56 protein-coding genes, 5 tRNA genes, 1 other RNA gene and 1 pseudogene (2 of these 63 cut by a window edge) are annotated in these 55,792 nt (G+C 69.7%); 27 read left to right on the forward strand and 36 right to left on the reverse strand.

The window, feature by feature from the left end; all coding sequences use genetic code 11:
* On the forward strand, positions 1-643 hold the final stretch of the coding sequence (locus AB0G47_RS32415; protein ID WP_360777290.1) for an MFS transporter. The gene continues 863 nt to the left of window position 1, outside the view; only the last 643 of its 1,506 coding nucleotides appear in the window; the start codon falls outside the window, past its left edge; the stop codon is at positions 641-643.
* 114 nt (positions 644-757) lie between these two features.
* The gene (locus AB0G47_RS32420) at positions 758-1,528 is read left to right on the forward strand and encodes a TetR/AcrR family transcriptional regulator (RefSeq protein WP_360777292.1); all 771 of its coding nucleotides are present in this window, start codon (positions 758-760) and stop codon (positions 1,526-1,528) included.
* Positions 1,529-1,627: 99 nt separating this feature from the next.
* Here the strand turns inward: AB0G47_RS32420 and AB0G47_RS32425 are convergent, their stop codons facing one another.
* From AB0G47_RS32425 to AB0G47_RS32435, 3 genes are all read right to left on the reverse strand, one after another.
* Positions 1,628-2,452 (reverse strand): YceI family protein, encoded by an 825-nt coding sequence (locus AB0G47_RS32425; protein ID WP_360777294.1) that lies wholly within the window; start codon positions 2,450-2,452, stop codon positions 1,628-1,630.
* Between the two features lie 190 nt (positions 2,453-2,642).
* Positions 2,643-5,165: a DHA2 family efflux MFS transporter permease subunit gene (locus tag AB0G47_RS32430; RefSeq protein WP_360777296.1), complete on the reverse strand. Its 2,523-nt coding sequence runs from the start codon at positions 5,163-5,165 to the stop codon at positions 2,643-2,645.
* A 14-nt stretch (positions 5,166-5,179) separates the two neighbouring features.
* Positions 5,180-5,677, reverse strand: coding sequence for a MarR family transcriptional regulator (locus AB0G47_RS32435; protein ID WP_360777298.1), 498 nt, complete (start codon positions 5,675-5,677; stop codon positions 5,180-5,182).
* A gap of 172 nt (positions 5,678-5,849) precedes the next feature.
* Here AB0G47_RS32435 and AB0G47_RS32440 point away from each other — a divergent pair, with 172 nt between their 5' ends.
* Positions 5,850-6,053, forward strand: coding sequence for a hypothetical protein (locus tag AB0G47_RS32440; protein ID WP_360777300.1), 204 nt, complete (start codon positions 5,850-5,852; stop codon positions 6,051-6,053).
* A 95-nt stretch (positions 6,054-6,148) separates the two neighbouring features.
* Here AB0G47_RS32440 and AB0G47_RS32445 read toward each other — a convergent pair whose 3' ends face one another.
* The 9 genes from AB0G47_RS32445 to AB0G47_RS32485 all read right to left on the reverse strand — a co-directional run bounded on the left by AB0G47_RS32445 (position 6,149) and on the right by AB0G47_RS32485 (position 11,673).
* Positions 6,149-6,391 carry a hypothetical protein gene (locus tag AB0G47_RS32445; protein ID WP_360777302.1) on the reverse strand — a complete coding sequence of 81 codons (243 nt, stop codon included), beginning with the start codon at positions 6,389-6,391 and terminating at the stop codon, positions 6,149-6,151.
* A 602-nt stretch (positions 6,392-6,993) separates the two neighbouring features.
* Positions 6,994-7,854, reverse strand: a complete 861-nt coding sequence (locus AB0G47_RS32450; RefSeq protein WP_360777304.1) for an RNA polymerase sigma factor SigF — start codon at positions 7,852-7,854, stop codon at positions 6,994-6,996.
* A 244-nt stretch (positions 7,855-8,098) separates the two neighbouring features.
* The gene (locus tag AB0G47_RS32455) at positions 8,099-8,935 is read right to left on the reverse strand and encodes an RNA polymerase sigma factor SigF (protein WP_360777306.1); all 837 of its coding nucleotides are present in this window, start codon (positions 8,933-8,935) and stop codon (positions 8,099-8,101) included.
* Positions 8,936-9,134: 199 nt separating this feature from the next.
* Positions 9,135-9,428, reverse strand: coding sequence for a Dabb family protein (locus AB0G47_RS32460; protein ID WP_266864697.1), 294 nt, complete (start codon positions 9,426-9,428; stop codon positions 9,135-9,137).
* Positions 9,429-9,460: 32 nt separating this feature from the next.
* Positions 9,461-9,640, reverse strand: coding sequence for a hypothetical protein (locus AB0G47_RS32465; RefSeq protein WP_135331551.1), 180 nt, complete (start codon positions 9,638-9,640; stop codon positions 9,461-9,463).
* A 398-nt stretch (positions 9,641-10,038) separates the two neighbouring features.
* Positions 10,039-10,123 (reverse strand) — tRNA-Ser (locus tag AB0G47_RS32470).
* A 48-nt stretch (positions 10,124-10,171) separates the two neighbouring features.
* The gene (gene tadA, locus AB0G47_RS32475; protein ID WP_360777459.1) at positions 10,172-10,603 is read right to left on the reverse strand and encodes a tRNA adenosine(34) deaminase TadA; all 432 of its coding nucleotides are present in this window, start codon (positions 10,601-10,603) and stop codon (positions 10,172-10,174) included.
* A 75-nt stretch (positions 10,604-10,678) separates the two neighbouring features.
* Positions 10,679-11,251 (reverse strand): hypothetical protein, encoded by a 573-nt coding sequence (locus AB0G47_RS32480; RefSeq protein ID WP_360777308.1) that lies wholly within the window; start codon positions 11,249-11,251, stop codon positions 10,679-10,681.
* Positions 11,252-11,454: 203 nt separating this feature from the next.
* Entirely contained in the window at positions 11,455-11,673 is a 219-nt protein-coding gene (locus AB0G47_RS32485; protein ID WP_360777310.1) for a hypothetical protein, read from the reverse strand.
* Between the two features lie 120 nt (positions 11,674-11,793).
* Between AB0G47_RS32485 and upp the strand changes: the two genes are divergently transcribed.
* Positions 11,794-12,429, forward strand: coding sequence for a uracil phosphoribosyltransferase (upp, locus tag AB0G47_RS32490; protein WP_160505979.1), 636 nt, complete (start codon positions 11,794-11,796; stop codon positions 12,427-12,429).
* A 23-nt stretch (positions 12,430-12,452) separates the two neighbouring features.
* Here upp and AB0G47_RS32495 read toward each other — a convergent pair whose 3' ends face one another.
* The 6 genes from AB0G47_RS32495 to AB0G47_RS32520 form a co-directional block, all read right to left on the reverse strand.
* The gene (locus tag AB0G47_RS32495) at positions 12,453-13,100 is read right to left on the reverse strand and encodes a LytR C-terminal domain-containing protein (RefSeq protein WP_360777312.1); all 648 of its coding nucleotides are present in this window, start codon (positions 13,098-13,100) and stop codon (positions 12,453-12,455) included.
* A 112-nt stretch (positions 13,101-13,212) separates the two neighbouring features.
* Positions 13,213-13,509 carry a type II toxin-antitoxin system VapB family antitoxin gene (locus tag AB0G47_RS32500; protein ID WP_003955420.1) on the reverse strand — a complete coding sequence of 99 codons (297 nt, stop codon included), beginning with the start codon at positions 13,507-13,509 and terminating at the stop codon, positions 13,213-13,215.
* 391 nt (positions 13,510-13,900) lie between these two features.
* Positions 13,901-14,485: an HhH-GPD-type base excision DNA repair protein gene (locus AB0G47_RS32505; protein WP_360777315.1), complete on the reverse strand. Its 585-nt coding sequence runs from the start codon at positions 14,483-14,485 to the stop codon at positions 13,901-13,903.
* Positions 14,486-14,563: 78 nt separating this feature from the next.
* Positions 14,564-15,751 carry an SPFH domain-containing protein gene (locus AB0G47_RS32510; RefSeq protein WP_360777317.1) on the reverse strand — a complete coding sequence of 396 codons (1,188 nt, stop codon included), beginning with the start codon at positions 15,749-15,751 and terminating at the stop codon, positions 14,564-14,566.
* Positions 15,752-15,764: 13 nt separating this feature from the next.
* A complete protein-coding gene (locus AB0G47_RS32515) occupies positions 15,765-16,019 on the reverse strand; it encodes a hypothetical protein (RefSeq protein ID WP_360777461.1) in 255 nt (84 codons plus the stop codon).
* Between the two features lie 316 nt (positions 16,020-16,335).
* Positions 16,336-17,259 carry a LysR family transcriptional regulator gene (locus tag AB0G47_RS32520; RefSeq protein ID WP_360777319.1) on the reverse strand — a complete coding sequence of 308 codons (924 nt, stop codon included), beginning with the start codon at positions 17,257-17,259 and terminating at the stop codon, positions 16,336-16,338.
* 124 nt (positions 17,260-17,383) lie between these two features.
* Here AB0G47_RS32520 and AB0G47_RS32525 point away from each other — a divergent pair, with 124 nt between their 5' ends.
* A complete protein-coding gene (locus tag AB0G47_RS32525) occupies positions 17,384-17,863 on the forward strand; it encodes a cupin domain-containing protein (protein WP_360777321.1) in 480 nt (159 codons plus the stop codon).
* A 197-nt stretch (positions 17,864-18,060) separates the two neighbouring features.
* Entirely contained in the window at positions 18,061-19,440 is a 1,380-nt protein-coding gene (locus AB0G47_RS32530; protein WP_360777322.1) for an FAD-binding oxidoreductase, read from the forward strand.
* An 84-nt stretch (positions 19,441-19,524) separates the two neighbouring features.
* Here AB0G47_RS32530 and AB0G47_RS32535 read toward each other — a convergent pair whose 3' ends face one another.
* Positions 19,525-20,958, reverse strand: a complete 1,434-nt coding sequence (locus tag AB0G47_RS32535; RefSeq protein WP_360777325.1) for a condensation domain-containing protein — start codon at positions 20,956-20,958, stop codon at positions 19,525-19,527.
* 497 nt (positions 20,959-21,455) lie between these two features.
* On the opposite strand from AB0G47_RS32535, the gene AB0G47_RS32540 reads away from it, so the two are divergent.
* From AB0G47_RS32540 to AB0G47_RS32555, 4 genes are all read left to right on the forward strand, one after another.
* The gene (locus AB0G47_RS32540; protein WP_360777327.1) at positions 21,456-21,731 is read left to right on the forward strand and encodes a hypothetical protein; all 276 of its coding nucleotides are present in this window, start codon (positions 21,456-21,458) and stop codon (positions 21,729-21,731) included.
* Positions 21,732-22,026: 295 nt separating this feature from the next.
* Positions 22,027-22,392: a hypothetical protein gene (locus tag AB0G47_RS32545; protein ID WP_360777329.1), complete on the forward strand. Its 366-nt coding sequence runs from the start codon at positions 22,027-22,029 to the stop codon at positions 22,390-22,392.
* A 712-nt stretch (positions 22,393-23,104) separates the two neighbouring features.
* Entirely contained in the window at positions 23,105-23,458 is a 354-nt protein-coding gene (locus AB0G47_RS32550) for a hypothetical protein (RefSeq protein ID WP_360777331.1), read from the forward strand.
* 12 nt (positions 23,459-23,470) lie between these two features.
* Positions 23,471-23,821, forward strand: coding sequence for a hypothetical protein (locus tag AB0G47_RS32555; protein WP_360777333.1), 351 nt, complete (start codon positions 23,471-23,473; stop codon positions 23,819-23,821).
* A 175-nt stretch (positions 23,822-23,996) separates the two neighbouring features.
* Here the strand turns inward: AB0G47_RS32555 and AB0G47_RS32560 are convergent, their stop codons facing one another.
* From AB0G47_RS32560 to AB0G47_RS32570, 3 genes are all read right to left on the reverse strand, one after another.
* Complete coding sequence (locus tag AB0G47_RS32560) at positions 23,997-24,293, reverse strand: hypothetical protein (protein ID WP_360777335.1); 297 nt, start codon at positions 24,291-24,293, stop codon at positions 23,997-23,999.
* A gap of 293 nt (positions 24,294-24,586) precedes the next feature.
* Complete coding sequence (locus AB0G47_RS32565; RefSeq protein WP_360777337.1) at positions 24,587-24,874, reverse strand: hypothetical protein; 288 nt, start codon at positions 24,872-24,874, stop codon at positions 24,587-24,589.
* A 221-nt stretch (positions 24,875-25,095) separates the two neighbouring features.
* Entirely contained in the window at positions 25,096-25,602 is a 507-nt protein-coding gene (locus tag AB0G47_RS32570) for a hypothetical protein (protein WP_360777339.1), read from the reverse strand.
* An 865-nt stretch (positions 25,603-26,467) separates the two neighbouring features.
* On the opposite strand from AB0G47_RS32570, the gene AB0G47_RS32575 reads away from it, so the two are divergent.
* The 3 genes and pseudogenes from AB0G47_RS32575 to AB0G47_RS32585 form a co-directional block, all read left to right on the forward strand.
* Positions 26,468-26,827 (forward strand): hypothetical protein, encoded by a 360-nt coding sequence (locus AB0G47_RS32575; RefSeq protein ID WP_360777341.1) that lies wholly within the window; start codon positions 26,468-26,470, stop codon positions 26,825-26,827.
* 74 nt (positions 26,828-26,901) lie between these two features.
* Positions 26,902-27,186: a hypothetical protein gene (locus tag AB0G47_RS32580; RefSeq protein ID WP_360777343.1), complete on the forward strand. Its 285-nt coding sequence runs from the start codon at positions 26,902-26,904 to the stop codon at positions 27,184-27,186.
* 979 nt (positions 27,187-28,165) lie between these two features.
* Positions 28,166-28,270, forward strand: a pseudogene (locus tag AB0G47_RS32585) (IS5/IS1182 family transposase); the annotation flags it as partial.
* Positions 28,271-28,361: 91 nt separating this feature from the next.
* Here the strand turns inward: AB0G47_RS32585 and AB0G47_RS32590 are convergent.
* Positions 28,362-28,449 (reverse strand) — tRNA-Ser (locus AB0G47_RS32590).
* A gap of 131 nt (positions 28,450-28,580) precedes the next feature.
* Here AB0G47_RS32590 and ffs point away from each other — a divergent pair.
* From ffs to AB0G47_RS32620, 6 genes are all read left to right on the forward strand, one after another.
* An RNA gene (ffs, locus tag AB0G47_RS32595) (signal recognition particle sRNA small type) lies at positions 28,581-28,679 on the forward strand.
* A 44-nt stretch (positions 28,680-28,723) separates the two neighbouring features.
* Entirely contained in the window at positions 28,724-30,946 is a 2,223-nt protein-coding gene (locus tag AB0G47_RS32600; protein WP_360777345.1) for a DNA polymerase III subunit gamma and tau, read from the forward strand.
* 556 nt (positions 30,947-31,502) lie between these two features.
* On the forward strand, positions 31,503-32,756 hold the full coding sequence (purD, locus tag AB0G47_RS32605; protein WP_360777347.1) for a phosphoribosylamine--glycine ligase: 1,254 nt from the start codon (positions 31,503-31,505) through the stop codon (positions 32,754-32,756).
* A 379-nt stretch (positions 32,757-33,135) separates the two neighbouring features.
* The gene (locus AB0G47_RS32610) at positions 33,136-34,956 is read left to right on the forward strand and encodes a hypothetical protein (RefSeq protein ID WP_360777349.1); all 1,821 of its coding nucleotides are present in this window, start codon (positions 33,136-33,138) and stop codon (positions 34,954-34,956) included.
* Between the two features lie 309 nt (positions 34,957-35,265).
* Positions 35,266-36,753, forward strand: coding sequence for a N,N-dimethylformamidase beta subunit family domain-containing protein (locus AB0G47_RS32615; protein WP_360777351.1), 1,488 nt, complete (start codon positions 35,266-35,268; stop codon positions 36,751-36,753).
* 83 nt (positions 36,754-36,836) lie between these two features.
* The gene (locus AB0G47_RS32620; RefSeq protein ID WP_360777353.1) at positions 36,837-37,733 is read left to right on the forward strand and encodes a phosphoribosylaminoimidazolesuccinocarboxamide synthase; all 897 of its coding nucleotides are present in this window, start codon (positions 36,837-36,839) and stop codon (positions 37,731-37,733) included.
* Positions 37,734-37,779: 46 nt separating this feature from the next.
* Here the strand turns inward: AB0G47_RS32620 and AB0G47_RS32625 are convergent.
* The 8 genes from AB0G47_RS32625 to AB0G47_RS32660 form a co-directional block, all read right to left on the reverse strand.
* Positions 37,780-37,855, reverse strand: a tRNA-Gly gene (locus tag AB0G47_RS32625).
* A gap of 23 nt (positions 37,856-37,878) precedes the next feature.
* Positions 37,879-38,487 (reverse strand): response regulator transcription factor, encoded by a 609-nt coding sequence (locus AB0G47_RS32630; RefSeq protein ID WP_360777355.1) that lies wholly within the window; start codon positions 38,485-38,487, stop codon positions 37,879-37,881.
* Complete coding sequence (locus AB0G47_RS32635) at positions 38,484-39,842, reverse strand: histidine kinase (protein WP_360777357.1); 1,359 nt, start codon at positions 39,840-39,842, stop codon at positions 38,484-38,486. The genes AB0G47_RS32630 and AB0G47_RS32635 overlap by 4 nt, the downstream gene beginning before the upstream one ends.
* Positions 39,843-39,857: 15 nt before the next feature.
* On the reverse strand, positions 39,858-40,655 hold the full coding sequence (locus AB0G47_RS32640) for an ABC transporter permease (RefSeq protein ID WP_360777358.1): 798 nt from the start codon (positions 40,653-40,655) through the stop codon (positions 39,858-39,860).
* The gene (locus AB0G47_RS32645) at positions 40,652-41,635 is read right to left on the reverse strand and encodes an ABC transporter ATP-binding protein (RefSeq protein ID WP_360777360.1); all 984 of its coding nucleotides are present in this window, start codon (positions 41,633-41,635) and stop codon (positions 40,652-40,654) included. The genes AB0G47_RS32640 and AB0G47_RS32645 overlap by 4 nt, the downstream gene beginning before the upstream one ends.
* Before the next feature lie 132 nt (positions 41,636-41,767).
* Positions 41,768-41,843: transfer RNA gene (locus AB0G47_RS32650), tRNA-Gly, on the reverse strand.
* Between the two features lie 79 nt (positions 41,844-41,922).
* Positions 41,923-41,994: transfer RNA gene (locus tag AB0G47_RS32655), tRNA-Gly, on the reverse strand.
* Positions 41,995-42,140: 146 nt separating this feature from the next.
* Positions 42,141-42,458, reverse strand: coding sequence for an Lsr2 family protein (locus AB0G47_RS32660; RefSeq protein WP_360777362.1), 318 nt, complete (start codon positions 42,456-42,458; stop codon positions 42,141-42,143).
* Positions 42,459-42,802: 344 nt separating this feature from the next.
* Between AB0G47_RS32660 and purS the strand changes: the two genes are divergently transcribed.
* The 6 genes from purS to AB0G47_RS32690 all read left to right on the forward strand — a co-directional run bounded on the left by purS (position 42,803) and on the right by AB0G47_RS32690 (position 48,585).
* The gene (purS, locus tag AB0G47_RS32665; protein WP_135332092.1) at positions 42,803-43,054 is read left to right on the forward strand and encodes a phosphoribosylformylglycinamidine synthase subunit PurS; all 252 of its coding nucleotides are present in this window, start codon (positions 42,803-42,805) and stop codon (positions 43,052-43,054) included.
* Positions 43,051-43,731, forward strand: a complete 681-nt coding sequence (gene purQ / locus AB0G47_RS32670; RefSeq protein WP_266864772.1) for a phosphoribosylformylglycinamidine synthase subunit PurQ — start codon at positions 43,051-43,053, stop codon at positions 43,729-43,731. Before purS ends, purQ begins: the two co-directional genes overlap by 4 nt.
* On the forward strand, positions 43,731-45,980 hold the full coding sequence (gene purL / locus AB0G47_RS32675; RefSeq protein WP_360777364.1) for a phosphoribosylformylglycinamidine synthase subunit PurL: 2,250 nt from the start codon (positions 43,731-43,733) through the stop codon (positions 45,978-45,980). Before purQ ends, purL begins: the two co-directional genes overlap by 1 nt.
* A 292-nt stretch (positions 45,981-46,272) precedes the next feature.
* A complete protein-coding gene (locus AB0G47_RS32680) occupies positions 46,273-46,911 on the forward strand; it encodes a TetR/AcrR family transcriptional regulator (RefSeq protein ID WP_360777366.1) in 639 nt (212 codons plus the stop codon).
* A 10-nt stretch (positions 46,912-46,921) separates the two neighbouring features.
* A complete protein-coding gene (locus tag AB0G47_RS32685) occupies positions 46,922-47,713 on the forward strand; it encodes a sterol carrier family protein (RefSeq protein ID WP_360777368.1) in 792 nt (263 codons plus the stop codon).
* A 56-nt stretch (positions 47,714-47,769) separates the two neighbouring features.
* Entirely contained in the window at positions 47,770-48,585 is an 816-nt protein-coding gene (locus tag AB0G47_RS32690) for an META domain-containing protein (RefSeq protein ID WP_360777369.1), read from the forward strand.
* Positions 48,586-48,645: 60 nt separating this feature from the next.
* Here the strand turns inward: AB0G47_RS32690 and AB0G47_RS32695 are convergent, their stop codons facing one another.
* From AB0G47_RS32695 to AB0G47_RS32705, 3 genes are all read right to left on the reverse strand, one after another.
* Positions 48,646-49,866 (reverse strand): LPXTG cell wall anchor domain-containing protein, encoded by a 1,221-nt coding sequence (locus AB0G47_RS32695; protein WP_360777370.1) that lies wholly within the window; start codon positions 49,864-49,866, stop codon positions 48,646-48,648.
* Between the two features lie 180 nt (positions 49,867-50,046).
* Positions 50,047-51,447 (reverse strand): sulfatase-like hydrolase/transferase, encoded by a 1,401-nt coding sequence (locus AB0G47_RS32700; RefSeq protein ID WP_360777372.1) that lies wholly within the window; start codon positions 51,445-51,447, stop codon positions 50,047-50,049.
* 61 nt (positions 51,448-51,508) lie between these two features.
* Positions 51,509-51,610 carry a putative leader peptide gene (locus AB0G47_RS32705; RefSeq protein WP_323178604.1) on the reverse strand — a complete coding sequence of 34 codons (102 nt, stop codon included), beginning with the start codon at positions 51,608-51,610 and terminating at the stop codon, positions 51,509-51,511.
* Between the two features lie 161 nt (positions 51,611-51,771).
* Between AB0G47_RS32705 and purF the strand changes: the two genes are divergently transcribed.
* A complete protein-coding gene (gene purF, locus AB0G47_RS32710; protein WP_135332083.1) occupies positions 51,772-53,298 on the forward strand; it encodes an amidophosphoribosyltransferase in 1,527 nt (508 codons plus the stop codon).
* Positions 53,299-53,335: 37 nt separating this feature from the next.
* Complete coding sequence (gene purM / locus AB0G47_RS32715) at positions 53,336-54,409, forward strand: phosphoribosylformylglycinamidine cyclo-ligase (RefSeq protein WP_360777374.1); 1,074 nt, start codon at positions 53,336-53,338, stop codon at positions 54,407-54,409.
* 134 nt (positions 54,410-54,543) lie between these two features.
* On the opposite strand, the gene AB0G47_RS32720 is transcribed toward purM, so the two are convergent.
* On the reverse strand, positions 54,544-54,801 hold the full coding sequence (locus tag AB0G47_RS32720; protein WP_135332081.1) for a DUF3073 domain-containing protein: 258 nt from the start codon (positions 54,799-54,801) through the stop codon (positions 54,544-54,546).
* Between the two features lie 290 nt (positions 54,802-55,091).
* Positions 55,092-55,792: the 3' portion of a Glu/Leu/Phe/Val dehydrogenase dimerization domain-containing protein gene (locus AB0G47_RS32725; protein WP_360777376.1), read on the reverse strand. 382 nt of this gene lie beyond the right edge of the window; the window shows 701 of its 1,083 coding nt (coding positions 383-1,083); its start codon lies beyond the right edge, outside the window; the stop codon is at positions 55,092-55,094.

Below are 55,792 nucleotides of genomic sequence, written 5' to 3' on the forward strand. Positions count from 1 at the left end.
CATGGGCGGCTCGCTCTTCCTGCTCACCCAGCACCTCCAGTTCGTCCTGGGGTACGAGCCGTTGGAGGCCGGCCTGCGGACGGCGCCGCTCGCGGTCACCGTGGTCGCGCTCAACTTCACCGGCCTCGGCGCACGGCTTCTCAAAAAGACGAGCACTCCGGTCACCATCGCCATCGGCATGACCCTGCTCTCCGCGGGGCTCGCCGCGATCGCCGTGCTCGGCGGCGACAACTACGGCGGGATGCTGACCGGGCTCATCGTGATGGGCGCGGGCATCGCGCTCGCCATGCCCGCGATGGCCAACGCCATCATGAGCGCGATACCACCGGAGAAGGCGGGCGTCGGCGCGGGCGTCAACGGCACGCTCGCGGAGTTCGGCAACGGGCTCGGCGTGGCCGTCCTCGGTGCGGTCCTCAACTCGAAGTTCGCCTCGCTGGTGGCCGTGTCCGCGGCATCGCTGCCTGCCGCGCTCGCCGCGGCCGACACGGAGGGCGAGCGGGCAAAGATCGCCGACGCGTTCTCTTCAGGCCTTGAGACCAGTCAGCTGGTGGGGGCGGTGGCCGTGTTCCTCGGAGGCGTTGTCGCCGCCGCGTTGCTGAAGCGGGCGGAAAGGGCAGACTCTGCCAAGACGGCGTCCGCTTAGCATCGAGTGCGGGCGGCGGAGTGGCTCATTCCGGCCGGTCCGCCGCCCGCTCCGGACCATCGGATATCGGTCATCGGTCATCGGTACAAGAGCTCAGGACCAGGAAGGTGCGCCATGGTGAAGGCAGCCGACCGCGCGAAGCGCCCCGCGCGGACCAGCGTCTGGCTGGAGGGCAAGGCCCCCCGGAACGGCGCGGGCCGCAGGAGTGATCAGCCGACAGGCCTGGACCGTGACCGCATCACCGAGGCCACGGTCCGCCTCCTCGACGAGGAGGGCCTCGCCAAGTTCTCCATGCGGCGCCTGGCCGCCGAGCTGAACGTCACGGCGATGTCCGTGTACTGGTACGTCGACACCAAGGACGACCTGCTCGAACTGGCCCTGGACGCGGCCGCGGGCGAGATGAACCTGCCGGACCCGGAGTCGGTCACGCCCGAGCGGTGGCGCGAGACGCTGCGCGAACTGGCGTCGGAGTACCGGAGGTTGCTGGTCCGGCACGCCTGGGTGTCACCGCTCGTCGGCAACTTCCTCAACATCGGCCCGAACTGGCTCAAGTTCGCGCTGACCGTGCAGGACGTGGTGCGCAAGACGGGTCTTCCGACGGAGAAGCAGACCGGCGCGATCGCCGCGGTCTTCCAGTTCGTGTACGGATTCGGCACCGTGCAGGGCCACTACCTCGCGCGGTGCGCCGCCGCCGGGATGACGCCCGCGGAGTACTTCAAGGAAGCCATGGGCGCGGTCAAGTCCGATCCGGGCCTTGAGGAGACCCTGCACAGCGCCTCCGAGATGATGGAGGCGCGGGGCGGGAACACGGTCGAGGAGATGTGGGAACTGGACTTCACGGTCGCCCTCGACCTCCTGGTGGCGGGCATCGAGGCACAGCTGTAGCGGGGCCCTGCGGCGGCCACCGCGCCTCGCCGCTGCCGGGCAATCGGGCGGGTGGGCGGGAAAGGTCTGTTCGGCACTCGCGGCTGCGGGGCGCGGGGCTCAGCCCTGCGGCAGTGAATCCCCCTGCACCGCCTGGACGTCCAGCTCCACCCGGAGGGTCGTGCCGATCGCCGAGATGCCCGCCTGCACCACCTGGTTGTAGTTCATCGCGAAGTCCTCGCGGCGCAGCTCCGCCGTGGCCCGGAAGGCCGCCCGCGTCCCGCCCCAGGGATCCGCCCCCGTACCGAGATAGCTGAGCTCCAGGTCGACCGGGCGTACGACGCCGTGCATGGTCAGTTCGCCGTGCACCGTCCAGCGGTCGGAGCCTGCGGGCGTGAGACCGGTCGAGCGGTAGGTGAGCTCGGGGTACTGGTCGACGTCCAGGAAGTCGGGGGACTTCAGGTGGCCGTCCCGCATGCCGTTGCCCGTGTCGATGGAGGAGGACTTGATGACCGCATCGACCCGGGACTTCTCGACGTCCTCGGAGATGTCGATCCGCCCGCCGAACTCCGTGAACCGGCCGTGCACGCTGGTGATCCCCAGGTGCTGCGCGGTCGCCCCCACGGTGGAGTGCGCGGGGTCGACGGTCCACGGCCCCGGCGGCGGCAGCTCCGTGCCGCCCTGCCGGGCGAGGACGACGTTGCCGACCTCGGCACGGCCGCTCGCGGTGACGAGCGCGGTCGAGGCCACGGGCGCGTAACCGACCGCGGTGACGATCACCGTGTACGGTCCTGCCGGCAGCGCCGTGGTGTCGCGCACCGCGCCCTCCTCGTCCGCCGCGGCCCGCAGCACCTGCGTACCCGTCATGTCGGTGAGGGTGACGACGGCGTGGGATACCGCCCAGCCGTCACGCGTCCGGATCCGCGCTGTAAGTCCCGGTCCCATCCCGTTTATCTCCTTGCGAGCTATGCGTGCTGTGCGTGCTGCGCGTGCTGTGCGAGCTTCAAAAAGTGCGGCCCCCGGCGGTGGTGACCCGGCCGTCCCCTGCCGTGTACGTCACCACCACCCGGGGCCCTTTCCACACCGGCCCGCACGCGCGCATCCGCTCGAGTACGCGCGCACGGGCCGGGGTCAATTACTCGCCGGGGTGGGCGAGTTCGATGTCGTGGCCGTCGACACCTTCCCCGGCGACGGTCAGACCCGTCGCCACCGGCGGGTAACCGGTCGCGATGACCGTGTACTCGCCGTTGTCCAGGTCGGTGAAGGCGTACGCCCCGTCCGACCCCGTGGTGGCGGTGGCGACGACGTTGCCCGCCGCGTCCACCAGCGTGACCCGCGCGTCGTTCAGCGGTCCGCCCTTGGCCCGCACGGTGCCGAGCACCTGTGAACCGGACTTCAGCTCGACCTCGACCCGGGTGACGCCGACCGCGCCGACCTCGACCGGCAGCGCCATCGGCCGGTGCCCCGCGGCGTTCACCGCGATGGTCACCTGGCCCGGCACCAGCTCGGCGAAGGTGAACTCACCCTGGTCGGTGGTGAGTCCGGTGGCCAGCACATCGCCGCGCACGTCCGTCACGATGACCATCGCGCCGCCGACCGGCAGCTTGCCGTCGGAGGCCCGCACCAGACCGGTGAGGCCGCTCGTGCCGCTCAGCAGGATGTCGTACGCGAGGGCATCGTCGGCCACGACGATCGTCGAAGCCTGCGGCTGGAAGCCGTCGGCCGACGCGATCAGTACATACGAGCCCGCGCCCGGGGCATCCACGGCATAGGACCCGTCGCCCTGCGCCACCGCACGCCCCAGCTGCCGTCCCCCGAGGGAGATCAGCGTGACGGCGGCCCGCGGCACCGGAGCGCTCTCCGCGCCCCGCACGAAGCCGCGCACCGGAGTGCCGCCGCCCGTGGTCTGCACCGGGGCGTCCCCGGCGGCGGACGAGGCGACCGCGGCGAGCCTCTGCGTGCCCTCGGGCCCCGTCTCGGTGTGCGCCGCGACGGAGGCGAGGACCGGCTGCTCGTCGGCGACCCCGGTGGCCGAAGCCTCGGACGGCTCGGACGACTCCGACGACTCGGCGGCCTGGGCGAGGGCACCCGACGTACGCAGCGGGACCTCCTTGATGAAGAGCGTGATCAGGAAGGCGATCAGGGCCATCGGCGCGGCGATGAGGAAGACATCGGCGATGCCGTGCCCGTAGGCGCTCTCCATGACCGTACGGAACGGCGCGGGCAGGGCGTCCAGGTCAGGGATGCCACCGCCACCGGTGCCGCCGTGACCCATGGCCGCAGCCTTCGGGCCGAGGTCTTCAAGCCCATCCTTCACGTAGTCGGTGATGCGCGTGGACATCACGGCGCCGAGCACCGAGACGCCCATGGCGCCACCGAGGGAACGGAAGAAGGTGACGACGGAGCTCGCGGAGCCGAGGTCCTCGGGAGCGACCTGGTTCTGCGTGGCGAGGACGAGGTTCTGCATCATCATGCCGATGCCGAGGCCCATGATCGCCATGAAGATCGCGATGTGCCAGTACTCGGTGTCGTACCGCATCGTGCCGAGAAGCCCGAGCCCCGCGGTCAGAAGCACACCGCCCGCGACCAGCCAGGCCTTCCATTTGCCGGTCTTGGTGATGATCTGTCCTGAGACCGTCGAGGAGACGAACAGACCACCGATCATCGGGATCGTCATGACGCCGGACATCGTCGGCGACTTGTCGCGCGCCAGCTGGAAGTACTGGCTGAAGAACACCGTGCCCGCGAACATCGCGACACCCACGAAGAGCGAGGCGAGCGAGGCCAGGGTGATGGTGCGGTTGCGGAAGAGCCGCAGCGGGATGATCGGCTCGCTCGCCTTGGACTCGACGAAGAGGAAGATCGCGCCGAGCACCACCGAACCGCCGACCATCGCGTACGTCTGCCAGGACAGCCAGTCGTACTTGTCACCGGCGAAGGTGACCCAGACCAGGAGCAGCGAGACTGCCGCGGAGATGAAGAAGGCGCCCGCCCAGTCGACCTTGACGTCCCGCTTCACGACGGGCAGCTTCAGGGTCTTCTGCAGCACGATCAGGGCGATGATCGCGAAGGGCACGCCGACGTAGAAGCACCAGCGCCAGCCCAGCCAGTCGGTGTCGGTGATGACACCGCCGAGCAGCGGACCGCCGACGGTCGCGACGGCGAAGGTCGCGCCGAGGTAGCCGGAGTAACGCCCGCGCTCGCGCGGGGAGATCATCGCGGCCATCACGATCTGCGCGAGGGCGGAGAGACCGCCCACGCCGATGCCCTGCACGACACGGCAGGCGATGAGCATGCCCGCGTTCTGCGAGAGCCCGGCGACCACCGATCCCAGGACATAAATGATCAGGGCTATCTGTACGAGCGCCTTCTTGCTGAAGAGGTCGGACAGCTTGCCCCACAGCGGGGTGGTCGCCGTCATCGCAAGCAGCGACGCGGTGACGACCCAGGTGTAGGCGGACTGGCCGCCGCCCAGGTCGCCGATGATTTCGGGCAGGGCGTTGGAGACGATCGTCGACGACAGGATCGCGACGAACATGCCGAGCAGCAGGCCGGACAGGGCCTCCATGATCTGGCGGTGCGTCATGGGGGCGCCGTCATCATGCGCCCCGTGCTTGGCGTGGCTGCCCCGCACACCGGATGGTGTGGTTGTTGCCATGGGCTTCCTCTTCGTTACGCGGGTGTACGGGTGGTCTCTCGGGTGGTCTCTTCAGAGGGGTGGGGGAGCCGGGCCGAAGCCGCACGGCAGTCCCCGAAGCTGTCGCGCAGTCGCGCGAGCAGCGTGCTGAGCTGGACGACCTCGTCGTCGGACCAGTCATGCAAGTAGTGGGTGAGCGTCTTGATCGACAGGTCATTCAGCTCGTCGAGCTTGGCCTTGCCCGCCGGGGTCAGGCGCAGGATCCGGGAGCGCTTGTCGGCGGGATCGGGATCCCGGTGGATCCACTCCTTCTCCGCCACATGGGCCACGTGCCTGCTGGTCACCGACATGTCCACGGCGAGCAGCTCGGCGAGCCTGCTCATCCGCATCTCGCCGTGCCGCTCGAGCAGGACGAGTACGGCTGCGGATCCGCCCGGGCAGTCGGCCGGCAGGCCACGTCCCAGGCCGCGCTTCACGGCACCGATCGCGCTGAGCTGTCGGGCCAGCTCCTCGTACTGACGCTGCGCGGCCACGGCACCTCCCATGTTGTTGCTTAGGGCAACGATAGAGACAGTTGGTTGCCGCAGGCAAACTAAAAGCGGACCAACGCCCTAAAGAGTCGGCAAAGGTCTGGGACCACCGTCGTAAAGTCCATGGTCAGAGGGGGTTGGGCCGGGAGCGGAGGATTCGCTAGGGTCCTTCTCCATGGCACACAACCCCCAGGGTCCCCAGGGCAACCCCGACCCCGCCGGCAGCACACAGATGTTCCGCGCCTTCGTGGACGAGGAGCCGCAGTCCAGCCGCCAGCAGCAGGCGGCGGCGTCGTCGGGCCCGCGGATCGGCTTGATCATCGGTGTAGTACTGGCGATCGCTGTCGTGGCAGGCGTGGCGTGGCTGGCGCTTAAGTAGGCCCCCAGGGACTAGCGCCCCTGCCGGGGCGCCCCTTTAGGGGCGCGGGGAACTGCGCGACCAGCCACAAACCACCCGCAGGTCCAGACGACCTGCTACTTCCACTTCACCCTGACGTCTTGCGTCTCGACGTGCATGCCCAAAGGCACCCGCCAGGCATCGACGCAAACAGGCCAGGTCTTCTCCACCGTCTTCCCCGCAGGGATCGGCGCAGGCAGCTTCTCGGTGGACTCAAGCGTCGCCCAGTCGACGCCAAGCGCCCCGATGACGTGCGTCTCAAAGGTGACGGTCCCCGAACGCACCGCGGATTCCCCGGTGTTGCGAAAGGCGACGGTCACCTTCTCGCACCACCGCTCATCCGCAGGCTCCAACTCGGGCTCGCCGACACTCAGCTTCGCGGGCCCCGCAGGCGGCGCACTGCTGCCGGGCGCGGACGGAGGAGCCGAAGGACTTTCCGTACGACCGGAGTTGTCACCGCCACTGTCAGGGGCCGAACCGCCGGGCGAGGCCGGAGCATCCGAACTCGCGCCGCCGTCAGACGACTTGCCGCCAGGCGAGTCGCTACCGGGCGACTCACCGACAGGACCGCCACCTGAGGAGTCACTCCCCTCCGGCGCCCGGGAGGAGTCACCATTGCCGCGGGGCGGCGCCTCACTGCCGTCCAGCGGGACCAGCTCCACGTCTCCGGTAGGTGCCACGCCAGGACCGGCCTTCGCAGGGTTCTCCGCCGCCGCACCGGTGGCGACATAGCCGTCGCCGCCCCCGCTGCCGCAGGCAACAAGCCCACCGCTCAGGCTGCCGCCCAGGCACAGTGCAGCCGCTACGTTCCGTACGCCACGTCGCATCGCGCCAGTGTGGCTGACGGTCCGTCACTTAGGAACCCCGTCAGCAACACCGGCCACCCCGCGGCGAATTGACCACCGGCGACACAGCCGGCGACTCAGTCGGCGATCAGCCCTTCCCGAAGCTGCGAGAGAGTCCGGGTGAGCAGCCGGGACACATGCATCTGCGAGATGCCGACCTCCTCGCCGATCTGCGACTGCGTCATGTTCGCGAAGAAGCGCAGCATGATGATGCGGCGCTCGCGCGGCGGCAGCTTGGCGAGCAGCGGCTTGAGGGACTCGCGGTACTCGACGCCTTCCAGGGCGCTGTCCTCGTAGCCGAGACGGTCCGCGAGGGAACCCTCGCCGCCGTCGTCCTCAGGCGCGGGCGAGTCCAGCGAGGACGCCGTGTACGCGTTCCCCACCGCCAGACCGTCGACCACGTCCTCCTCGGACACCCCGAGCGCCTTGGCGAGCTCCGGCACCGTGGGCGACCGGTCGAGCCGCTGGGCCAGCTCGTCGCTGGTCTTGGTCAGCGCGAGCCGCAGCTCCTGGAGGCGGCGCGGGACGCGCACCGACCAACTCGTGTCGCGGAAGAAGCGCTTGATCTCACCGACGACGGTCGGCATCGCGAACGTCGGGAATTCCACGCCGCGTTCGCAGTCGAAGCGGTCGATCGCCTTGATCAGACCGATCGTGCCGACCTGGACGATGTCCTCCATCGGTTCGTTGCGGCTGCGGAAGCGGGCCGCCGCGTACCGGACGAGAGGGAGGTTGAGCTCGATCAGCGTGTCGCGTACGTAGGCACGCTCCGGGCTGTCTTTGTCGAGTGCGGCGAGCCGCAGGAAAAGGGAGCGGGACAGGGTGCGGGTGTCGATGGCTCCAGAAGCCGCGGTCACGGCTTCGGCTGGAAGCGCGTCGGGCGCGGTTTCGCTCTTCGTGAGCGTGAGCACCTTCGAGCTGCCCTGGTCTGCGGACATGCCACCCCCTTGAGGTCGCGGACGGTCACGGCGGACGCTCCCGTCGGAGGAACGCAGCCTCCACCTGAATACCGGACGTGGGGCTGCGGCAAACGCGGTTCCAGCAGAATGTCACATGTCGGCAACACGCTGTAGTTACATGTCGACAAAGAAGGGTGACATCACCGCAGGAGAGAGGGGGTGCGGGGGATGTGGACGCGAAGGAGTGTCGAGAACCGCGCGAGGCGCGATCCACTCGATACGGTTACGCCTCGATCCGGTTTGCGGATCGCAGTCGCGCGAAGCTTCTGGCCAGCAGTCTTGACACATGCATCTGGGAAACGCCCAACTCTGCGCTGATCTGTGACTGTGTCAGATTGCTGTAGTAGCGAAGGAGCAGGATCCGCTGTTCGCGCTCGGGCAGTTGGACGAGGAGATGGCGGACGAGGTCGCGGTGTTCGACACCGTCGAGTGCCGGGTCCTCGTAGCCGAGCCGGTCGAGCAGACCGGGCGGGCCGTCGCCCTCCTGGGCCGCCTCCAACGACGTTGCGTGGTACGAGCGTCCGGCCTCGATGCAGGCCAGGACCTCATCCTCGGTGATCCGAAGGCGTGCGGCGATCTCCCCGGTCGTGGGCGAGCGCCCGAAGGCCGTGGTGAGATCCTCGGTCGCCCCGGTCACCTGCACCCACAGCTCGTGAAGGCGGCGCGGGACGTGGATCGTTCGTACGTTGTCGCGGAAGTACCGCTTGATCTCGCCGACCACGGTGGGCATCGCGAAGGTCGGGAACTGCACGCCGCGCTCGGGGTCGAAGCGGTCGATGGCGTTGATCAGGCCGATCGTGCCGACCTGGACGACGTCCTCCATCGGCTCGTTGCGGCTGCGGAAGCGGGCCGCCGCGTACCGCACCAGGGGCAGATTCGCCTCGATGAGGGCGCCGCGCACCCGGCCGTGCTCGGGGCTGCCCGGTACGAGCCCCTTGAGCTCGGCGAAGAGCACCTGCGTCAGGGCCCGGGTGTCGGCGCCTCGGGTGCTCGGGGTGCTCGCTTGGGGCGTCACGGGTGGTGCTTCAGGCGCAGTACTGGCCGGCACGGTCAACGCCACCCCTTCTCGGTCAAGCCCAGTCGAGCTCAGTCACGATCAGCCGACCTCGGTCAACCTATCCGTCAAAGGCGGTCATAGCATCACAAGACATGTGCACTGTGCGCAAGCACCCGATAACTACGTGTTGAGGGGCAAGTTGGGGCTTAAGACGCAGAAAAGCCCCTCACCGTTCCGGTGAGGGGCTCTTTTGGCTGACGGCTCAGAATTCGTAGTCCGCGATCACCCACGTGGCGAACTCCCGCCACAGGGCGACGCCCGCCTGATGGGCCGGGTGCTCGATGTACCGCTTCAGCGCGTCGGTGTCCTCGACCGCCGAGTTGATGGCGAAGTCGTACGCGATGGGCCGGTCGGTGATGTTCCAGTCGCACTCCCAGAAGGTCAGCTCCGGGATCTGCTCGCCGAGCGCACGGAAGGCCTTGACGCCCTCGACGACGCGCGGCTCGTCACGCTGTACACCGTCGTTGAGCTTGAAGAGGACCAGATGGCGGATCATGCGGGACTCCTGGGAAGGCGGGGACGCGCCGCTCAGTCCTTGCCGCCGTTGGCGACCCACGTCATGAAGTCGCCGATGCTCTGAGCGGCACTCGAGACCGCCTCGAAGCCTATCTGCACGTAGTCGGCGGCCTTGGCCGGGTCAGTGATGATCACGTACAGGATGAAGACGACGACCGCGAAGAGCCCGACCTTTTTCCACTGCACCGCCACGCTCTTCGGCCTCCCCTTACGCGCGCCCCGTGTGACCTCTGTGACGGGCGAGAGTCTAACCCGGCGTGTCCTCACAGGGCTTTTAAGGACCAACGGCCCCATGGCACAGGCCCTTTGCCGGACTTCGCCCGGTATCGGGGAGAGCAGGATGGGTGATGTGCCCAGCGGATCTGGCAGGAATCCGCGGGCACGGGACTGGCCCCACTGCGGGGTCACGCGCCGTCGGCTTCCCCCCGGATGACGGCGCTGACTTGAGGGTTCCAGTCCTCATCGGGGGGAGCGGCTTGTCCCCCCGATGCCGCTTCCCCCGGCCTGACTTTCACGACACGTTCATCACGAACATTCATCACGAACGACGAAGGGCCCCGTCCAGTGGACGGGGCCCTTCGTGTTGAGAGCGGTAGCGGAGGGATTTGAACCCTCGGTGAGTTTCCCCACACTCGCTTTCGAGGCGAGCTCCTTCGGCCGCTCGGACACGCTACCGAGAGGAACTCTAGCCCAAAGGTGCCCGTGGTCTGAAATCCGTTTGGCTCAGCGTGTGCGGAAGAAGCGGGTGAGCAGCCCCGCGGCCTCCTCCGCGAGGACCCCGTGGATCACCTCGGGCCGGTGGTTGAGCCTTCGATCGCGTACGACGTCCCAGAGCGAGCCCGCGGCGCCCGCCTTCTCGTCACGCGCTCCGTAGACGACCCGGTCGACGCGCGACTGCACGAGCGCGCCCGCGCACATGGTGCAGGGCTCCAGGGTCACGACGAGCGTGCAGCCGGTCAGCCGCCACTCGCCCAGCGTCTCGGCCGCCCGGCGGATGGCGAGCACCTCCGCGTGCGCCGTGGGGTCGCCGGTCGCCTCGCGTTCGTTGTGGCCCGCCGCGAGCACCGTCGTGCCGTCCGGGGACAGCACGACGGCGCCGACGGGCACGTCGCCGCCCCGGACGGCCAGTTCGGCCTCGGCCAGGGCGAGCCGCATGGGCGCCCGCCAGCGGTCGCGTACGGGGTCGGGTGTCTGGTCGGTCTGGTCGGTCTGGTCGGTCACACCGGGAACCTAGCGGACGGTCTCCAGCACCTCCGCCGCCCCGAGGATCTCGGCGATCTCGTTGAGCGCGTCACCGGCCTCCAGAGCGAGCAGCTCCTTCTCCGGTACGCCGAGGTCGATCAGGAGCTCCGTGTCGCCGAGCGGCCCCGTGGGCACGGCGTCGCCGCCGGAGCCCTCGGCGTCGTCATCGTCGCCGTCGGATCCCGCGCCGGCCTCGGACGCGGCGGGTTCGCCGTCCTCCGTGCCGTCGAGGTCGAGGGCGTCCAGGTCGACCCCCGGATCGTCGGCGCCCGGCTCACGGCCGAGCATCTCGTCGGTGAGCAGGATCTCGCCGTACGAACTGCGGGCGGCCGCGGCCGCGTCCGAGACGTAGATACGAGGGTCCTCCTCACCGTCCACGCGGACGACGCCGAACCACGCGTCTTCCTGTTCGATGAAAACGAGCACCGTGTCGTCGTCGTATTCGGCCGTGGCTTCACGGGCCAGGTCGGCCAGATCCGCCAGGGTCTCCACATCGTCGAGCTCCGTGTCGCTCGCTTCCCACCCGTCTTCGGTGCGCGCGAGCAGTGCGGCGAAGTACACCGTGACTCTCCCACTGGTCATAGACAGTGCCGGTTGACGGTTTGGGTGTCCCCCCGGCGAGTTCGGGGAGCGGGGGAGTGCTGTTCAAGCCCCGCCCACTCGGAATCGTGGCAGAAACCACGGCTTAAGGAGAGGTCTTCCGCCCGCTGTGTCCGCGTCGCGTTTCGCGGACGGCTCCCCGTTGCCTGCCTGAGAGGTGGTCGCTACCAGCGGAACGTGCGCATACGCATCTGCTGACGCATCCGTGCCGCCCGGGCGCGGCGCGGCTTCACACGGTCACGCAGTTCGCGCGCCTCGGCCAGTTCGCTGAGGAACTGGGCGCGGCGGCGCCGGCGCTCGGCCTCGGTGTCGGCGTCGAGGTCGCTCTCGTGGGCGCCGCGCGGCGCCGCGTCGGCCGCGCGCTCCGGCTCTTGCTCCGCCATAGGCCACACCACCCCAGGTCGTACGTCCACTTTCCCTCGGATGGCGGGTTTGATGCCACCGCGAGGCAGTCGGAGCGCGAGGGAGTCCGGGTGGCCCGGGGCGCGGTTACTGTTGAGGGCATGCGGATCCACGTCGTCGACCACCCGCTGGTGGCGCACAAACTCACCACGCTGCGCGACAAGCGCACCGACTCCCCGACCTTCCGGCGCCTCGCCGACGAGCTGGTCACCCTGCTCGCGTACGAGGCCACCAGGGACGTGCGCACCGAACAGGTCGACATCGAGACCCCGGTCACACCGACGACGGGCGTCAAGCTGTCCCACCCGCGCCCCTTGGTCGTGCCGATCCTGCGCGCGGGGCTCGGCATGCTGGACGGCATGGTGCGGCTGCTTCCGACCGCCGAGGTGGGCTTCCTCGGGATGATCCGCGACGAGGAGACGCTGCAGGCGTCGACGTACGCGACGCGGATGCCGGAGGACCTCTCGGGCCGCCAGGTCTATGTCCTGGACCCGATGCTGGCCACCGGCGGCACGCTCGTCGCGGCCATCCAGGAGCTGATCAAGCGCGGCGCGGACGATGTGACCGCCGTGGTGCTCCTCGCCGCGCCGGAGGGCGTCGAGGTCATGGAGCGCGAGCTCGCGGGCACGCCGGTGACGGTCGTGACGGCGTCGGTCGACGAGCGGCTCAACGAGAACGGGTACATCGTGCCGGGGCTCGGCGACGCGGGCGACCGGATGTACGGGACAGCGGAGTAGCGCTCAGCGCATCACAGCAGCGCTCAGCAGTTCTTCTTCCCGCTGGACGTCGAGGGCGTCGGCTTGGGCTTGGCGAGTACCGCCAGGGCCTTGTCGGCGTCCTCTTTCTTTGCCAGATCCTTGAACTGCGTGCCCAGGATGAGGTCGACCTCGCCGCTCTTGCGGGCGTCGGTGCGCTGCTCGGTGCCGGCGAGCTGGGTACCGAGTACGGGGATCGCGGTGTCCGTGGCGGATTTGGCGCCGAGCAGTATCCCGGTGCCCTTGACCTTCTTGTCGTACTCCTTCGTCGCGTTGCCCACCTTGCCGATGGTGAAGCCGCGCTTCTTCAGCTCGGCCGCGGTGTTCTTGGCGAGGCCGCCGCGGGGCGTGGCGTTGAAGACGTTGACCTTGATCTGGCCCGGTTTGGGCAGCGGCTTCGGCGCGGGTGCCTTGGCGGAGGGGGCCGCCTTGGGGTCGCAGCCGGCTCGCGAGCCCGCAGCGGTGGCCTTGTCGCCGCCCGTGAAGACGTCGATGAGCTGCAGGGTCCCCCAGCCGACCAGGCCGACGGCGACGACGGACGCGACGACCGCGAGCACGATCCTGCGGCGGCCGCGGGTCCGGCGCATACGCGGATATTTGGCTCCCGTGATGCGGTACTTGCCGCCCATGCCGGGGGGAGTGAGCATGCTCATGGGCGCAGCGTAGTGCGGCAACGGCGTGATGCCTACTAGATGATCATTGGCTCGTGTGCAGTCCAACCCGAAAGGGCCAATAGGGGACTGCCGCGGGCCCCGGCCCTGGGACTCAGCCCAGTTCGAGGACGCGGGCGTGCAGCACCTGGCGCTGCTGGAGCGCCGCGCGGACCGCGCGGTGCAGCCCGTCTTCCAGGTAGAGGTCGCCCTGCCACTTCACCACGTGCGCGAAGAGGTCGCCGTAGAACGTCGAGTCCTCCGCGAGGAGCGTCTCGAGGTCCAGCTGGCCCTTGGTCGTCACGAGCTGATCGAGGCGGACCGGGCGCGGTGCGACGTCCGCCCACTGCCGGGTGCTTTCCCGGCCGTGGTCGGGGTACGGCCGGCCGTTTCCGATGCGCTTGAAGATCACACGGAAAGCCTACCGGTCAAGGCTCTCCGGGCGCAGCCATGGAGACGGAGTGCGACGCCGGGAAAAGACGCAGGAAAGCGGGGCAAACCGGGAACACTCCAGCCGGGAACAGGGGCCGAAGCGAGCGACAGCCAGCCGATGCCGTCCATGACGGGGGTCACAAACCCCTCTAACGTGTCTTCGCCTGTCACGGGGGTGACGTCCGGAACGAGGGCTTCCGGCGGGGCGTCGGGTGGGGCTCTGCCTCGCCGGGGGCGGGCGGGACCGCGTCCCGCCGCTTCGCGGCGGATCTTTTCCCGCCCACCCGCCCGATCACCCTGCGGGGCAATCGGGCGGGTGGGCGGGAAAGGCCTGTTCGTGCAGGTTGGGCTGCGGGTGAGCCGGGCCGCGGTTACTTGCCGGAGGCCTTCGCCGCGGCCTTGAGCTGCTGCTTGTGGGTGCGGACCTTCTGGAGGGACTCCGGGCCCGTGATGTCCGCGACCGAGCGGTACGCGTCCGCCTCGCCGTAGGCGCCCGCCGCCTCCCGCCAGCCGGCAGGGCGTACGCCCAACTGCTTGCCCAGCAGGGCGAGGAAGATCTGCGCCTTCTGCTTCCCGAAGCCGGGGAGTTCGTTCAGGCGCTTGAGGAGGTCCTTGCCGTTCGCGGCGCCCTCCCACACGGCGGTGGCCTCACCGTCGTACTGATCCACCAGGTACTGGCACAGCTGCTGGATCCGCTTGGCCATCGACCCGGGATAGCGATGCACCGCAGGCTTGGCGGAGAGCAGCTCTGCGAACGCCTCGGGGTCGTACGCCGCGATCTCGTGCGCGTCCAGATCATCGGCACCGAGCCGCTGCGCGATCGTGTACGGGCCCGAGAACGCCCACTCCATGGGCACCTGCTGGTCGAGCAGCATGCCGACGAGCGCCGCCAGCGGACTGCGCCCGAGCAACTCGTCCGCGTCCGGCTGCTGGGCAAGGTGAAGGGTCACGTCCATGACTCGATGATCCCCCGCGGACAACGGCTCCGCACGCCCGGGTATCCCCAGTGCGGCCCAAGCGCTGCAGGCACCGCGCTATTCGATTTCGACCGGGCCCTCGCTCTTGCCGCCGCCGTCCGCGTCCTGGCGCTGCGCCGGCGCCCCCAAGTACCGCTTGAGGTCCGCGGATTCAGCCGTGCCCGTGGGCGTGCCCAGGTTGTTCCGTACCGATTCCAGGATCGTCAGGCCCTGGCCGACGAGCCCGGCCGCGATCTCGCCGAGGCCGTCCGCCCCGTTCAGTACGTTGACGTTGGCGCCGGAGAGGCCAGTCGCCGCCTCCTTCACGATCAGCGGCAGCTGGTCGATCAGCATCCGGTCGAGCGCGACGCGGTCGTACGACGCCGCCGCCTCCGCCTGGATCTTCATCCGCTCGGCCTCGGCGAGCGCGAGCACCCGGATGCGCTCGGCGTCCGCCTCCGCGGGCTTGACCACCTCGGCGACCAGCTGCTGCTGGCGCAACTGGGCGGCGCGCTCGGCCAGTTCGGTCCGGGCGTCGAGCACCTCCTGCTGGGCGTGCGCCTCCGCGAGGGGGCCCGCCTGGGCGGCCTTGGCCTGGGCGCGCTCGACCTCGGCGGAGTACTCGGCCTGCACGATCGCGGTCTGCCGCGCGTACTCGGCCTGGTTCCGCGCGGCCTCCTGCTCGGCCTCGGCGGCGGCCTGGGTGGCCTTCGCCTGGGCGATCTGCGCCTGGCGCTGGATGGCGGCCTTGTGCGGGGCGGACATGGCGTCGATGTAGCCCGTGTCGCCGTCGTCGATGGACTGGATCTGCAGCGAGTCCACATGCAGACCGATCTTCGCCATCTCCGACTTCGAGGTGTCCAGAACCTCGGTGGCCAGCTTCTGACGCTCGGTGACGATCTCCTCGACCGTCATCGAGCCGATGATGGACCGGAGATGGCCCGCGAAGATCCGGCCGGTCAGGACGGACATCTGGTCCTGGTCGGAGAGGAAGCGCTGCCCCGCGTTGACGATGCTCTCCGTGTCGTTGCCGACCTTGAACGCGATGACGGCGCGCACGCTCAGGGCGATGCCCTGCCGGGTCACGCAGTTCTCGACGACCTCCGCCTCGCACATCGAGAGGGTCAGGAAGCGGGTCTTGCGGAAGACGGGCAGCACGAACTTGCCATGCCCTGTCACCACCCGGAACGGTGCACCCCCGAGACCTCGCCTGCCACCCGAGATCAGCATCGCCTGGTCAGGGGCGGGAACGCGGTAACCGAACATGGATCGACTCTCCTCAACCTGCGTCGCCGGCGCTGTCGCCGGTCAACGCGTCCAACGGGTCAGCCCACTTGATGACATCGACCTGGCGGCTGCCCCGTGACTCGATCACGAGCACGGCGGCGCCGTGCGGCAGCGGCTCGTCGGACCAGGCGAGAAACGTCTCGGAACCCCCTCGGATCCGCACCAGGACCTCGCCGGGCCCCGCGGATCCGCGGGTGCCGATGACGAGTTCACCGGTACAACCGATCACAGCCTCATCCGGCGCCACCATTTCGCGGCCGCCTCCCCCGTGTCATGCAGGCTCTGTCCGCTCCCGACTTTACGCGCCCGGCCTGCCGACGGCCCATGTGCTTGCATACGTTGATGAGGCCTGCCCAAGACCTTCGCATCCGTTCCCGTCACGCGTCCGACCTCGACGCCTGTGTGCGGGCCCTCGCCCAGGTGCACGCGGGGCAAGCACGCGAGCGGGGCGGCAACTGCCGTGGTCAGCAGGCTCTGACCGCGCTCTATGAACGTACGGGCTGGCGCTTTCTCGGTACGGGTGAGCAGTGCTGGGGCCCGCAGCGGTGGGTCACGGTGCGGTGTTACGCGGCACCGGTCCCCGCCCCGTCCCCCAGCTGAGCCACCGCGTCCCGCAGCGCCGCGACAAGACCCCGCAGGGCGGGACTGTCCGGCGCCCCGCCGCGTACCGCCGCGTAGATCGAGCGGACCGGCACCGGGTTGTGGACCGGGCGTACGACCACGCCGGAGTGATGGGCGTCCAGGCCGAGTTGCGGGACGAGGCTGACGCCGAGACCGGCGGCGACGAAGCCCTGTGCCGTGGCGTAGTCGCCGCTCTCCACCACGAAGTCCGGGCTGTAGCCGGCCGCGCCGCAGGCTTCGAGGATCGGGTCGAGGCAGGGGCCCGGCGATTCGCTGGCGACCCACGGCTCCTCGGCGAGGTCCGTCAGTTCGAGCAGCGGCTTGGCGGCGAGACGGTGCCCCGCGGGCAGCACCGCGTGGTACCGGTCGTCAAGGAGATGGATGAACCGCACGCCGTCCACGTCGAGTTGGCCGCCGGGACGGACCACGAGCGCGATGTCGGCCTGCCGGTCTCGCACATCCGGCATCGGGTCGTCCGGGTCGGACAGCTTCAACTCGACCTTCACCCGCGGCTGTTCGCGCCGCAGCGCGGCGATCGCGGGCGCCACAAGGGCCGTGCCCGCCGTGGTGAAGTACCGCATCGAGACCCGCCCCGTCCGCCCGGCCCGCAGCTCGGCGAGGGCGGTCTCCGCCTCGGCGACGTGCTTGCCGATCGCCACCGCGTACTCGGTGAGCAGCCGCCCGGCGTCCGTCGGCCGCACCCCGCGTCCGGTCCGCTCCAGGAGGGCGATGCCCGCCTCCTTCTCCAGGGCGGCCATCTGCTGGCTGACCGCGGAGGGCGTGTACCCGAGGTTCCGCGCGGCGGCGGTGACGGAGCCACTGGTGACCACCGCCCTGAGCACCTGCATGCGCCGGATATCAAGCATGCAGCCCAGCTTAAGCCTGCCTCGGAACGATTTCGTACAACTAACGAGATCGATGCCGCGGCGCTGGATAGGGTCGGCGCCGGGTGCCACACAACTGCCCGTGTCACGAACGAAGGAGCGGAAGATGTCCTATCCGGAGCCGCGCTACCTCGGCGAAAAGGGCGAAGTCAACGCGGTGTTCAGGTCGGCCGACCAGGAGCCCGAACTGGTCGGCTCCGGCGGCAACCGCACGCACTACCTCGCGACGCACGCCTCGACCGGCGGCGAATTCGGCCTCTACAAGGTGGACTTGGGCCCCAAGTCCCCCGGCCCGAGCACCCACTTCCACAAGTCGATCTCGGAGTCCTTCTTCATCCTGTCCGGCCATGTGCAGCTCTACGACGGCGACCGCTGGGTCACCGCGGGAGCCGGCGACTTCCTCTATGTGCCGGTCGGCGGGCTGCACGCCTTCAAGAACGACAGCGACGACCCCGCCTCCATGATCATGCTCTTCTCGCCGGGCGCCCCGCGCGAGGAGTACTTCGAGAAGGTGGCGGAGATGGCCCAGAAGGGCGGCGAGGAGTTCGGCGAGTTCCTCGTCAAGCACGACAGCTTCTTCGTCTAGGGACGAGAGCCGCCCTGCCCGTCCCGGTGCGGCCCCGCGCGAATTGCGGGCCCCGCCGGCCGGCGGGATGCTGGAGAGGTCAGCTCTGCGGCTGACGGGGGGCGCCAGGACGCCGGCGTACAACCGCTCACCGACGGCCCGACAGGGGCGAGCCCGGGCGGGGGCAGCGGTCCGCGTATCGGCAAGGAGCGACCGTCATGGACGGCACCACCCTCGACGACATGAGAAACGCTCTGCGCGGCCCGGTGATCGGCCCGCAGGACTCCGCGTACGACGACTCCCGCAAGATCTACAACGCGATGATCGACAGGTATCCGGCCGCCATCGTGCGCTGCTCCGACGCGGCGGACGTGATGGCCGCCGTCGACTTCCTCCGCGAACGGGACCTGGAGCCCGCCGTCCGGGGCGGCGGCCACAGCGGCGCGGGGCTCTGCGAGGTCGACGACGCCGTCACCATCGACCTGTCGCCGATGCGCTGGGCCCGCGTCGACCCCGTCGCGCGGACGGCCCGCGTCGGCGGCGGCAGCCAGCTCGGCGACCTCGACCACGCCGCCCACGCCTTCGGCCTCGCCACCCCCACCGGAATCATGTCGACGACGGGTGTCGGCGGCCTCACCCTCGGCGGCGGCCACGGCCACCTCACCCGCAAGTACGGCCTGACGATCGACAACCTCATCGCCGCGGACGTCGTGCTCGCCGACGGCAGCTTCGTCGTCGCGAGCGAGTCGCAGCACCCCGACCTGTTCTGGGCCCTGCGCGGCGGCGGCGGGAACTTCGGCATCGTCACGTCGTTCCGCTTCCGGCTGCACCCGGTGGGCGACGTGGTCGTGGCGGTCACCCTGTGGCCTGCCGACCAGAGCCGTGAAGTGCTGCGCTGGTACCGCGATTTCCTGCCCCAGGCGCCCGAGGACCTGAACGGCTTCTTCGCCGCACTCGCCGTGCCGCCCGCCCCGCCGTTCCCGGAGGAGATCCACGGCCACCGGATGTGCGGCGTCGTGTGGTGCTGGCTCGGCGACCCGGAGGACGCCGACGACGCCCTCGCCGCCGTGCACGAACCGGGTAAGCCGATCTTCCACTTCACGGCACCGATGCCGTACCCGGCGCTGCAGAGCATGTTCGACGAGCTGATCCCCACCGGCCTGCAGTGGTACTGGCGCGGCGACTTCTTCGACCAGATCACCGACGACGCCGTCGACGTGCACGCCAAGTACGCCGAGAACCTCCCCACCGACCTGTCGACCATGCACCTCTATCCCGTCGACGGAGCCGCCGCCCGCGTCGACCCGGAGGACACCGCGTGGTCGTACCGCGACGCGGTCTGGTCCGGAGTCATCGGCGGCATCGACCCCGACCCGGCGAACGCGGAGACGATCAGACAGTGGTGCGCCGACTACTGGGAAGAGCTGCACCCGCACTCGATGGGCGGCTCGTACGTGAACTTCATCGGCGACGGCGAGGGCCAGGACCGCGTGAAGGCCACCTACCGCGACCACTACGCGCGCCTCACGGGCATCAAGAACGCCTACGACCCGGCGAACTTCTTCCACGCCAACCAGAACATCGAGCCGGACCGGTGACCTGCGCTCGATCGGGCGCAGGCCCGCAGGGGCACGGTCCCACCGGCCCGGCACGCCGGAGCCCACCGGGTGAATGACGCCCCGTCAGGCCATGTCGTGCACCGCGTGTGATGCCGGTTCACGGTCAGCGCGTTGCTCGCTGACCACTGCGAGGATGACGTCCCGCAACCGCTCGAGATACAGCCGCATGTTCTTGTAGGCGGCGTCGGTTTCGGGGTAGCGACAGGCGAACCACAGGCCTTCTTGGAGTCGGTTGAGCCAGACGCACACCTGGTCGCCGTAGGACACCCTGATGAGTCCGTAAGCCGTCAGCTCGTCCCAGCGCTCCGACCCGGGGATGCTCCGCGCGTCGACGTACGAGACGATCGAGTACAGGTCGGGCGAGGTCGGGCGGAAGTCCGAGCCGAGCAGGCGCAGTACTCGGGCGAGGGGCATACGTGCCAGCGCCCTGTTGGCCCGCAGCTCGGCACGCACGGCTGTCAGGGCCGCGGGGAAATCGAGTGCCTGGTCCATGGGGATCTCGATCGGCGCGCCACCCACGTACCAGCCCACGGAGTCGCACCACGTCGACTTCACCCGGGTGTGGAACGGCATGACGGCGCGGTAGACGGGCTGTCCGCCGATCTCGTGGACGATGAGGCTGGTGGCGGCCAGGATGCCGACGAGGCTGCCACCGAAGGGTCGGCAGTACGCCTCGAACTCCGCGGCGGTGTCCGCGTCGACGAGCATCTCGCGCATGAGCTTCTGCGTGGGCAGGGTCCCGCCGGGCTTCAGACCGAGTTCGACGGGGAAGTTGGGCAGCTTCCCGTCGCACCGCCGGATGAACTCCCGCCAGCGGCCGACGATCGCGTGAGTGTCGTCGATCCGGTCCGCTTCCGCCCGCTCGATCTCGCAGAAGTCGACGTAACTGCCGACGGGCGGCTCCTCCACGGGGCGGCCCTCGACGGTTGCCGCGTAGAGCTCGTGGATCTCGGCGGGGAGGCGTTGGATGGAGTAGGCATCGACGTTGCTGTGGTCGAAGGCCATGTACACGCTGGCGCCGTCGTCCCTGATGACCGCCGTGTAGAGGAAGTTGGGCCAGCGCAGCGCGTTCGCGGCGGCGTCGAAACGGTCCTGCAGGTACTGGACGAGCTGCTCCGCGTCGGGGAAGTCGCCGACCACCTCGCGGTGGAGTGACACGGCCTCGGTATCGAGCGTGAACCGGCGCATCTCGTCGCCGTCCCAGCGGAATCCGCTGCGCAGCGTCTCGTGCCGGAGCGTCCAGTCGCGCAGCGCGTCCTGCAGTGCGTCGAGGTCGACCCTGCCCGGGATGTCGAATGCCGTACCGAGCCAGGTCGGCACGAACAGGCCGTCCTCCTGCACGGATCGGGCGGTCCTGATGTGCGACTCCTGGACGTACGCCGGCGGCCGGGGGTCCTCCGGAAGGCCCGCCGCCGCCGTGACGGTCGCCGGACTGAGTGCCCACTCGACAAGCCGTCCGGGCCGGACCTCACAACGCTGGATGTCGGTCATTCGCACGGGCGTCTCCGTTCGCAGTTGGAGCCCTGATCGGGTGGACCCGATCAAGGGAATGCCGTGACCGCCAACAGAGTCTCCTGGAACATGATGCTTTCCCACCTTTGAGTGGATTAAGTGATCGGCGGCTGTGAGCCAATTGGTTGAGGGCGCGGAACAAGGTCACGAGCCGTCGGCGTCCGGCTTTGCGGATCTGCGCCTGGGAACCGAACTGGTAGCCCATGTCCCGGGGCAGCCGCTTGTCGAAGGCTTCTTCCCGGCTGGCGTTACGGCGGTGGCGTGGTGTTCGCCCTTGCCGAACTGCGAAGAAACCGGTGACGCCACCCCCTGGGCCATAGGTCGTGCCACTGGTGGTTCAGCGTCCCCGTATGCACTCAAGTCCGCGCTTTGACACGGGACATCAGCCAGCTTGGAATCCCCCGGATAACTACTGCTAGTGTTCGCCCGGTCACGGTAGGCAATCAGCCTCAACGTACTGGCAATAGAAGGACCGAGGTTCCATGGGTAAGTTTCAGCAGGTAGCCATGATCGCAGCGGTAGCGGCTGGCGGTCTGTCCGCCATCGGCGCCGCCGCCGGTACCGCCTACGCCGATGGCAATGCGCAGGCGTCCGACCTCTACCGCCCCTACCAGGAGTGCAGCCCGCAGACGGGGGGCGAGGCCAACGTCCCGCTCGCCGTGCTCGGTCTCTCCGAGACCTTCGACACCACCTGCGGCCAGTACAACAACGCCTTCACCAGTCGGCACTCTGACTCTGATCGGCACGCTGACTACTGAGGTCGGCGGCGTAATCGTGCACGACGCGCCGCGCGAGCGGGGTCACCCCTGAAGGGGTGCGTCGCATGGCGGACGTCGCGGAAGTCGCCCTCTGCAGCATCGCGTTCCTCGGCGCCGGTACCTCCCATACCTGACGGAGGTACAGGCGGCGACTATCGGCTCGGCGCGAAATGGACCCGAACGTCCCGGACATGGGTCGGACGCCGGAGCCCGCCCCTCCGATATCCCCAGGGCCCGGCGCGGCCGGTTGGCCGCGCGGGGCGCCCGGGGTACCCCCCACAAAGGAGACGCATCAATGTTCAGCATGAAGCAGATCGCGGCCGCCTCGGGGCTTCTTGGCAGCCTCGTCGTGACCTTTACCAGCGGCGCCCAGGCGTCTGCCGCGGGCGCCTGCCCTGTCGACAGTCAGGGCAACACCACCTGCGTCCAACGGACCATCGTGACGCCCGACGGTGAACGGTTCGTCGTCCGCTCGGACAAGTGCACGCCGGTGCAGCCCTTGACGTTGCCCGTGGTCGGCCTTCTGAGCGGTGGGCAGACGCGGCTCGGGCCCGAGGTGACCTGTAACCCCAACTCGCCCAACACGACGCCGGCACCCGCCAACCCGGCACCCGAAAACAGTGACGAAGTTCCGGCGGGACTGGCGCGCCTGCTGGGCTGAGCCCCGGGCGGAACCTTCCGGCGCCTTTCTCACCTTTCAAGCAGCGGATGGCCGGACCGGGGTAACCGGGGCCGGTCATCCGCTGCTTCTGCGTCCGCGCGTCGGTGGGCAAACGGGTGACTGTCCCTCACCTCCCGTGACTCGACCCCGAGGCAGTGTCGTTTCAAGGGAGAGCGGTGAGCCCATGACCGGCAGCCTTACCAGCCGCCTCATCCCCCTTCGAGTCCGCGGCCGGGCGGACGGAGGGGCGCCTCGCAATAGGCCGACACGCACACAAAAGGACCCAAGATCCCAAATGGCTACGATGCGTGTGTATATGCTCACATTAAGTAGTCAAGCCAGGGCGTCACGCCCAGCTAAGAAAGGGTCAAACTATGCGCAAGTTTCAGCGGGCCGCGGTTGTAGCCGCAGCGGTCGCAGGGCTCTCCACCCTCGGCGCCGGCGTCAGCTTCGCTCACGGTGGCGACGACGGTGGGATCACCGCGATTGCTTCCTCGCAAGCCAACGCCGTGGCCAACTGGGGCGGCCCGCAGGGTCACCCGCACGGCGGCCCCCACGGGGCTCCGTGGTTCGCGCCGCAGAACGGTGTCAGCTACACGCCGCAGGGTCACCACGGGTAAAGAAGCGCCGAGGGCTCGATGCGCAAGTTGCAGCGGGCTGCGGTCGTAGCCGAAGCGGTCGCGGGGCTGGTGGCTCCGTACCCCACGCCACAGTGGGCCCCATAAGCCGTTTCGCAGGTGCCGCGCCGCAGCCCGCACGCTGGTCGGCCCGGCAATCGGTCGCCTCGCGGACCATCGCGTCGCGCATCGCCTCGGAGCGCCACAACAGGCGCATCGACGTCTGCCAGAACACTGTAGGCACCGTACGCAAGTCGCACGATCTGAATGTCCATGACCTGGATCAGCTCGGGCAGCTCAACGGTGTGCTGGACAACAGCCTCAACAGCAAGGCAGCCCGGGCGCAGCAAACCCACCAGGGTGCGCGCCCGGGCTGCATCAAATTGGAGCTTTTCCACGGCTCGGGCGCACGCCGATCAACGGCCCTGGCGCCCGGGCCTCGATTGTAAGGAGCGCAGCACATGTTCAGCCGGCAGAAGATCGCAGCCGTCTCGGGGCTCCTCGGAAGTCTCGCCGTAATCTACGTCGGCGCCGAGCAGGCGTACGCCCATGAACGCCCACGCGATTGCAAGACCAACGTCGCCAAGGGTGAAACCATCTGCATTCGCAAGAGCGAGACCATCCACGCCGACAAGCACGGCAGGTATGTCATCAGGCAGACGCAGGAATGCGAGACGGTCAGCCGGCCGCCCTATCCGTTGCCCAACGACCACGCGCTGAGCAAAGGATCCAAGCACGTCGGGCCGGTTCTGGAATGCTCCAACAAGGCGCAGCTGCCCAAGGGCTTCAAGCGACCTCACTTCACGTTCTGAGGCGCAATCGGCGAATGTCGGGCCGGGATCCGCTCCCGGTCCGACATTTCGGCTTTCTGGGATGACGTTCGATCGGAACCATCCCGTTCTTCGGCAATATGGGCCAGGGATTCCCGGCGATATAAAAAACCTCGGTGCCCCGGCCCGTGGCCGTGGCACCGAGGAAGGTTCCGACTTACTTGCCTACGCCGTTGTCGCAGCCCATGCTCGAGCCCAGAGAGGTCTCCTGCGCGCCCGAGTTACCCTCGCCGTTCAGCAGGTTGCCGCCCAGGCCGTTGAGGATGCCGACCTGACCGAGGACGTCGATGTTCTGGTCGTGCGACCTGCAGGTGGTGCTCTGATTGATCTTGACGCCGCCGTCCTTGCCCGAGCCCAGGCCGCCCCCGCCATCGGCGTGGGCGGTGCCGACACTCAGGAGTCCGACGGCGCTGAGGCCAGCGACCAGGACGGCGGCCTTGCGGAGCTTGTGCATGTCATCTCCGGTGAAGTGAGGTGAATGCGATCTGCGATAGATCGACTTCGTTCAATTACGGAGACTAATAAGAAATATCCCCACACCATCGTGCGGCGCGCCGAATTCGGGGAATCCTCACCGCCTTGGCCGATGGTCGGGAAATGCCGTCCCCGTGAGCGAATCGCGCCATTGGCACCTCGCCCCGTCGGTCATTTCGGCACAGGCACAGAAGAAGGCCCCGGCGCCGTGCCTGGAGGCTCGGTGCCGGGGCCATTTTCCCGCTCTCGGCCGTCTATGCGACCGTTACGCGCTTAGAAAGCGCTGTTGTTGCAGCCCATGCTCGAACCGAGGTGGGTGTCCTGCGCGCCCGGGTTGCCCTCACCGTTGAGCGCGTTGCCCAGCAGGCCGTTGAGCAGCCCGACCTGGCCGAGGATGTCGAGGTTCAGGTCGTGCGACTTGCAGTTGGAGCTCTGGTGGATGTCGAGCTTGCCACCCTTGCCGTGGCCGCCGTCCCCGCCCGCGTGGGCAGTGCCGGCACCCAGGAGTCCGACGGTGCTGAGGGCAGCGACCAGGACGGCGGCCTTGCGAAGCTTTTGCATGTCATCTCCGGTGGAGTGAGGTGAACGCGATCTGTGATAGATCGACTTCGTACAGTGATGAGAGATTAGTACGAAATACCCGCAAAACGGACTGCGACGCGCCGGATCTCGCGATCTTGTCGCGGGAGCATCCTGAAGCCGCATCGCACGCGAACGGGCCCTTCGGGGGGTGATCCCCGAAGGGCCCGTACTGGGCGTTGATGTCCGGCCGTCCGGCTGCCCTAGCTTTGGGCGCTCGCGGCGGCGTTCGCCTGGCTGTTGGCCTGGGTGCAGTCGACGCCCCGGGTCTCGGCGGCGGCGAGCAGCGCGACCGGGAGATTCGCGTCGAGCAGGGACTGCGGGCTGCACTCCTGGTACGGACGGAAGAGGTTGTGCTGGTTCTGCCCCTGCGCCTGCGCCTGCGAGTGCCCGTGTGCCTGGGGCTGCTGTGCGGCCGGCTGCGAGGAGACCTCCGGGCTGATCTGGGGGTTCAGCTGGGGGCTGATCTGAGGGCTGACCTCAGCGGGCCGCTGCGGCGTCGCCTGCTGCCGCGGGGCCGATGGGCCGGAAGTCTGCACACTGGCCTGCGAGTTGGTCATCGAGGCGGCCTGGGCGTCCGGCTGCGTGGCGGGGGGCGGAACAGCACCGTTGTATGCAACGGGAGTGGCGCCGATGGCGGAACCGGCACCGATGGCGGACAGACCGCTGGCAGCTGCGACGACGAGCGCGACCTGTTGAAACTTGCGCATGGAACCCTCGGCCCTTCATTGACCTGTGTTTGGAACGTACTGAAATGCTGATGAGCCAGTGCAGTTGGTGCTGTTCTTGCTGCCTTGTGCGGCTGTGACGGACCATCGTTCTAGTCGAGTGGGGAACGAGAACGGTACGGGCCCAGTCACGGGAGCCGGGGTGTGGTCACCCATTTGGCAGAGGGTGTGAACCATCAGCGGAACGCCGGTCAGTCGGGGCCACATCGGACGGGAACAAAGCCGTTAATCCGATCGATCGCAAACGGGTGACGGAGTTTTGGGTCCCGTGACCGAGCCGGAGGAAATGTCGTTGCCAACTGGGAGAGGGCAGCGATCACGAATCCAGCAGAGAGACTCTGTCGGCTCCGGCGTGAAGTCCACGTGACATCCCAGGATTGCCCCTGTTAGGGCGCAGTACGAACATCAGGCTGGGCTCACGCAGGGCTGCACTCAAATACAACGGATTTCCCTGCACAGGTATTGAAGGGCCGAGGGTTCCATGCGAAAGCTTCACAAGGCCGTGCTCGTCGCAGCAGCGGCCGGCGGTCTGTCCGCCATCGGCGCCGGCGTCAGCCATGCCGACTCTCCCGTCGGGTACAGCGGTGCTCCGGCGCCCGCTCCCGATTACCCGGCGCCCCAGGCGCCAGCCCCCGCACCTGCCCCGCAGTGGCAAGCGCCCCAGGCGCCAGCTCCCGCACCTGCCCCGCAGTGGCAAGCGCCCCAGGCGCCAGCTCCCGCGCCCGCCCCGCAGTGGCAAGCGCCCCAGGCGCCAGCTCCCGCGCCCGCCCCGCAGTGGCAAGCGCCCCAGGCGCCAGCTCCCGCGCCCGCCCCGCAGCACCAGAGCGGTTACGCCTCCGCCTCGGCCGTGTCGAGTGGCACTGCACATGCCTCCGGCTCGCCGTACGCCGCGCAGCAGGCCGCGCCTCAGCAGCAGTCGGCGCCGGTCCTGCCGCAGGCCGCCCCGCAGCCGGCGCCGCAGGTCAACCCGCAGACGTCGCCGCAGGTCATGCCGCAGGTAGCCCCGCAGGTCGCCCTGCCCCAGGCCTTCCAGCCGGAGCCCACGCCGCGTGTCGCCCCGCAGGTGAACCCGCAGGTGAACCCGGAGGTGAACCCGATCATCAATCCGCTGATCGCGCCCGGCGGCGCACCGCAGGTATCCCCGGTCGGCCTCGGACAGATCGCGGCGCCTCCCGTGGGCCAACTCGGTCTGCCCCGACTCGGCTGATGGCCTCCCCGCAGTTGTCCACCCTCCCAACTCGATCTGCTGCAGATCAGATCCGCTCGACCAATGGAGAAAGAATGCGCATGCTTCAGAAGGCCGTCATCGTGGGCGCCGTCCTCGGCGGTGTAGGTTCCTTCGGCGCCGGCACCGCCGTCGCACACGGCGAGGCGGGGGCACACGACGGTGGTTTCGACGTCACGCAGGGCATCGAGTGTCGCTCGCACGACATGAACATCGACCTGCTCGGCAGCGTTGGCGCCCTCAACGGCGTGCTGGCCAACGCGCTCAACGGCGAGGGCAACCCGGGCGCACAGGACACCCACCTCGGTTCGGACATGGGCTGCAACAGCCAGGCGTTCTGAGCAGCCGCGCTACACGCTCCTCCCCAAGGCCCTCCCTCTTCATGTTCTTTGCGGTCCTGCGAGAGGGCCGCTGACCTCCGGGCCCGGCATATGGCTGCTCCCCCGGCCGATCGGATGGCCTGGGGTGGTGTCACCGGGCCCGAGAGGTGCCGTGGAGACGTAATGAGAGGTCCGACTGCCGCCCGGCTCGGTCGCGGGCGGCAGGTCTATTTTGAACGCGCCTGGTGCGAGCTGGCCGCCTGGCCGTGAGCCCCTTGCCGGGAACGGGGCACGGCCCCCTAGGACTCGCCTGCGGGCACCTGCCCCAACCGCCGCTGGTCCGGCCGGTCATCACGTCCTGGAAGGGGCGGCACCGCTCGGTCAGCGGGCATGAGGGTCGCTACGACATGCGGGGGCCTTCAACGCGATCCTGTATCAGGCCCGGGTCGGCTGCCAGTGGGCTCTGCGATCGTGTGCGTCATGGAGTCGGAGAGACGCCGTCCCTGAGGGCTGCTGCACCGGATTGCCGTGGTCACTTCGAGCACGCGCACCGCCTGATCCATCTGCGGGCAGAAACGACCAAGTTTCAGCGGTCCAGGGAAGTCGCCTCCCGTCTTCCACCGGGTACTCGTATGCAGCGACGCCTTCGCTGATCGCTGGCGGGGCCGTTCGAGCATGTCCCCGATCCAGCCAGCGACCGTGTCAGCACCGGCCAGTACGGGATCCGTACAGGCTGGTCCTCGACTGCCCGCCCGTAGGCGTCGATCGTGTGGGGAGCTCGGCTGGTGTTCGCCATGAACTGCGGCCACCGGCGGTCTTGTTGATGTTCGGCGAGAGTGGGGAACTTGCCCCACGGGATGGGGGCCATGGCGAGAGGCCAGCCACGCTCGATTCCACATAAGGCCCTACCTGCCGCACGACTTCCTGCGGTACACCGCCGTGTACTACTACTTCGGCAAGTGGCGAGATGACGGCAGACGAAGTGGTTCGCGCCAGTACGAAGCGGTGGGTGGTCGAGCAGACTTTTGGCACCTTGATGCTCCACCGCCGCCTGGTCCGCGACCACGAGACCCCGCCGGCCGGCGGGGTCTCGATGATCTACTGGTTGACCGAAGGCTCACAGAACGCCCACTGAGAATCGTCGAAGGGCCCCACCGCGAACGGTGGGGCCCTTCGATTCGTGCCTGGTGAGGCACTGGCGGAGGATACGAGATTCGAACTCGTGAGGGGTTGCCCCCAACACGCTTTCCAAGCGTGCGCCCTAGGCCACTAGGCGAATCCTCCGCCGCAAACAATACAAGACGTTGGGGAGTGCTCGCGAACACGATCCCGAGGTGGACGTCGTGATCGTCCTCGGGGGCGATCATGGCCGGGACCGGCTTCGCTTCCGGGGCGGGGGATCCGCTACTGTGGGGGCCAGCCCCTCACGTGGCGCTATCTGACTGAACTCCCCCAGGGCCGGAAGGCAGCAAGGGTAGGTTGGCTCTGGCGGGTGCGTGGGGGGCGCTTTGCGTTGGGGCGGTCCGGGTTGTCAGTGGTCGCCTATAACCTCGTATGCGTGTCGTCTCTCGCGCTGTACCGCCGTTATCGCCCGGAGTCGTTCGCCGAGGTCATCGGGCAGGAGCATGTAACCGACCCGCTGCAGCAGGCGCTGCGAAACAACCGGGTCAATCACGCCTACCTGTTCAGTGGCCCGCGCGGCTGCGGCAAGACGACGAGCGCGCGCATCCTGGCCCGCTGTCTCAACTGCGAGCAAGGTCCCACGCCCACGCCCTGCGGCGAGTGCCAGTCCTGCCAGGACCTGGCGCGCAACGGCCCGGGGTCGATCGACGTCATCGAGATCGACGCCGCTTCCCACGGAGGCGTCGACGACGCCCGTGACCTGCGCGAGAAGGCCTTCTTCGGCCCGGCGTCCAGTCGGTACAAGATCTACATCATCGACGAGGCGCACATGGTCACCTCAGCGGGCTTCAACGCCCTGCTGAAGGTGGTCGAGGAGCCGCCGGAGCACCTCAAGTTCATCTTCGCGACCACCGAGCCCGAGAAGGTCATCGGCACGATCCGGTCGCGTACGCACCACTACCCCTTCCGCCTCGTGCCCCCCGGGACCCTGCGGGAGTATCTGGCGGAGGTCTGCGGCCGCGAGCAGGTGGCCATCGAGGACGGTGTGCTTCCGCTGGTCGTGCGCGCCGGTGCAGGTTCCGTGCGTGACTCGATGTCCGTCATGGACCAGCTGCTCGCCAGCGCGGCGGCCGACGGTGTGACGTATGCCATGGCGACGTCCCTCCTCGGGTACACCGACGGGTCGCTGCTCGACTCCGTGGTCGAGGCGTTCGCGTCCGGGGACGGTGCGGCGGCCTTCGAGGTCGTCGACCGCGTCATCGAGGGCGGCAACGACCCGCGGCGTTTCGTCGCCGACCTCCTGGAGCGGCTGCGCGACCTGGTGATCCTCGCGGCCGTGCCGGACGCCGCCGAGAAGGGGCTCATCGACGCCCCCGCCGACGTCGTCGAGCGGATGCAGGCTCAGGCGGGCGTCTTCGGAGGCGCCGAGCTGAGCCGCGCCGCGGACCTCGTGAACGAAGGGCTCACGGAGATGCGGGGGGCGACCTCGCCCCGGCTGCAGCTCGAACTGATCTGCGCGCGCGTGCTGCTTCCTGCGGCGTACGACGACGAGCGTTCCGTCATGGCCCGGCTCGACCGTCTTGAGCGCGGCGGCAACTTCATGGCGGGCGGCGGCCAGGGTGCCGCTCCCGCCATGGCGTACGTTCCGGGGCCCGAGGCCCATGCGGGGATGCAGCCGCAGCCGGGCGGTGGGGCGCCGGTGGCTCCGGTGCCTCCGGGTGGCGGACCTGCCGCCGCGCGTGCGGCGGTACGGGGGCCGGGGGCGCCGCAGGGCGACCAGGCACCGGCGGCTCCGCCTGCTCCGGCCGCCCCCGCTGCTCCTGCGGCCCCTGTCGCTCCTGAGCCTGCCGCCCCTGCTCCGGCGGGGGAGCGGCGGCCCGGTGGCTGGCCGACGGCTTCGGCGCCGGGCAGCGGTCCGGCGGCTCCCGCCGCTGCCCCTGCTCCCGCTCCTGCCGAGGCGGCCCCGCGGCCGGGAGGCTGGCCCACGGCTGCCCCCGCGGGGAGCGGAGCCCCGGCCCCGCAGGCCCCCGCACCGACGCCGTCCCCGGCTCCCGCATCGGCGCCGGCACCCATGGCTGCCCAGGCGCCGCCCGCGGGCGGCCCCGATCCGCGCAGCCTGTGGCCGAACATCCTGGAGGCGGTGAAGAACCGCCGCCGGTTCACCTGGATCCTGCTGAGCCAGAACGCCCAGGTGGCGGGGTTCGACGGGACGACGCTCCAGATCGGCTTCGTCAACGCGGGAGCGCGGGACAACTTCGCGAGCAGCGGCAGCGAGGACGTGCTGCGGCAGGCGCTGTCCGAGCAGTTCGGCGTGCAGTGGAAGGTCGAGGCGATCGTCGACCCCTCCGGCGGCTCGGCCCCGCCCCCGGCGGCGGTCAACTTCGGGGGAAGCGCCCCCGCGCCCCCGCGCCCCGCCCCCCAGCACCAGCCGACACCCCCTCCGGCAGCGGCCCCGCAGCCCCCGTCCCGGCCTGCCCCGGAACCGGCCCCCGCCCCGACGCCACAGCCACGCCCGGCCACCCCGGACCACGTCTCCCCGGAGGACGACACCCCGGCCGACGACGACCCCGACCTGGTCGAATCGGCCCTCTCCGGCCACGACCTGATCGTCCGCGAACTGGGCGCAACTATCGTCGAGGAATACACGAACGAGCCGTGAGCCGCGGGCTGGTCTTTGGGCCCGCCCCAGAGTCGCCGGGGGTAGCCCCGGCATCCCGCCGTTCCGCGCCGGGCCTTCCTGCCCAAAGCGCAGGGTCGGGGGGCTGTGGGCGTCGCCTGCCCGCGCAGGCTGTCCCGCCGCTTCGCGCCGGATCTTCCCGCCCACCCGCCCGTTTGCCCCGCAGTGCAGGGCCCGGGGCTGTGAGTGTCGCCTGCCCGCGCAGGGTGTGCGGCCGCTCCCGCGCCGGGCATTTCCCACCCGCCTACCCGTTCACCCCGCAGCGCGCGGTCAGGCGGCCGCCGTCGGCTCCCCGCCCCTCGCTGCGGGGCAATCGGGTGGGTGGGCGGGAGACATCCGGCGCGAAGCGGCGGCTCAGGCCGGATACGACCCGCACCCGAGGACCGGCCAGCTCTCCCCTGCAGGGGGACCCGAACGCAGAACCCTCCCGGCAGGGGGACAAAGCACCCCGGGCTCTGGAGGAACGTACGACTCCGCCCCAGGGTCATCCTCGGCCTCCCGCACAATCGCAAGCCCCGCGGCGGATAGGCTGACCACCGTGAAGGTCCTAGTCATCGGCAGTGGTGCCCGCGAACACGCCCTGTGCCGCTCTCTGTCCCTCGACCCCGACATCTCCGCCCTGCACTGCGCCCCCGGCAACGCCGGCATCGCGGACGTGGCCGAGCTGCACCCGGTCGACGCCCTCGACGGCACCGCGGTGGCCGCCCTGGCCACCCGCCTCGGCGCCGAGCTGGTCGTGGTGGGCCCGGAGGCCCCCCTCGTCGCAGGGGTCGCCGATGCCGTACGCAGCGCCGGAATCCCCTGCTTCGGGCCCTCCGAGGAGGCCGCTCAGCTGGAGGGCTCCAAGGCCTTCGCCAAGGAGGTGATGGCGGGCGCCGGCGTGCCCACCGCCCGCTCCTACGTCTGCACCACCCCCGAGGAGATCGACGAAGCCCTCGACGCCTTCGGCGCTCCGTACGTCGTCAAGGACGACGGCCTCGCCGCGGGGAAGGGCGTCGTCGTCACCGGCGACATCGAGGCGGCCCGCGAGCACGCCCTCGCCTGCGACCGCGTGGTCATCGAGGAGTTCCTCGACGGCCCCGAAGTCTCGCTCTTCGCCATCACCGACGGCGTCACCGTCGTCCCGCTGCAGCCCGCCCAGGACTTCAAGCGCGCCCTTGACGGGGACGCGGGCCCGAACACGGGCGGCATGGGCGCCTACTCGCCCCTGCCGTGGGCCGACCCGAAGCTGGTCGACGAGGTCATGGAGAGCGTGCTCCAGCCGACCGTCGACGAGCTGCGCCGCCGGGGTACCCCCTTCTCCGGGCTGCTCTACGCGGGCCTGGCGATCACCACGCGCGGCGTACGCGTCATCGAGTTCAACGCCCGCTTCGGCGACCCCGAGACGCAGGTCGTCCTCGCCCGTCTGAAGACCCCGCTGGCCGGAGTCCTGCTCGCCGCGGCCAACGGCACCCTCGTCGACCTGCCCCCGCTGCGCTGGAGCGACGACGCCGCGGTCACCGTCGTCATCGCCTCGCACAACTACCCGGACACGCCGCGCACCGGCGACCCCATCGAGGGACTCGGCGACGTCGTGGCGCAGGATGCACCGGACGCGTACGTCCTGCACGCCGGGACGAAGCACGACGGCGACGCGGTCGTCAGCGCGGGCGGCCGTGTGCTGTCCGTGACGGCTACGGGCGCGGACCTGACCGAGGCGCGCGAGCGCGCGTACACGGCGCTGTCCCGCATCCGCCTCGACGGCTCCCAGCACCGCACCGACATCGCGGCGAAGGCGGCGGCGGAGGCGTAACCAAGGCCGCCCACGCGCCACCCGCCGACAGCTCACAGCACCACCCGCCAACAGATCACAGCACCACCCGCGAACAGCTCACAGGCCCTGGATCCGACACTCGATCCGGGGCCTCAGCGTCATCCACCTTTACCCAAAGCCATTCCATCGAGTGACCGCTGGCCCATCCGGCTGACGATGCCCGGCACCCCAACTAGGGTGCGGCGCAAGCGGTTCAGGTGCCCAGAGCCAAACAGACCACCGGCATTGCGATGTCAGTGGCGGGTGCCACAGTGGGGGAGTGAGCAAATCCATCGGCGGCTGCCGTCCGCCCCTCGGCACCGGTCCCCACCGGCGGCGGGGCAGCAGGCGGACCAGGCAGCAGGGGGTGACGTAGGTCGTGTCAGGTACGGGTGTGGAAGTGGGCGTGCAGTCCGCGCGTTCCCAGGCGCTCGCCGTGCTGCGCATCCGCAGCAGGGCCCTTGCCGTCGCACTGCTGCCCGCGGCCGTCGCCGTCGTGCTGCTCGCGGGCGGGGCCACGGGCCATGTCACCGGCGGGAGTTGGGACGTGGCGCGCTCCATCGTGACGGCCGTCGCCGCCGTCGTGCTGTTCGCCGCGGCGGGCATCGCGCTCGTCGTCGCCCGCGCCAGGCCCGCCGTCAGCCCGACGGTCCCGATCACCGAGGGCTCGGCCCCCGATCTGTACCGCCTGGTGCGGGATCTGGCCGACCGCCTGGACGTCCCGGCGCCGTCGGCGATAGCGCTCACCCCCGACTGTGACAGCTGGCTCGAGGACCGCACCCACCCCGCGCACGGCCCACCCGCGGAAGCCTCGCCGCCGCCGGTCGCCGAGAGCAACGGCGTACGGGACGGGCGGCCCGCCCCGCGCCGCCAGCCCCCCGCGGCCCCGGTGCTCGTCATCGGCTCCCCCTTCCTGTGGTGGATGCGGGTCGGTGAGCTGCGCGCGGTCCTCGCCCCGGTCGTGGCCGGTACGGGACCCTCGGCGCACCCCGACATAGCCGCGGCCCGGCGCTTCGTGCGCGGGCTCGACGCGGCGGTCGCGGTCACCTCCGCACCCGGTCGAGGCCCGCTCACGCGCACAGTCCTCGGCGGTGTCGGCTGGGTGGCCCGGCTGCTCCTGCGCAGCTGCCGGGGGCACGCGGGCGAGATGGAGCGGGGCGTCGCGGCAGCGGCCGCCGAGCGCGCCCAGGCCGTGGACTACGGCGTGCGGATCGTCGCCCAGGAGCAGGTCGGCCTGGCGTACGCCGGGTGGGACCGCCTCCTGACCAAGGTCGCGCTGCCCGCCTGGCGGATGGGCCGCTGGCCGTCACGGCTCGACGCGGGCGTGGTCTCCGCCCTCACCGAGCTGTCCCGCAGGGACCGCCTCGCCGAGGGCTTCGCGTCCCGCCTGGGCGAGCGCCCCGCCTGCGATCTCCTGGAGGAGCCGGGCTCGGTGGACGAGGCGGCGTCTCTCCTTGCCGCCCGCCTCTTCCACGGCGGGCCCGCCGAGCCGGGTCCTGGCTGGGCGCCGGTGGCCTGGCAGGAGTATCCGGACGAGGTCGTCGACCGCAAATGGCGTACGGACGCCGCCCGCATCCACCGGGTCCTCGACTCCCTGGGCGTGGGCCACGCCACGGACCCGACGGCCCGCGACGCCAAGGGCCCCACCCTGGGCCGGGTCCTCGACCACCTGACGGCGCCGGACACCGAGGCCATGGAGCCCGGCACGGACACATCCGCCCCAGCCGCGTCCGTCAACCCGGCGGACGACCTCGCTCTCGCCCCCGAGGACAGAGTCGCCCCCGACGACGAAGTGGCCCCCGAAAGCCGCGGCGGGCTCCTGGCCGCAGGGCTCACCGCCGAGCTGGCCCGCGAGGAAGCCGCGGCCCCGCCACGCCCCGCCCCGGCGGGACAGGGCCCGGACGACGCGCTGTGGGACGACGGCATGCTGCCGCTCTTCCCGCTCCAACCAGTTCGCACGGGCCGGGAGTTGCTCGCCGACCACGTGACGGCGCTGGTCTGCTGTGCGGCCGTGGACACGGCGGGTGCGGCGCCCGGACTCGATTGGCTGGACGGCCCCTCCCTGCTGGTTGACGGCGAGCGGGCGGCGGACCTGACGCCGCACGTCCTGAGCCTGGTGGAGGACGGCGACCCGATCCCCCTGAAGGGCTGGCTCGCCCGGCTTGGCGTCCGCCCGGAGAAGCCGGTGCGGCTCGTCTGAGCCGAGGACGAGGACGAGGACGAGCACGAACACCGGCCCGAGCCCGACTCTGGCTCGACCCCGGTCCGACCCCGGCTCGACCGCGACCCGAGCCCGAGCCCGCCCCGGCGACCCGGTAGCAATCCCCCACCCCGCCCGGAAGGATCTCTTCCGTTCTCGTCGATTAGCGACGAACGGTGACGGAGTGCGTGCGTAATGTGATGTGCTGGGACCGACCGCCGGACCGGACATGTCAGAGGCAACACCGCACGGGGGCAACGGACGGCACAGCGCAGCGCAATCCCGGGGGAGTGAGGGAGGGGTACACACATGGGGTCGGAGCAGATCCGCAGGTGGGAATCGGGCGCGTTGGCGCACGCCGTGACCGACCCCTTCGGCCAGGGCCCGCTCCCCTGGCTCCGGGGCGCCGAGCACTACTTCGACGACACGGGCCAGGTCGTCCCCTGGTACCTCGACCACGCCCCGGCCCCCGGCGCGCGCAACATCCCCGCACCCCGCACCCGTACCAACGGGCCCCGCACCGCCGACGACGTGCACGGCCAGATCAAGGGCTTCACCTCCACCGGCGCCGCGGCCCCCGGCGAGGCGATCGACTTCCACGTGACGGTGGACCCGCCCCAGCAGTTCAGCGTCGACATCTACCGCATCGGGCACTACGGCGGGGACGGGGCATCGAAGATCACCACGAGTCCGCGCCTCTCCGGCATCGTCCAGCCGCCCCCGCTCACCGCCGACCGCACGGTCTCCTGCCACCACTGGTGGCTCTCCTGGCGTCTGCAGATCCCGAGTTACTGGAACATCGGGGCGTACGTGGCGGTCCTCACCACCGTCGACGGCTACCGCTCGCACGTCCCCTTCACGGTCCGCGACAGCCACCCGGCCGACCTGCTGCTCCTCCTCCCGGACATCACCTGGCAGGCGTACAACCTCTATCCGGAGGACGGCCGCACGGGCGCGAGCCTCTATCACGCATGGGACGACAAGGGCCGGCTCCTCGGCGAGAGCGAGGCCGCCCACACGGTCTCCTTCGACCGCCCATACGCGGGCGCGGGCCTGCCCCTGCACGTGGGCCACGCCTACGACTTCATCCGCTGGGCCGAGCGGTACGGCTACGACCTCGCGTACGCCGACACCCGCGACCTGCACGCGGGCCGCATCGACCCGACCCGCTACCGAGGCCTGGTCTTCCCGGGCCACGACGAGTACTGGTCGTCGAACATGCGCCGCACCACGGAGCTGGCCCGCGAGCACGGCACGTCCCTCGTCTTCCTCTCCGCCAACACCATGTACTGGCAGGTGGAGTTGGGCCCTTCCCCGTCCGGCGTCGAGGACCGCCTGCTCACCTGCCGCAAGCGCCACGGCCCCGGCAGGCCCGCCCTCTGGCGCGAGCAGGACAAGGCGGAGCAGGAGCTGCTCGGCATCCAGTACGCGGGCCGCGTCCCGGACCCCGCCCCCCTCGTCGTACGCAATGCCGACCACTGGCTGTGGGAGGCGACGGGCGCGCACGAGGGCGACGAGATCGAGGGTCTGGTCGCGGGCGAGGCCGACCGCTACTTCCCGCGCACCGCCCTGCCCGAGCACCAGGGCCGCATCCTCCTGGCCCACTCCCCGTACGAGGACAGCGAGGGCGCCACCCGCCACCAGGAGTCGTCCCTCTACCGTGCCCCGTCGGGCGCCCTGGTCTTCGCGTCCGGCACCTTCGCCTGGTCCCCGGCGCTCGACCGCCCCGGCCATGTGGACACCCGCGTCCAGCGCGCCACGGCCAACCTCCTGGACCGCATCTGCAAGCGGGACTGACGCCCACCGACATCCCCTGGCTAAAAGCGGTCCCCCCATACGGGAGAATCGAGAGCACTTGGCCAGAACCACGGGGAGGAACCGTGTCCGGATTCGTAGAAAAGCCCGAGCCTGTCGAGGTCCCGGGCCTGGTGCATGTGCACACCGGCAAGGTGCGCGACCTGTACCGGAACGAGGCGGGCGACCTCGTGATGGTCGCGAGCGACCGCATGTCCGCCTACGACTGGGTGCTGCCCACGGAGATCCCCGACAAGGGCAGGGTTCTCACCCAGCTCTCCCTGTGGTGGTTCGATCAGCTCGCCGATCTCATCCCCAACCACGTCATCTCCACCGACGTCCCGGCCGGCGCCCCCGCCGACTGGGAGGGCCGCACCACGGTCTGCAAGTCCCTGCAGATGGTCCCGGTCGAGTGCGTGGCCCGCGGCTATCTGACCGGCTCGGGTCTGGTCGAGTACAACGCATCGCGCACCGTCTGCGGCCTCGCGCTGCCCGACGGCCTGAGCGACGGCTCCGAGCTGCCCGCGCCGATCTTCACGCCCGCCACGAAGGCGGAGGTCGGCGAGCACGACGAGAACGTCAGTTACGAGGAAGTGGCGCGCCAGGTGGGCGCGGAAACGGCGGTCCAGCTCCGCCAGGCGACCCTCGCGGTCTACGGCCGGGCCCGTGACATCGCCCGCGAGCGGGGCGTCATCCTCGCGGACACGAAGTTCGAGTTCGGCTTCGAGGGCGAGCAGTTGATCATCGCGGACGAGGTCCTCACCCCGGACTCGTCCCGCTTCTGGCCCGCGGACGAGTGGCAGCCGGGCCGCGCGCAGCCGTCGTTCGACAAACAGTTCGTCCGTGACTGGCTGACCTCGCCGGCCTCCGGCTGGGACCGCAAGAGCGAGCAGCCGCCGCCCCCGCTCCCGCAGGACGTGGTGGACGCCACGCGCGCCAAGTACATCGAGGCGTACGAGCGTCTGACGGGCACGGCCTGGTAGTCGGCGTACGAAGAAGGCCCCGGTCGATTGACCGGGGCCTTTCATCTGGAGCGGACGACCAGGTTCGAACTGGCGACCTCAACCTTGGCAAGGTTGCGCTCTACCAACTGAGCTACGTCCGCACTGCGCCGAAGCGCGAAGCCAACTATACCCAACCTCGCTCGCGTGCGAGACGCACCGCGGCATGACGATTCTCCGCCCCGATCTTGGTGGCGGCGGACGAGAGGTAGTTCCGGACGGTCCCCTGGGACAGCGCGGCCCGCTCGGCGATCTCCGCGACGGGCGCCCCGTCGGCGGCGAGTTCGAGTACTTCGGCCTCGCGGACGGTCAGCGGGGAGTCTCCCGCGGAGATCGCGTCGGCGGCCAACTCCGGGTCCACGTAGCGGTTTCCGGCGTGCACGGTCCGGATGATCTCGGCGAGCCGCTGCGCGCTGACGGTCTTCGGCACAAAGCCCCGCACGCCCACCGCGAGCGCCCGCTTGAGATGCCCCGGTCTGCCATGACTCGTCACGATCATGGTGCGGCAGTACGGCAGTTCGTCCCGCAGCGATGTGGCGACACTCACACCGTCGGCGCCCGGCATCTGCAGATCGAGCACGGCGACATCGGGCCGGTGCGCCCGCGCCATGGCAAGCGCTTCGGGCCCGGTGGCGGCCTCGGCGACCACCGCAAGATCATCCTCAAGCCCCAGCAGAGCGGCGAGAGCGCCCCGGATGAGGTGCTCATCATCGGCAAGCAAAACCCGCACACTCACCGAGCAACCTCCGCCCACTCTTGCTCGGGCTGCTCATGCTGTGGGCAGGCGTTCCGCAGGGCGAGTGGGGTCTCCCCTGCTCGAGCGGAGTCGAGAGCTTGGGGAAGGGCGGGCACAGCTTCAGCCTCCGGGCCCGATGAACCAGGCAGAGGAACCTCCGCGGACAACCGAAACTTCCCCCCGCCGGACGCGAAGTCCAGCACCCCGTCCACCACGGCCAACCGCTCCCGAAGCCCGGCGAGCCCAGACCCCGCCCGCTCCGGCCCACCTTCAGGCGCACCATCGTTCTCGACGGTCAGAGTCGTACGCTCACCAGTCACCGCCAAGGCGATGTCGCAACGCCCCGCGTCACCATGCCGCAGCACATTCGTCGCCGCCTCCCGAACCACCCACCCGAAGGCGGACTGCACCGCGGCAGGCAACCCCGCAGGGGATCCCGCCACCCGGCAATCGATGCCCGCGGCTTCAAGCACCCCCTGCGCACCGGCGAGTTCGACCGCCAGGTCGACCTCCCGATACCCCCGCACCACTTCCCGCACCTCCCGCTGCGACTCCCGCGCGATCCGCTGCACCTCGACCATCTGGTCGACCGCCTCGGCCCGCCCCCGCCGCGCAAGCTGCACGGCAAGCTCGCTCTTCAGGGCGATGACCGCGAGATTGCGCCCCATCACGTCATGCAGATCCCGCCCGAACCGCAGCCGCTCCTCGGCCACCGCGAGCCGCGCCTCGACCTCGCGGGACCGGTCGGCCTCCCACATCACGGAGAGCGTCCAGGCGCCGCAGCGCGAGGACAGCAGCGAGACCAGCGCGCCGAAGACGATCACCAGGGCCGTGCCGATCAGCCGCCCGTCATGGACGCCGACCGCGGCGAACCCGGCCACCATCGCGGCGCCGATCACGGCGAACCGGATGAGGAAGGTGCGGATCGGTACGGCGAAGGCCAGCGACTGCCCGTAGGGCATCACCGCGAACATCGTGGGGAAGGTGAGCATCCCTTCCTTGGCCCCGTCCGCGGCCTGCAGGGCGAGCGTGAGGCCGAGCACCGTGACCATGAGCGCGAGCGACACGGCAAGGTCGCGGCGCGGTGGTTCCGCGCGGTTCAAGTAGTGGTCGAGGGAGCGCGCCAGCGTGCGGTTGACGTGCACGCACTGCACCACGGCCAGGCCGATCAGCGTGCAGCCGAGGACGAGCGGGAGAGGCTCCTGCCGCAGGCTCACGCCCAGCGGCACGGACCCCCAGCTGAAGAAGAAGAGCCAGGGCATGACGTGCCACATGGTCATGCTCTGGAACTCGACCTTCTCGATCTTGCTCCGCTCGTGCCAGCCGCGCTGCAGCCCGCGAATCCGCCCGACCACGCCTGACCACTCCCTCTAACGCCGCGGTTCCCAGCGGAACCACCGTCGTACAGCAAACACCGAGACCACGGTCCAGGCCACCGCCGTGGCGACGGCGCCCAGCGTCTCGTACCCGGAGAGATTCCCCGTCCAGCCGCCCCGCACCAGCGTGATCACCGGACTGAGCGGCAGCAGCTCGCAGACCGATGCGAGCTTGTCGGGCATGACCTCGAAGGGGATGAGGAGCCCTGAAGCGAACATCGACGTGAACGCCAGCGGCATGGACATCACCTGCGCCGACTCCACGGACCTGCTGAGACTGGCGGTGACCGCGGCGAGGGCGGCGAACATCACCAGGCCAAGGAGTACGCCGATGACAGCGAGATGGGGCGCGCTCGGCGCCCCCGCGTCGAGCAGCGCGACACAGCCGACCGCCAGGACAGCGGACTGCGTCAGGCCGATGGTGACCGAGGGAAGCGCGGCCCCCGCGAGGATCTCCGCGTCCCGCAGCTCCCCGGTGCGCAGCCGCTTGAGCACCAGTTCCTCGCGGCGGGCCGCGAAGACGGTGGTCAGCGTCGTGTAGACGGCGAAGAGCACGGAGACGCCGATGGCGCCGGGCACGACGACGGACCCGACCGAGAGCCCTGCGCCCTTCAGGTCCATGCCGTCCGCGGCCTGGTGCAGGCTGAACGGCATCACGAGCGGCACGAACAGCGCCGCGAACAAGGTGCCCTTGGTGCGCCCGAGCAACGTCAGCTCGGCCCGCGCGAGCGCCCGCATCCGCCGCGCGGGGGTCGTCAAAGCGGTGGTCCTGCTCACCGTCACCGCACTCATGCCACCGTCTCCTTCTCCGCCGCAGCCGCACCAGCAGCCACACCCGCACCTGCGCCACCCTCGGCATCCCGCGCGATCCGCAGGAACGCCTCCTCCAGCGAGGCCGCCCGCACATCGAGCCCCCGCAGCTCCACCTGGGCTTCCCGCGCCCACACAAGGAGACCCGTGGCGGCCCGCTGCAGCTCGTGCGTCCGCAGCCGGACCCGCCCGCCGGTCACCTCGTGCCCGCTCACGCCGAGTTCGCCGAGCGGCGGCAGATCCCCGACGAAGTACCCGTCGGGCAGCTCGAAGGACACGTGCGACGGCTGCGCGGCCACCACGTCGGCGACCCGCCCCTCGGCCGCGATCCGCCCCTCGTGCAGGATCGCGAGCCGGTCGGCGAGGTTCTCGGCCTCTTCGAGGTAGTGCGTGGTGAGCAGCACGGTCGTGCCGTTGTCACGCAGGGCCCGCACCAACTCCCAGGTCTCGCGGCGCCCTTCGGCGTCGAGCCCGGTCGTGGGCTCGTCGAGGAAGAGCACATCGGGCTGCCCGATGAGCGCCGTCGCCAGATCGAGCCGCCGCTTCTCACCCCCGGACAGCATCTTCACGCGGACGCCGGACCGCTTGCCGAGCCCCACGATCTCCAGGGCCTCATCGGCCGGCCGCGCCCCACTGGTGCACGCCGCCCACATCCGTACGGTCTCCCCGACCGTCAGCTCGGAGGGAAAGCCGCCCTCCTGGAGCATCACGCCGATCCGGTGCCGCACGGCGCCGCGCTCTGCGTAGGGGTCGTGCCCGAGCACCCGCACCCGCCCCCCGGCGGGTGCGGCGAGCCCTTCGAGGAGTTCGACGGTGGAGGTCTTGCCCGCCCCGTTGGTCCCGAGCAGCGCGAAGAGCTCGCCGCGTCCGACGGAGAACGACACCCCCCGGACCGCCTCGAAACCGCCCCCGTACACGCGCCGAAGATCGGTCACGTCGATCACTTGGTCAGTCTTGGTCATGGGAAAAGCGTCCCCCGGCCGTGAGGGCCGGAGCAGTGCACGCTGTCACCGGCTCGCATGACAAATGTCAGAAGCCCGGCAGCCCTGAGACACGAAGAAGGCCCCGGTCGCGATGACCGGGGCCTTCTTCAATGGAGCGAACGACGAGGTTCGAACTCGCGACCTCAACCTTGGCAAGGTTGCGCTCTACCAACTGAGCTACGTTCGCATTGCCTCCGACCAGCTTTCACTGATCGGTGCGAGCACCAGCCTACCGCACCCAGAAGGGTGCCTGATCGGCGATGCAGAGCGGGTGACAGGAATTGCACACTGCGCCTTCCCCCTGGAAGGGGGATGTTCTACTACTGAACTACACCCGCAAGACTCCGTGTGGTTCGGCCTTTCGGCCTTGCCCCTCGGCGTGCTCCAGACTTTAGCCGACCGGCGGGGGTGCAGGTCAAGTCGGTTGCCGAGGGGCCCTCCTGGCCGGCTGTCGGTCCAGGTCGGCGCGGCCGCGGGCCAAGGCTCAGTTGGCCGCCTCGAACGCCTCGTAGACCTTCTTCGGGATGCGGCCGCGCGGCGGCACATCCATCTGGTGCGAGCGTGCCCAGGCGCGGACGGCCGCCGGGTCCGGCGTCACCGCCGTGTGCCGGAAGGCCTTGCCGGACTTCGACTGCTTGCGGGCGGCGTCGAGGTACGGGGCGAGCGCCGTGCGCAGTTTCTTGGCATTGGTTTGATTGAGGTCGATCTCGTACGACTTGCCGTCAAGACCGAAAGCGATGGTTTCCGCCGCTTCCCCGCCGTCGATGTCGTCAGAGAGAGTGACCACGACACGCTGCGCCACGAATATCGGTCCCTTCGTGCGGCCTCGCCGCGTTGACGTGCGGTGATGCCGACTGTCCGGCTGTTAGGGGCACTGTTATGTGCAAAGCATCGGCTAATGCCATTTCCTTTGTACAGTGCCCGGCATTGCATTGTGAAGCCCGACTAAATCCCCCCGCGTGTCCGGGAGCAATGCCGATGCGTGATCTTTTCCTGGATTTTTCGCGAAGGTGCCCCGTTCGATACATGGATGGGTGTGGGAACGTGACCGTCCTCACGTAGGTTTCTACGAATCTACGCGAGTAGAATTTTTGTGCAGGTAGTCTGAAGGGACCGCTCAGCCAGCACCACACACCGGGAGTGCCAGTGGCACGCGTCGTAGTCGACGTCATGCTCAAGCCGGAGATCCTCGACCCCCAGGGCCAGGCGGTGCAGCGTGCACTGCCGCGCCTCGGATTCAAGGGGATCGCCGACGTACGTCAGGGAAAGCGCTTCGAACTCGAGGTGGACGGGCCCGTCGATGACGCGGCCCTCGCCCGTATCCACGAGATGGCGGAAACCTTCCTCGCCAACACCGTGATCGAAGACTTCTTCGTAAAGGTGGAGGAAGAGAAGTGACTGCTCGAATCGGAGTCGTCACTTTCCCCGGAACCCTCGACGACCGCGACACCCAGCGCGCCGTCCGGGTCGCCGGCGCCGAAGCCGTGCCGCTCTGGCACCGGGACAAGGACCTCAAGCAGGTCGACGCCGTGGTGCTCCCCGGCGGATTCTCGTACGGCGACTATCTGCGGGCCGGGGCCATTTCACGGTTTTCGCCCGTCATGGAGTCGGTCATCGAGCAGGCAAAGGCCGGGATGCCGGTCCTCGGCATCTGCAACGGCTTCCAGGTGCTCACCGAGTCCCACCTGCTCCCCGGCGCGATGCTGAAGAACAACCACCTGCACTTCATCTGCCGCGACCAGAAGCTGCGCGTGGAGACGGCCGACACCGCCTGGACCGCCGACTATGACGCCGGCCAGGAGATCTCCGTACCGCTGAAGAACATCGACGGACGGTACGTCGCCGATGAGCGGACCCTGGACATGCTCGAGGCCGAGGGGCGGGTCGTCTTCCGCTACCTCGACGTGAACCCGAACGGTTCGCTGCGGGACATCGCCGGTGTCTCCAACGCCGCGGGAAACGTCGTCGGCCTCATGCCGCACCCCGAGCACGCGGTCGAGCCGCTGATCGGGACCGGCCGCACCGACGGCCTGGGATTCTTCACCTCGATCCTGAAGAAGCTGGTCAACGTCTGATGACTCTGGACACCGTCAAGCACGCCGCCGAGACCCCCGAGGTCAAGCTGCCCTGGGCCGAACTGGGCCTGAAGGAAGACGAGTACGCGCGCGTACGCGAGATCCTGGGCCGCCGTCCCACCGGCGCCGAGCTCGCCATGTACTCCGTCATGTGGTCCGAGCACTGCTCGTACAAGAGCAGCAAGGTGCACCTGCGCCAGTTCGGCGAGAAGGCCCCCGAGAACGACGCGATGCTCGTCGGCATCGGAGAGAACGCCGGTGTCGTCGACGTCGGCAACGGCTACGCGGTCACCTTCAAGGTCGAGTCGCACAACCACCCCTCGTACGTCGAGCCCTACCAGGGCGCGGCCACCGGTGTCGGCGGCATCGTCCGCGACATCATCGCGATGGGCGCGCGCCCGGTCGCGGTCGTCGACCCGCTGCGGATGGGCGATGCCCACCACCCCGACACCAAGCGCGTGCTCCCCGGTGTCGTCGCGGGCATCGGGGGCTACGGCAACTGCCTGGGCCTGCCCAACATCGGCGGCGAGCTCGTCTTCGACGCCTGCTATCAGGGCAATCCGCTGGTCAACGCCGGTGCGATCGGCGTGATGCGGCACGAGGACATCCACCTCGCGAAGGCGTCAGGACCCGGCAACAAGGTCATCCTCTACGGGGCCCGCACCGGCGGCGACGGCATCGGCGGCGCCTCGATCCTGGCCTCCGAGACCTTCGACGACACCAAGCCGTCGAAGCGTCCCGCCGTCCAGGTCGGCGACCCCTTCCAGGAGAAGCTCCTCATCGAGTGCACCCTGGAGGCCTTCGCCGAGAAGCTGGTCGTGGGTATTCAGGACCTGGGCGCCGCCGGACTCTCCTGCGCGACCTCGGAGTTGGCGTCCAACGGCTCCGGCGGCATGCGCGTCGAGCTCGACGACGTACCGCTTCGCGACTCCACGCTCACTCCCGAGGAGATCCTCATGAGTGAGTCGCAGGAGCGGATGTGCGCGGTCGTCGAGCCGGAGAAGGTCGAGCGCTTCCTCGCGATCTGCGAGAAGTGGGACGTCATCGCGACGGTCGTCGGTGAAGTGACCGACGGCGACCGGCTTGAGATCTTCTGGCACGGCGAGAAGATCGTCGACCTCGACCCGCGCACCGTCGCCCACGACGGTCCGGTCTACGAGCGTCCCTACGCCCGCCCGTCCTGGCAGGACGCCCTCCAGGCGGACGACGCCAACAAGCTGGCTCGGCCGGCGACTTCGGACGAACTGCGCGAGCAGGTCCTCGCGGTCGTCGCGTCGCCGAACCAGGCCTCCAAGGCGTGGGTGACGGATCAGTACGACCGTTTCGTGCAGGGCAACACGGTGCTCGCGCAGCCCGAGGACTCCGGCATGGTCCGCATCGACGAGGAGACCGGCCTCGGTGTCGCCCTCGCCAACGACGGCAACGGCCGCTACTCGAAGCTCGACCCGTATGCGGGCGCGCAGCTCGCCCTGTCGGAGGCGTACCGCAACGTCGCCGCGACGGGCGCCCGGCCGCTCGCCGTCTCGGACTGTCTGAACTTCGGTTCGCCCGAGGACCCGGACGTCATGTGGCAGTTCGCCGAGACCACCCGTGGCCTCGCCGACGCCTGCCAGATCCTGGGCACCCCGGTGACCGGCGGCAACGTATCGCTCTACAACCAGACGGGCGAGGCGGCGATCCACCCGACGCCGGTCGTCTCCGTCCTCGGTGTGATCGACGACGTCGCACGGCGCACTCCGATCGCCTTCGCCGAAGAGGGTCAGCTGCTCTACCTGCTCGGTGACACCTCCGAGGAGTTCGGCGGCTCGGCCTGGTCGCAGGTCGTCCACGACCACCTCGGCGGCCTGCCCCCGAAGGTGGACCTGGAGCGCGAGCGGCTGCTCGCCGAGATCCTGATCTCGGCCTCGCGCGACGGCATGATCGACGCCGCGCACGACCTGTCCGACGGCGGTCTCGCGCAGGCCGTCGCCGAGTCCTGCCTGCGGGGCGGGAAGGGCGCGCGCCTGATCGTCCCGGACGGTCTCGACGCGTTCACCCTCCTGTTCAGCGAATCGGCCGGGCGCGCGGTCGTCTCCGTGCCGCGGAGCGAGGAGCTGCGCTTCACCGACATGTGCGGGGCGCGGGGCCTTCCCGTGACGCGTATCGGTGTGGTCGACGGTGACGCCGTGGACGTACAGGGCGAGTTCACCCTCTCCCTGGCCGAGATCCGCGAGGCGCACGAGGGGACCCTGCCGGGGCTCTTCGCCTGACGTTTCCGCTCGAAGCCCCCCGTTCGGACCTGGTCCGGGCGGGGGCTTCGGCGTTTCCGGAGATTGGGCTTGCACTACCGCCGAGCTGGCCGCGCTCCCGGACGCCGGCACGACCGGTCAGATCTACCACCACCTGCGTCAACTGACCGGCGCGGGCTGGCTGCACACCACGGGGCGCGGCCGATACGAGGTTCCTGCCGGGCGGGTGGTGCCGCTGGCGGGGCGTCGGAGTGCCCGCCGACCGCGAGACGTTCACGGTGGGGGAGGAAGCCGTCCCGGTACCGTGACCTGCATGACTGAGGAGCTCGGGCTGCGCGAGCGCAAGAAGAGGCAGACCGCGTCGCGGATCTGGCGGGCGGCGGTGGACCTCTGCTCCGAGCGCGGTTTCGACCATGTCTCCGTGGCGGAGATCGCCGAGGCGGCCGAGGTGTCGAAGATGACCGTCTTCAACTACTTCGGCACCAAGGAAGGCGTCATCGTCAGCCCCATGGAGGAGCACGTCGGCGACGCCGCCCGCGCGGTGCGCGAGCGCAGGCCCGGCGACTCCGCGGTCACGGCGCTGCGCGAGGCGTTCCTCGAGCAGGTCGCCGCGCGCGACCCGGCGGTCGGCCTCAGTGGTGACCCGCGCGCCATGAAGGTACGCCAACTGATCGGCGATACACCGACGTTGGCGCACCGCATGGTCGTCTTCCACATGCGCGCCCTGCAGCTCCTCGAGGACGCGCTCGCCGAGGAGACGGGCGACCCCTTCCTCGCGCGGGTCGCCGCCGCGCAGCTGCTCGGCGCCCGCAACGCGCTCATCATGGAGAACCACCGCCGCACCCTCGAAGGCGATCCGCTCGACACGATCGCCGAGGACTGCGCCGCCTATGCCGAGCGCGCCTTCGAGCAGGTCGAAAAGGGTCTCCAGGGCTACCCGGGACCGCATTAGGCTCGGCCCCATGCCACCGGCCAAGAAGCGCACGCGTACGTACGACCCCGCCAAGATCCGCACCGCCGTGCGCGCCCAGTTCGGGAACGTACGGGAAGCGGTCGCCGCCCTGGAGCCCGGGCAGCTCGCCCTGCCGACCCGGCTCGGCGACTGGACCGTCCGCGAGCTCGCCGCGCACATCACCATGGCGCTCGGCGCGGTCAGCAGGTTCCTCGCCATGCCGGAGCCCCCGGCGCGCGAAGTGGCCCTGCTGGACTGGCCGTTCGCGACCGCCTCGGCCGCCGCCCAGGTCGACGAGGCGTCGCGGGCCTTCGCCGCGCAGGACCTCGGTGAGCTGTACGCGCGGACCCTGACCGCCTATGACGAGGCACTGGACGGGGTCGCCGCCGGCCGTCTGACGCCGACCCGGTTCGGCGCGATGACCCTCGACGACTTCCTGGTCACCCGCACCGTCGAACTGATCGTCCACACCGACGACCTGAACGACGCCGTGCCGGGCCTCGACGTCGCGTACGAACGTCAGGCCCTTGCCGCCTGCACCCGGCTGCTCGCCGACGCCCTCGCGGTGAAGGCCCCCGGCGGCGCCGTCGAGGTCAGGGTGCCGCCGTTCGCCGTGGTTCAGTGCGTGCAGGGGCCCCGGCACACCCGCGGCACCCCGCCGAACGTCGTCGAGACCGACCCGCTGACCTGGATCCGCCTGGCGACCGGGCGCACGGACTGGAAGTCGGCGCTCGACGAGGCGAAGGTCAGCGCGAGCGGGGAGCGCGCGGACCTGGCGGGGCTGCTGCCGGTCATGAGCTAGCCGGGGCCCGGGAGGGCGGGGGGAACCAGAACCCCCACTTGTCCCGTCACAGCGGCATGCAGAAGACGCGACTGACCACCACCGCCATAGCTCTCGCCGCCGCGGGGCTGCTCACCGCGTGCGGCACCGAGACCGGATCGGGCAACGGCAAGGGCGACGGTTCCGTCGCGTCCGAGCTGCCCATCACCGGAGTGCACTGGAGCGTCGAGAGCCTCACGGTGGACGGCAAGAAACAGCAGGCCCCGGGCGGCACCTACGTCACGATCGACGACAAGGGGAAGGCCAAGGGCAACTACGGCTGCAACGGCTTCTCCGCGGACGTCTCCGTCGACGGCGACAAGGTCGACTTCGGCAATGCCACGTCGACCGACATGGGCTGCGACAAGCTGGACTTCGAGGAGACGCTCACACGCACCCTCGGCAACGGCGCGCTGAAGGCCGAGGCCGACGGGGACAAGCTGACGCTCACCACCGAGAAGGGGGACCGCGTGGCCTTCACATCGGAGCCCGACGCCCCGCTGACGGGCACCAAGTGGACCGTGAACGCCCTCGGCGACGGCAAGGTGACGACCTCCCTGCCGAAGGAGGTGGACGGCAAGGCCCATCTGACCTTCGGCAAGGACGGCACCGTCCGCGGCAACCTCGGCTGCAACACCGTCTCGGCCAAGGCCGATGTGCGGGGCGACGAGATCACCCTGGGCACGCCGCGGAGCACCCGGATGATGTGCGAGGGGCCTGCCGCCGAGACCGAGAAGAAGCTGCTCAAGCTCTTTGACGGCAAGGTGAGTTACCGGCTGACGCACCGGGGTCTGACGCTCACTGCCGCCGACGGCACGGTCATCAGCGCGAATGCCGACCTGAAGACGAAGTAGTTTGTCGGCTGCGGCGCCGTCGTGGCTGGTCGCGCAGTTCCCCGCGCCCCTTTGGGGCGCTTAGCTGCGGCGGCGGGATTTCAGTAGGAACGCGCCGCCTGACGCGAGAAGCAGTGCGCCGCCGATGGAGTAGGCGAGGGTGGTGTCCGCGTTGCCGCCGGTCTCGGCGAGCTTGGTGGAACCCCCTTCGGGGCGGGCGTCGTTGGGGGCTGCCGGCGACGCCACCCCGTTCAGGCTCACCGCCACCGTCGCCGACTCCGCCCCCGCCTTCACGACCTCGACCTTCACCTTTCGCGTCTTGTCCGTCAGCGTCGTCCCCGCCTTCAGGGCGTCCGCATCGGCAGGCGCGTCGCCTCCGGTGGACTCATCGGCGTCCGAAGTCGGGTCCAGGAGAGCGGACTTGGCGTAGTCGCCGCCCGGCACCCGGTAGGCGTGCACGCCCTGGATCTCGCCGTCGACCGTGCCGGACTCGTGCCGCAGCTCCACGACCAGGCGGTCGTCGCCCAGCGGGATGTCGAGCGCCCGGACCCCGCTTCCGCTTCCGTACAACGAACGCAGCGTGTACGTACCCGACTTGCCGACCTTGGCGACCTCGCCACCCGAAAGCCACTTGTTGTGCAGCAGCTCGGGCGAGGTGAGCCCGGCCTCCCAACCGCCGCCGCCCATCGGGGTCTTGTGGCTGGTGCCGTCCTCCTTGCAGCCCGCCCCGAGGTCACCTTCGGGGCAGCGGAGCCGCATGTGGTGGCTGTAGCCGAAGTTGTGCCCGAACTCGTGGACCAGGGCGGTCATCGACATCTTGCCGTCGGCGCCGATCGGCATCCAGGTGGTGCCGCCGCCGACGGTGCCGAGCGCGAGCCAGTCGCAGCCGGCCTTCTCCGAGGGGAAGACGAGCGACAGATGGTCGTAGCTGTCCTCGGCGACGCCCTGCGCGGCGAGGGCCTTCCGCGTCAGTTCGTTGATCTTGCCGGTGTCGCAGCCGGTGGCCGCGAGATCGATGTCGACGGGACCGGTGACGCCGTCGCCCTCGGCGGCCTTGAAGGTGGTCGCACCGCCCGTGACCTCGTTGTAGTACGAGGTGAGGGAGCCGGACGCCCCGAAGTAGTTGTCCTTCAGGGCGGTTTCGAGCTTCCCCGCGTCCGGGATCCGGCTGTCCGTGAAGTTCACCATGGCGACCTGTACGCGCCGCTCCGGCTCGTCGGCGGCGGTGGCGGGAGCGGCGGCTGCGGTCAGGACGGCGGCCACGGCGGCCGGTATGAGGCAGAGGCGCGGGGACGGCTTCATGGGGGACCTTCCGAGTGGGGGTTCGCGCGGGACCTGTAGATCAACTGGGGCGCGCGCGAGGCACGCTAGCGATCACATCGGCCCGCGCGAACCCCCGGGAAGGGTTCTTAGGCCGCGCTTAAGGCTCAGTTCAGGCAGCGGGGTACGAGAACGGCTCAGGCAGCGGGGTACGAGAACGACTCAGGCAGTGGGGTACGGCAGCAGCCCCGCATTCGTCCGCTCCCACGCCGCCTTCAGCTCGGCGAGCAGCTTCGGCTCGCCGGGCGCCCGGTCGGCCTGCTCCCGCTGATCCGCGGCAAGGTTGAACAGCTGGTCCTTGCCGCCCTTGCCCCGGTAGTACTTCCACTCCCCGCGCCGCAGCGCCCGCTCGCCACGCACCCGCCAGAACAGCTCACGCTCGGCGAGCTCCTCGCCCTTCAGGAGATAGGGCGCGAGGCTGGTCCCGTCCAGCTCGTACGCGGGGTTCGGCCGCGCCCCGCCGATCTCCAGGAGCGTCGCCGTCCAGTCGGGCGTGAACACCGGCTCATGGCTGACCTGCCCGCCGTCGAGCCGCGCGGGCCACCGCACGATGGTCGGCACGCGGATTCCGCCCTCCTGGAGCGATGCCTTGTTGCCCGAGAGGGGCCAGTTGTACGAGAAGCGCTCACCGCCGTTGTCGGAGGCGAAGAAGACGAGCGTGTCCCGCTCCTGCCCGGACTTCTTCAGCGCCTTCAGGACCTCACCGATCGACCGGTCCAGGTCCTGCACCATCTCCGTGTACTTCTCGACGGAGCCACCGTCCTGGTGCCAGAGCGCACCCTTCTCGCCCGCCTTGATCCTCCGTACGATCTCGGCGCTCTGCTCCTCGTCGCCGTCCGCGATCCAGGGCCAGTGCGGGGTGGTGAAGTTCAGATTGAGCAGCCAGGGCTTGTCCCCGTGGTCCCGCAGGACGTACTCGCTCGCCCGCTCGGTCAGGATCCGCGTGTAGTAGCGCAGGTCCTTGTACTCGGCATCTCCCTCGTAGAGGTCGTACTCACCGCCGAGCCCCAGCTTGGAGTAGTACTCCAGGGCCCCGCCGAAGTTCCCGAAGAACTCGTCCCAGCCCGACCTGGTGGGCGAGTAGTCGGGCAGATACCCGCAGTGCCACTTCCCGATCAGCGCCGTCGCGTATCCGGCATCCCGCAGCAGCGACGCCAGCGTGGGATGCGTCGGGTCGAGCCCGACGGACTTGTCCGCTATCGGCTCCGCGAGCCCACCCTTCGTACGCCCCGGAAAGCGCCCCGTGTAGAGGCTGAACCGGGTCGGTGAGCAGGTCGCGGACCCGGAGTAGGCATCGGTGAACCGCACGCCCTGGCGCGCGAGGCGGTCCAGGTTCGGCGTCTTGATGTGCGGTGACCCGTAGGAGGAGAGATCCGCCCACCCCAGGTCGTCGCCGAGGATGAACAGGATGTTCGGCCGCTTGCCGCCGGGGCGCCGGGCCGCACGGAAGGGCCGCTCGCGCGCCTCGGCCACGGCGGGCAGCCCCACCGCGGCGGCGGCACCGGCTCCCACCGCGCCCCCGAAGGCGCGCCGGGACAGAGCGGACTGGTCGTACGAAGACATGGCTGCGCTCCTGAAGAGAGGCCCCGCACAGGGGCCCCGAAGAAGGGAAGGAAAGGCGGCTTCAGGCGGCGCGGCGACAGATGGCGCTCGCGACACGGACCAGGTCGACGTGGCGGCGCTCCACAAGGGTGACCGTCGGGTCACCGAGGGGCTGCTGGGGCATGGATCAGGAGCCTCACGGGCGCCCGGGCCCCTGTCAACGCTGCCCGTCGCCTGTTCACACGGACTTAGTACTCAGGTGCGCACAGTCACCGTGTTAACGCTCCGTAGAGGGCCCGTATCCCCAATTCGGACCAGTGGTCGATCTCGCCTACACTCGGTGTCGTGCCACGTGGTGACGGTCGACTCAATCACGATCTGCTCCCCGGCGAGAAAGGCCCCCAGGACGCTTGTGGCGTCTTCGGTGTCTGGGCTCCGGGCGAAGAGGTCGCAAAGCTCACGTACTTCGGGCTCTACGCCCTCCAGCATCGGGGCCAGGAATCCGCGGGAATCGCGGTCAGCAACGGCTCCCAGATCCTCGTCTTCAAGGACATGGGGCTCGTTTCCCAGGTCTTCGACGAAACCTCTCTCAGCTCGCTCCAGGGTCATATCGCGGTCGGTCACGCCCGCTACTCGACCACCGGGGCCTCCGTCTGGGAGAACGCCCAGCCGACGTTCCGTGCCACCGCGCACGGCTCCATCGCGCTCGGGCACAACGGCAACCTCGTCAACACGGCCCAGCTCGCCGAGCTGGTCGCCGAGCTGCCCAAGGAGAACGGCCGCGCGACCCAGGTCGCGGCGACCAACGACACCGACCTGGTGACGGCTCTCCTCGCGGGCCAGGTGGACGACGACGGCAAGCCGCTGACCATCGAAGACGCCGCCATGAAGGTCCTCCCTGACGTACAGGGCGCCTTCTCCCTCGTCTTCATGGACGAGCACACGCTGTACGCGGCCCGCGACCCGCAGGGCATCCGCCCGCTGGTCCTCGGCCGCCTGGAGCGCGGCTGGGTCGTCGCGTCGGAGTCCGCGGCACTCGACATCTGCGGCGCCAGCTTCGTCCGCGAGGTCGAGCCCGGCGAGTTCATCGCGATCGACGAGAACGGACTGCGAACGTCTCGATTCGCGGAAGCGAAGCCCAAGGGCTGTGTCTTCGAGTACGTCTATCTGGCGCGCCCCGACACGGACATCGCCGGCCGGAACGTCTACCTCTCACGCGTCGAGATGGGTCGAAAACTCGCCAAGGAAGCTCCCGTCGAGGCCGACCTCGTCATAGCGACCCCGGAGTCCGGAACGCCCGCCGCGATCGGTTACGCGGAAGCCTCCGGCATCCCCTTCGGCGCGGGTCTGGTCAAGAACGCCTATGTCGGCCGGACCTTCATCCAGCCCTCGCAGACGATCCGCCAGCTCGGCATCCGTCTCAAGCTGAACCCCCTCAAGGAAGTCATCAAGGGCAAGCGTCTTGTCGTCGTCGACGACTCGATCGTCCGCGGCAACACCCAGCGCGCCCTGGTCAAGATGCTCCGCGAGGCCGGGGCCGCCGAGATCCACATCCGGATCTCGTCCCCGCCCGTGAAGTGGCCCTGCTTCTTCGGCATCGACTTCGCGACCCGCGCCGAGCTCATCGCCAACGGCATGACGATCGACGAGATCGCCACCTCCATGGGCGCCGACTCGCTCTCGTACATCTCCATCGACGGCATGATCGAGGCCACGACCATCGACAAGCCGAACCTCTGCCGCGCCTGCTTCGACGGCGAGTACCCGATGGACCTGCCCGACCCCGAGCTGCTCGGCAAGCAGCTTCTGGAGACGGAGCTGGCCGCCGGTCCGGCGTCCACGGCAGCGGCCGACGCGATCCGTCGCCCGTAAGCCACCCGTAGTAACGACACGAAAGCTCTCAATCACCATGCCTGAGACCACTGGTGCCAGCTACGCAGCCGCAGGCGTAGACATCGAGGCGGGCGACCGCGCCGTCGAGCTCATGAAGGAATGGGTCAAGAAGACCCAGCGCCCCGAGGTCGCGGGCCTCGGCGGCCTCGGCGGCTTCGCCGGGCTCTTCGACGCCTCCGCCCTCAAGCGCTTCGAGCGCCCGCTGCTCGCCTCCGCGACCGACGGCGTCGGCACGAAGGTGGACATCGCACGGCAGCTCGGCGTGTACGACACCATCGGCCACGACCTCGTCGCCATGGTCATGGACGACATCGTCGTGTGCGGCGCCGAGCCGCTCTTCATGACCGACTACATCTGCGTCGGCAAGGTCCACCCGGAGCGCGTCGCGGCCATCGTGAAGGGCATCGCCGAGGGCTGTGTCCTCGCCGGCTGCTCCCTCGTGGGCGGCGAGACGGCGGAGCACCCTGGCCTGCTCGGCCCGGACGACTTCGACGTCGCGGGCGCCGGCACGGGCGCCGTGGAGGCCGACAGGCTGCTCGGCCCCGATCGCATCCGTAAGGGTGACGCGGTCATCGCCATGGCCGCATCGGGTCTTCACTCGAACGGGTACTCGCTCGTCCGTCACGTGGTCTTCGACCGCGCGGGCTGGACCCTGGACCGGAAGGTCGAGGAGTTCGGCCGCACGCTCGGCGAGGAGCTCCTGGAGCCCACCAAGATCTACTCCCTGGACTGCCTGGCGCTCACCCGCACCACGGACGTCCACGCGTTCAGCCACATCACCGGCGGCGGCCTCGCGGCGAACCTCGCCCGGGTCATCCCGGACGGCCTGCACGCGATCGTCGACCGCGAGACCTGGACGCCCGGCGCGGTCTTCGACGTGGTCGGCAAGGCGGGCCAGGTCGAGCGCCTCGAGCTGGAGAAGACGCTGAACATGGGCGTCGGCATGATGGCGATCGTCCCCGAGGAATCGGCGGACGCGGCCCTGACGACCCTCGCGGACCGTGGCGTGGACGCCTGGATCGCCGGTGAGATCACCGAGCGCGGCGAGCACACCACGGGCGCGGCCCTGATCGGTGACTACGCAAAGTAAGCCGTCGAGGGCGGTCTCCGGACCGCCCTCAGGGCAGCACAAAACCCGGTCCGGCGTGATGACCACCCCGGACCGGGTGAAGTGCAGTTGCTATGAGAACTGCGAATGCTGCAAGTGCTGCGATTGCAACGAGGTCAAGCGCCGCGGCGCTGCGACGAAGGACCGGACTCGTCGGCAGAGTCGTCGTCCTCGTCGTCGTTATACAGATCCGCGTACTGGGCGTACGGGTCGTCTTCCTCGTCGTCGTCCTCGAACGGCTCGCCATTCGGCGGCTGTTGCGAAGTCGAAGCGCCCAGCTCATTGGCCAGACGCGACAGGTCAGTCCCGCCGCTGCTGTACTTCAGCTGGCGGGCGACCTTCGTCTGCTTGGCCTTTGCCCGGCCGCGCCCCATGGCTCGACCCCCTCGGATATGGGGCTTGGTGACCCCAGAGTCTTGACACGCGTTCATGATCAGGAACGGGCTCTCCGTAGAGAGGCCGGTCCGTAGGGCTTCCACGGTACCTGCTCCTGCGGCCATACGGTACGTCGCCCGCAGGACGCGCCTCGGCGCAGAACCCGCGAGGAGCCCCGTCCTCGCTGGTCAACTGCGATTTTAACCTCTTCTTGTCGGGCGACCCGCCGACGGGGGTGAGTCTTGTCTCGCCGGTACGTCGACGGGGCCCTGTCAAAGCCTCTGCGGGGTCAGCGGCGGCGGGCCTCCGCCATCCGCTGCTCGGCGATCCTGTCGGCCGCGGCGGCCGGCGGAATGCCGTCTTCCTTCGCACGAGCGAATATGGCAAGCGTGGTGTCGAAGATCTTCGACGCCTTCGCCTTGCACCGGTCGAAGTCGAAGCCGTGCAGCTCGTCCGCGACCTGGATCACGCCGCCGGCGTTCACCACGTAGTCCGGCGCGTAGAGGATCCCGCGGTCCGCGAGGTCCTTCTCGACGCCCGGGTGCTCGAGCTGGTTGTTGGCGGCGCCGCAGACCACCTTCGCGGTGAGCACCGGCACGGAGTCGTCGTTCAGGGCGCCACCGAGCGCGCACGGGGCGTACACGTCGAGGCCCTCGAAGCGGATCAGTGCCTCGGTGTCGGCGACGGCCGTCACGGACGGGTGCTTGTCGGTGATCCGGCGTACGGACTCCTCGCGCACATCGGTGATCACGACCTCCGCGCCGTCCGCCAGGAGGTGCTCCACGAGGTGGTGGCCGACCTTGCCGACGCCCGCGACGCCGACCCTGCGGCCGCGCAGCGACGGGTCGCCCCACAGGTGCTGCGCGGATGCGCGCATGCCCTGGAAGACACCGAAGGCGGTGAGCACGGAGGAGTCGCCCGCGCCGCCGTTCTCGGGGGAGCGGCCGGTCGTCCAGCGGCACTCCCGCGCGACGACATCCATGTCCGCGA

The sequence above is a fragment of the Streptomyces sp. NPDC021622 genome (genome assembly GCF_040640795.1).
Taxonomy (GTDB): Bacteria; Actinomycetota; Actinomycetes; order Streptomycetales; family Streptomycetaceae; genus Streptomyces.

Coding starts and splice junctions, on each gene's coding strand:
- AB0G47_RS32485 (WP_360777310.1), bottom strand. CDS start 11,673: ATGGCGGAGCAAGAGCCGGAGCGCGCGGCCGACGCGGCGCCGCGCGGC.
- AB0G47_RS32540 (WP_360777327.1), top strand. CDS start 21,456: ATGGGTAAGTTTCAGCAGGTAGCCATGATCGCAGCGGTAGCGGCTGGC.
- AB0G47_RS32420 (WP_360777292.1), top strand. CDS start 758: ATGGTGAAGGCAGCCGACCGCGCGAAGCGCCCCGCGCGGACCAGCGTC.
- AB0G47_RS32555 (WP_360777333.1), top strand. CDS start 23,471: ATGTTCAGCCGGCAGAAGATCGCAGCCGTCTCGGGGCTCCTCGGAAGT.
- purL (WP_360777364.1), top strand. CDS start 43,731: ATGACTCTGGACACCGTCAAGCACGCCGCCGAGACCCCCGAGGTCAAG.
- AB0G47_RS32680 (WP_360777366.1), top strand. CDS start 46,273: ATGACTGAGGAGCTCGGGCTGCGCGAGCGCAAGAAGAGGCAGACCGCG.
- AB0G47_RS32430 (WP_360777296.1), bottom strand. CDS start 5,165: ATGGCAACAACCACACCATCCGGTGTGCGGGGCAGCCACGCCAAGCAC.
- AB0G47_RS32560 (WP_360777335.1), bottom strand. CDS start 24,293: ATGCACAAGCTCCGCAAGGCCGCCGTCCTGGTCGCTGGCCTCAGCGCC.
- AB0G47_RS32695 (WP_360777370.1), bottom strand. CDS start 49,866: ATGAAGCCGTCCCCGCGCCTCTGCCTCATACCGGCCGCCGTGGCCGCC.
- AB0G47_RS32580 (WP_360777343.1), top strand. CDS start 26,902: ATGCGCATGCTTCAGAAGGCCGTCATCGTGGGCGCCGTCCTCGGCGGT.
- AB0G47_RS32450 (WP_360777304.1), bottom strand. CDS start 7,854: ATGTCCGCAGACCAGGGCAGCTCGAAGGTGCTCACGCTCACGAAGAGC.
- AB0G47_RS32700 (WP_360777372.1), bottom strand. CDS start 51,447: ATGTCTTCGTACGACCAGTCCGCTCTGTCCCGGCGCGCCTTCGGGGGC.
- AB0G47_RS32705 (WP_323178604.1), bottom strand. CDS start 51,610: ATGCCCCAGCAGCCCCTCGGTGACCCGACGGTCACCCTTGTGGAGCGC.
- AB0G47_RS32565 (WP_360777337.1), bottom strand. CDS start 24,874: ATGCAAAAGCTTCGCAAGGCCGCCGTCCTGGTCGCTGCCCTCAGCACC.
- upp (WP_160505979.1), top strand. CDS start 11,794: ATGCGGATCCACGTCGTCGACCACCCGCTGGTGGCGCACAAACTCACC.
- tadA (WP_360777459.1), bottom strand. CDS start 10,603: ATGCGGCTCGCCCTGGCCGAGGCCGAACTGGCCGTCCGGGGCGGCGAC.
- AB0G47_RS32545 (WP_360777329.1), top strand. CDS start 22,027: ATGTTCAGCATGAAGCAGATCGCGGCCGCCTCGGGGCTTCTTGGCAGC.
- purM (WP_360777374.1), top strand. CDS start 53,336: ATGCCTGAGACCACTGGTGCCAGCTACGCAGCCGCAGGCGTAGACATC.
- AB0G47_RS32425 (WP_360777294.1), bottom strand. CDS start 2,452: ATGGGACCGGGACTTACAGCGCGGATCCGGACGCGTGACGGCTGGGCG.
- AB0G47_RS32720 (WP_135332081.1), bottom strand. CDS start 54,801: ATGGGGCGCGGCCGGGCAAAGGCCAAGCAGACGAAGGTCGCCCGCCAG.
- AB0G47_RS32615 (WP_360777351.1), top strand. CDS start 35,266: ATGGGGTCGGAGCAGATCCGCAGGTGGGAATCGGGCGCGTTGGCGCAC.
- AB0G47_RS32505 (WP_360777315.1), bottom strand. CDS start 14,485: ATGGACGTGACCCTTCACCTTGCCCAGCAGCCGGACGCGGACGAGTTG.
- AB0G47_RS32520 (WP_360777319.1), bottom strand. CDS start 17,259: ATGCTTGATATCCGGCGCATGCAGGTGCTCAGGGCGGTGGTCACCAGT.
- AB0G47_RS32645 (WP_360777360.1), bottom strand. CDS start 41,635: ATGACCAAGACTGACCAAGTGATCGACGTGACCGATCTTCGGCGCGTG.
- AB0G47_RS32530 (WP_360777322.1), top strand. CDS start 18,061: ATGGACGGCACCACCCTCGACGACATGAGAAACGCTCTGCGCGGCCCG.
- AB0G47_RS32510 (WP_360777317.1), bottom strand. CDS start 15,751: ATGTTCGGTTACCGCGTTCCCGCCCCTGACCAGGCGATGCTGATCTCG.
- AB0G47_RS32690 (WP_360777369.1), top strand. CDS start 47,770: ATGCAGAAGACGCGACTGACCACCACCGCCATAGCTCTCGCCGCCGCG.
- AB0G47_RS32460 (WP_266864697.1), bottom strand. CDS start 9,428: ATGATCCGCCATCTGGTCCTCTTCAAGCTCAACGACGGTGTACAGCGT.
- AB0G47_RS32525 (WP_360777321.1), top strand. CDS start 17,384: ATGTCCTATCCGGAGCCGCGCTACCTCGGCGAAAAGGGCGAAGTCAAC.
- AB0G47_RS32440 (WP_360777300.1), top strand. CDS start 5,850: ATGGCACACAACCCCCAGGGTCCCCAGGGCAACCCCGACCCCGCCGGC.
- AB0G47_RS32640 (WP_360777358.1), bottom strand. CDS start 40,655: ATGAGTGCGGTGACGGTGAGCAGGACCACCGCTTTGACGACCCCCGCG.
- AB0G47_RS32570 (WP_360777339.1), bottom strand. CDS start 25,602: ATGCGCAAGTTTCAACAGGTCGCGCTCGTCGTCGCAGCTGCCAGCGGT.
- AB0G47_RS32495 (WP_360777312.1), bottom strand. CDS start 13,100: ATGAGCATGCTCACTCCCCCCGGCATGGGCGGCAAGTACCGCATCACG.
- AB0G47_RS32685 (WP_360777368.1), top strand. CDS start 46,922: ATGCCACCGGCCAAGAAGCGCACGCGTACGTACGACCCCGCCAAGATC.